The sequence below is a fragment of the Mucilaginibacter sp. MD40 genome (assembly GCF_002288635.1).
Classification (GTDB): Bacteria; Bacteroidota; Bacteroidia; order Sphingobacteriales; family Sphingobacteriaceae; genus Mucilaginibacter.
Genome location: NZ_NRSW01000001.1, coordinates 3888296 through 3945966 on the forward strand (window position 1 = coordinate 3888296; position 57671 = coordinate 3945966).

50 protein-coding genes (2 of these 50 running past the window's edge) are annotated in these 57671 nt (G+C 44.0%); 17 read left to right on the top strand and 33 right to left on the bottom strand.

The genetic code is table 11. The features are described 5' to 3' along the window. Nucleotides 1-1550 carry the 3' portion of an FAD-dependent oxidoreductase gene (locus tag CKK33_RS17510; RefSeq protein ID WP_095705355.1) on the top strand. Its footprint begins 109 nt before the window's first position, so 1550 of the gene's 1659 nt are visible here — the last part of the coding sequence; the start codon falls outside the window, past its left edge; it ends in the stop codon at nt 1548-1550. Between the two features lie 78 nt (nt 1551-1628). Here CKK33_RS17510 and CKK33_RS17515 read toward each other — a convergent pair whose 3' ends face one another. The 5 genes from CKK33_RS17515 to CKK33_RS17535 all read right to left on the bottom strand — a co-directional run bounded on the left by CKK33_RS17515 (nt 1629) and on the right by CKK33_RS17535 (nt 8428). After that, entirely contained in the window at nt 1629-2990 is a 1362-nt protein-coding gene (locus tag CKK33_RS17515) for a HAMP domain-containing sensor histidine kinase (protein WP_095705356.1), read from the bottom strand. Next, the gene (locus CKK33_RS17520; protein WP_095705357.1) at nt 2974-3672 is read right to left on the bottom strand and encodes a response regulator transcription factor; all 699 of its coding nucleotides are present in this window, start codon (nt 3670-3672) and stop codon (nt 2974-2976) included. Before CKK33_RS17520 ends, CKK33_RS17515 begins: the two co-directional genes overlap by 17 nt. A 246-nt stretch (nt 3673-3918) precedes the next feature. Further along, complete coding sequence (locus CKK33_RS17525) at nt 3919-5850, bottom strand: sensor histidine kinase (protein WP_095705358.1); 1932 nt, start codon at nt 5848-5850, stop codon at nt 3919-3921. A gap of 67 nt (nt 5851-5917) precedes the next feature. Beyond that, nucleotides 5918-6988, bottom strand: a complete 1071-nt coding sequence (locus CKK33_RS17530; protein ID WP_095705359.1) for a lysylphosphatidylglycerol synthase transmembrane domain-containing protein — start codon at nt 6986-6988, stop codon at nt 5918-5920. A gap of 21 nt (nt 6989-7009) precedes the next feature. After that, on the bottom strand, nt 7010-8428 hold the full coding sequence (locus CKK33_RS17535) for an alkaline phosphatase family protein (RefSeq protein WP_095705360.1): 1419 nt from the start codon (nt 8426-8428) through the stop codon (nt 7010-7012). A 162-nt stretch (nt 8429-8590) separates the two neighbouring features. Here CKK33_RS17535 and CKK33_RS17540 point away from each other — a divergent pair, with 162 nt between their 5' ends. The 3 genes from CKK33_RS17540 (at nt 8591) to CKK33_RS17550 (ending at nt 12345) form a co-directional block, all read left to right on the top strand. Beyond that, nucleotides 8591-9142 carry a hypothetical protein gene (locus CKK33_RS17540; protein WP_095705361.1) on the top strand — a complete coding sequence of 184 codons (552 nt, stop codon included), beginning with the start codon at nt 8591-8593 and terminating at the stop codon, nt 9140-9142. 86 nt (nt 9143-9228) lie between these two features. Then, nucleotides 9229-11409: a TonB-dependent receptor domain-containing protein gene (locus tag CKK33_RS17545; protein ID WP_095705362.1), complete on the top strand. Its 2181-nt coding sequence runs from the start codon at nt 9229-9231 to the stop codon at nt 11407-11409. Nucleotides 11410-11499: 90 nt separating this feature from the next. Further along, nucleotides 11500-12345 (top strand): NAD(P)-dependent oxidoreductase, encoded by an 846-nt coding sequence (locus CKK33_RS17550; protein ID WP_095705363.1) that lies wholly within the window; start codon nt 11500-11502, stop codon nt 12343-12345. Nucleotides 12346-12355: 10 nt separating this feature from the next. Here CKK33_RS17550 and CKK33_RS17555 read toward each other — a convergent pair whose 3' ends face one another. Further along, nucleotides 12356-12781, bottom strand: coding sequence for a PleD family two-component system response regulator (locus tag CKK33_RS17555; RefSeq protein ID WP_158223470.1), 426 nt, complete (start codon nt 12779-12781; stop codon nt 12356-12358). 117 nt (nt 12782-12898) lie between these two features. Further along, nucleotides 12899-13480, bottom strand: coding sequence for a thymidine kinase (locus CKK33_RS17560; RefSeq protein WP_095705365.1), 582 nt, complete (start codon nt 13478-13480; stop codon nt 12899-12901). Between the two features lie 81 nt (nt 13481-13561). Here CKK33_RS17560 and CKK33_RS17565 point away from each other — a divergent pair, with 81 nt between their 5' ends. Then, a complete protein-coding gene (locus CKK33_RS17565) occupies nt 13562-14818 on the top strand; it encodes a hypothetical protein (RefSeq protein WP_095705366.1) in 1257 nt (418 codons plus the stop codon). Here the strand turns inward: CKK33_RS17565 and rodA are convergent. From rodA to purH, 6 genes are all read right to left on the bottom strand, one after another. Next, nucleotides 14809-16077: a rod shape-determining protein RodA gene (gene rodA, locus CKK33_RS17570; protein ID WP_095705367.1), complete on the bottom strand. Its 1269-nt coding sequence runs from the start codon at nt 16075-16077 to the stop codon at nt 14809-14811. The genes CKK33_RS17565 and rodA overlap by 10 nt on opposite strands. Then, nucleotides 16070-18091, bottom strand: coding sequence for a penicillin-binding protein 2 (mrdA, locus tag CKK33_RS17575; protein ID WP_095705368.1), 2022 nt, complete (start codon nt 18089-18091; stop codon nt 16070-16072). The genes rodA and mrdA overlap by 8 nt, the downstream gene beginning before the upstream one ends. Next, entirely contained in the window at nt 18088-18606 is a 519-nt protein-coding gene (locus CKK33_RS17580) for a rod shape-determining protein MreD (RefSeq protein WP_095705369.1), read from the bottom strand. Before CKK33_RS17580 ends, mrdA begins: the two co-directional genes overlap by 4 nt. Continuing rightward, nucleotides 18599-19432, bottom strand: a complete 834-nt coding sequence (gene mreC / locus CKK33_RS17585; RefSeq protein ID WP_095705370.1) for a rod shape-determining protein MreC — start codon at nt 19430-19432, stop codon at nt 18599-18601. The genes CKK33_RS17580 and mreC overlap by 8 nt, the downstream gene beginning before the upstream one ends. Nucleotides 19433-19517: 85 nt before the next feature. Further along, nucleotides 19518-20540, bottom strand: coding sequence for a rod shape-determining protein (locus CKK33_RS17590; protein ID WP_067054626.1), 1023 nt, complete (start codon nt 20538-20540; stop codon nt 19518-19520). 214 nt (nt 20541-20754) lie between these two features. Continuing rightward, nucleotides 20755-22281: a bifunctional phosphoribosylaminoimidazolecarboxamide formyltransferase/IMP cyclohydrolase gene (gene purH, locus CKK33_RS17595; RefSeq protein ID WP_095705371.1), complete on the bottom strand. Its 1527-nt coding sequence runs from the start codon at nt 22279-22281 to the stop codon at nt 20755-20757. A 331-nt stretch (nt 22282-22612) separates the two neighbouring features. Between purH and CKK33_RS17600 the strand changes: the two genes are divergently transcribed. Next, nucleotides 22613-23146, top strand: a complete 534-nt coding sequence (locus tag CKK33_RS17600) for an STM3941 family protein (protein WP_095705372.1) — start codon at nt 22613-22615, stop codon at nt 23144-23146. Nucleotides 23147-23178: 32 nt separating this feature from the next. On the opposite strand, the gene purN is transcribed toward CKK33_RS17600, so the two are convergent. Beyond that, nucleotides 23179-23757: a phosphoribosylglycinamide formyltransferase gene (gene purN, locus CKK33_RS17605; RefSeq protein ID WP_095705373.1), complete on the bottom strand. Its 579-nt coding sequence runs from the start codon at nt 23755-23757 to the stop codon at nt 23179-23181. 45 nt (nt 23758-23802) lie between these two features. Beyond that, nucleotides 23803-24306, bottom strand: coding sequence for a hypothetical protein (locus tag CKK33_RS17610; RefSeq protein ID WP_143822994.1), 504 nt, complete (start codon nt 24304-24306; stop codon nt 23803-23805). A gap of 115 nt (nt 24307-24421) precedes the next feature. Here CKK33_RS17610 and yiaK point away from each other — a divergent pair, with 115 nt between their 5' ends. Continuing rightward, complete coding sequence (gene yiaK / locus CKK33_RS17615) at nt 24422-25402, top strand: 3-dehydro-L-gulonate 2-dehydrogenase (RefSeq protein WP_095705375.1); 981 nt, start codon at nt 24422-24424, stop codon at nt 25400-25402. Nucleotides 25403-25411: 9 nt separating this feature from the next. Here the strand turns inward: yiaK and CKK33_RS17620 are convergent, their stop codons facing one another. From CKK33_RS17620 to carA, 4 genes are all read right to left on the bottom strand, one after another. Continuing rightward, entirely contained in the window at nt 25412-25708 is a 297-nt protein-coding gene (locus tag CKK33_RS17620; protein ID WP_095705899.1) for a septum formation initiator family protein, read from the bottom strand. Between the two features lie 147 nt (nt 25709-25855). Next, on the bottom strand, nt 25856-27220 hold the full coding sequence (locus tag CKK33_RS17625; RefSeq protein WP_095705376.1) for a DEAD/DEAH box helicase: 1365 nt from the start codon (nt 27218-27220) through the stop codon (nt 25856-25858). A 112-nt stretch (nt 27221-27332) separates the two neighbouring features. Beyond that, complete coding sequence (gene lspA, locus CKK33_RS17630; RefSeq protein WP_095705377.1) at nt 27333-27848, bottom strand: signal peptidase II; 516 nt, start codon at nt 27846-27848, stop codon at nt 27333-27335. 75 nt (nt 27849-27923) lie between these two features. Further along, nucleotides 27924-29027 carry a glutamine-hydrolyzing carbamoyl-phosphate synthase small subunit gene (carA, locus tag CKK33_RS17635; protein WP_095705378.1) on the bottom strand — a complete coding sequence of 368 codons (1104 nt, stop codon included), beginning with the start codon at nt 29025-29027 and terminating at the stop codon, nt 27924-27926. Between the two features lie 255 nt (nt 29028-29282). Between carA and panB the strand changes: the two genes are divergently transcribed. Both panB and CKK33_RS17645 read left to right on the top strand, forming a co-directional pair. Further along, nucleotides 29283-30098, top strand: a complete 816-nt coding sequence (panB, locus tag CKK33_RS17640; RefSeq protein ID WP_095705900.1) for a 3-methyl-2-oxobutanoate hydroxymethyltransferase — start codon at nt 29283-29285, stop codon at nt 30096-30098. 64 nt (nt 30099-30162) lie between these two features. Next, nucleotides 30163-30885: an RluA family pseudouridine synthase gene (locus CKK33_RS17645; protein WP_095705379.1), complete on the top strand. Its 723-nt coding sequence runs from the start codon at nt 30163-30165 to the stop codon at nt 30883-30885. Between the two features lie 180 nt (nt 30886-31065). Here CKK33_RS17645 and CKK33_RS17650 read toward each other — a convergent pair whose 3' ends face one another. Then, on the bottom strand, nt 31066-32838 hold the full coding sequence (locus CKK33_RS17650) for a DUF885 domain-containing protein (protein WP_233138253.1): 1773 nt from the start codon (nt 32836-32838) through the stop codon (nt 31066-31068). A 93-nt stretch (nt 32839-32931) separates the two neighbouring features. Between CKK33_RS17650 and CKK33_RS17655 the strand changes: the two genes are divergently transcribed. Continuing rightward, on the top strand, nt 32932-33405 hold the full coding sequence (locus CKK33_RS17655) for a DinB family protein (protein ID WP_095705380.1): 474 nt from the start codon (nt 32932-32934) through the stop codon (nt 33403-33405). Between the two features lie 226 nt (nt 33406-33631). Here CKK33_RS17655 and CKK33_RS17660 read toward each other — a convergent pair whose 3' ends face one another. Beyond that, the gene (locus CKK33_RS17660) at nt 33632-34918 is read right to left on the bottom strand and encodes an alpha/beta fold hydrolase (RefSeq protein WP_095705381.1); all 1287 of its coding nucleotides are present in this window, start codon (nt 34916-34918) and stop codon (nt 33632-33634) included. A 189-nt stretch (nt 34919-35107) separates the two neighbouring features. Here CKK33_RS17660 and CKK33_RS17665 point away from each other — a divergent pair, with 189 nt between their 5' ends. After that, nucleotides 35108-37540: an outer membrane beta-barrel protein gene (locus tag CKK33_RS17665; protein WP_095705382.1), complete on the top strand. Its 2433-nt coding sequence runs from the start codon at nt 35108-35110 to the stop codon at nt 37538-37540. Here the strand turns inward: CKK33_RS17665 and CKK33_RS17670 are convergent. Further along, nucleotides 37533-37748: a KTSC domain-containing protein gene (locus tag CKK33_RS17670; RefSeq protein WP_095705383.1), complete on the bottom strand. Its 216-nt coding sequence runs from the start codon at nt 37746-37748 to the stop codon at nt 37533-37535. The genes CKK33_RS17665 and CKK33_RS17670 overlap by 8 nt on opposite strands. Nucleotides 37749-37791: 43 nt before the next feature. Beyond that, the gene (locus CKK33_RS17675) at nt 37792-38175 is read right to left on the bottom strand and encodes a DUF1634 domain-containing protein (protein ID WP_095705384.1); all 384 of its coding nucleotides are present in this window, start codon (nt 38173-38175) and stop codon (nt 37792-37794) included. A 170-nt stretch (nt 38176-38345) separates the two neighbouring features. Between CKK33_RS17675 and CKK33_RS17680 the strand changes: the two genes are divergently transcribed. Together CKK33_RS17680 and CKK33_RS17685 are read left to right on the top strand one after the other, a co-directional pair. After that, nucleotides 38346-41294 (top strand): leucine--tRNA ligase, encoded by a 2949-nt coding sequence (locus CKK33_RS17680; RefSeq protein ID WP_095705385.1) that lies wholly within the window; start codon nt 38346-38348, stop codon nt 41292-41294. 351 nt (nt 41295-41645) lie between these two features. Next, nucleotides 41646-44201 carry an outer membrane beta-barrel family protein gene (locus CKK33_RS17685; protein ID WP_095705386.1) on the top strand — a complete coding sequence of 852 codons (2556 nt, stop codon included), beginning with the start codon at nt 41646-41648 and terminating at the stop codon, nt 44199-44201. A 245-nt stretch (nt 44202-44446) separates the two neighbouring features. Here the strand turns inward: CKK33_RS17685 and eno are convergent, their stop codons facing one another. The 6 genes from eno to CKK33_RS17715 all read right to left on the bottom strand — a co-directional run bounded on the left by eno (nt 44447) and on the right by CKK33_RS17715 (nt 51347). Next, entirely contained in the window at nt 44447-45748 is a 1302-nt protein-coding gene (gene eno, locus CKK33_RS17690; protein WP_095705387.1) for a phosphopyruvate hydratase, read from the bottom strand. A 104-nt stretch (nt 45749-45852) separates the two neighbouring features. Then, nucleotides 45853-46590, bottom strand: coding sequence for a DUF2490 domain-containing protein (locus CKK33_RS17695; RefSeq protein WP_095705388.1), 738 nt, complete (start codon nt 46588-46590; stop codon nt 45853-45855). Between the two features lie 226 nt (nt 46591-46816). Continuing rightward, nucleotides 46817-47938, bottom strand: coding sequence for an ABC transporter permease (locus CKK33_RS17700; protein ID WP_095705389.1), 1122 nt, complete (start codon nt 47936-47938; stop codon nt 46817-46819). 83 nt (nt 47939-48021) lie between these two features. Next, nucleotides 48022-48786, bottom strand: coding sequence for an ABC transporter ATP-binding protein (locus CKK33_RS17705; RefSeq protein ID WP_095705390.1), 765 nt, complete (start codon nt 48784-48786; stop codon nt 48022-48024). A 141-nt stretch (nt 48787-48927) separates the two neighbouring features. Then, nucleotides 48928-49140 (bottom strand): DUF2945 domain-containing protein, encoded by a 213-nt coding sequence (locus CKK33_RS17710; protein ID WP_095705391.1) that lies wholly within the window; start codon nt 49138-49140, stop codon nt 48928-48930. Between the two features lie 398 nt (nt 49141-49538). Then, nucleotides 49539-51347, bottom strand: a complete 1809-nt coding sequence (locus CKK33_RS17715; protein WP_095705392.1) for a DNA mismatch repair protein MutS — start codon at nt 51345-51347, stop codon at nt 49539-49541. Nucleotides 51348-51424: 77 nt separating this feature from the next. On the opposite strand from CKK33_RS17715, the gene rlmH reads away from it, so the two are divergent. From rlmH to CKK33_RS17730, 3 genes are all read left to right on the top strand, one after another. Beyond that, the gene (rlmH, locus tag CKK33_RS17720; protein ID WP_095705393.1) at nt 51425-51898 is read left to right on the top strand and encodes a 23S rRNA (pseudouridine(1915)-N(3))-methyltransferase RlmH; all 474 of its coding nucleotides are present in this window, start codon (nt 51425-51427) and stop codon (nt 51896-51898) included. 179 nt (nt 51899-52077) lie between these two features. After that, the gene (locus CKK33_RS17725) at nt 52078-52992 is read left to right on the top strand and encodes a cation diffusion facilitator family transporter (RefSeq protein ID WP_095705394.1); all 915 of its coding nucleotides are present in this window, start codon (nt 52078-52080) and stop codon (nt 52990-52992) included. 12 nt (nt 52993-53004) lie between these two features. Continuing rightward, entirely contained in the window at nt 53005-53424 is a 420-nt protein-coding gene (locus tag CKK33_RS17730; RefSeq protein WP_095705395.1) for a Dabb family protein, read from the top strand. Nucleotides 53425-53492: 68 nt separating this feature from the next. Here CKK33_RS17730 and CKK33_RS17735 read toward each other — a convergent pair whose 3' ends face one another. The 3 genes from CKK33_RS17735 to CKK33_RS17745 form a co-directional block, all read right to left on the bottom strand. Next, entirely contained in the window at nt 53493-54002 is a 510-nt protein-coding gene (locus CKK33_RS17735; RefSeq protein ID WP_095705396.1) for a DUF5606 domain-containing protein, read from the bottom strand. A gap of 78 nt (nt 54003-54080) precedes the next feature. Then, nucleotides 54081-54518 (bottom strand): peptidylprolyl isomerase, encoded by a 438-nt coding sequence (locus tag CKK33_RS17740; RefSeq protein WP_095705397.1) that lies wholly within the window; start codon nt 54516-54518, stop codon nt 54081-54083. Between the two features lie 393 nt (nt 54519-54911). Next, on the bottom strand, nt 54912-56093 hold the full coding sequence (locus CKK33_RS17745) for a PD-(D/E)XK nuclease family protein (protein WP_095705398.1): 1182 nt from the start codon (nt 56091-56093) through the stop codon (nt 54912-54914). Between the two features lie 72 nt (nt 56094-56165). On the opposite strand from CKK33_RS17745, the gene CKK33_RS17750 reads away from it, so the two are divergent. Next, nucleotides 56166-57428 carry an asparagine synthetase B gene (locus CKK33_RS17750; RefSeq protein ID WP_095705399.1) on the top strand — a complete coding sequence of 421 codons (1263 nt, stop codon included), beginning with the start codon at nt 56166-56168 and terminating at the stop codon, nt 57426-57428. 231 nt (nt 57429-57659) lie between these two features. On the opposite strand, the gene CKK33_RS17755 is transcribed toward CKK33_RS17750, so the two are convergent. After that, nucleotides 57660-57671 carry the final stretch of a hypothetical protein gene (locus CKK33_RS17755; RefSeq protein WP_095705400.1) on the bottom strand. 639 nt of this gene lie beyond the right edge of the window, so 12 of the gene's 651 nt are visible here — the last part of the coding sequence; its start codon lies off the right edge, out of view — the gene reads right to left on this strand; the stop codon is at nt 57660-57662.

A 57671-nucleotide genomic window follows, 5' to 3' on the forward strand; every position in this document is an offset into this window, starting at 1 on the left:
CTTCGGCAAAGGAAGCACTGGCCAGCCTGCTTGAACTCAAAAATAAGGGCGAAACCGTAGCACTCTTCCTCTCAGATCAGCGGATGCCCGAAATGGATGGCATTGACTTTCTGTGCCAAACCATGCAATATTTCCCTAATGCCAAGCGGGCATTGTTAACCGCCTACGCGGATACCGAAGCGGCTATAAAGGCCATAAACGAGGTAAAGCTGGATTATTACCTCACCAAACCCTGGGACCCGCCCGAAGAAAAGCTATACCCGGTAATTACCGACCTGCTTGAGGATTGGAAAGGGATTTACAAACCCGACTTTCATGGTATAAAGGTGGTAGGCTATCAGTATTCGCCAAAATCACATAACATAAAGGAATTCCTATCCGGGTACCTGGTCCCTTATCAGTGGCTGGATGCCAATACCGATGAGGCTAAGGCACTTATTAAGGTGAATAACCTGGAAGCAAAAGACCTGCCTGCGCTTATCTGCGCTGATGGCGCGGTGATGAAAGCACCGGATGTAAAGGATATTGCTACTAAGATCGGCCTCAACTCATCGGCCAAAAACGAGCTGTATGATGTGGTTATCATTGGCGCGGGGCCGGCAGGGCTGGCAGCATCTGTATACGGCTCGTCCGAAGGATTAAAAACTTTACTAATCGAAAAAAAGGTACCCGGTGGCCAGGCAGGTACCAGTTCAAGAATAGAGAATTACCTCGGCTTCCCTTCAGGCTTAAGTGGTGCTGATCTTACCCGAAGGGCCATTACCCAATCTACCCGTTTCGGGACGGATTTTCTGTCGCCCAAAGCAGTAAAAGAGATAAAAACCAATGGCGCTTATAAAACCATTGTACTGGATGATGATACTGAGGTAATAACCAAAGCCATTGTAATTACTACCGGGGTTGATTACCGGCAGCTAACTACCAAGGGTATCGAAAAATTTACCGGGGCGGGTATTTACTATGGCGCCGCCATGACAGAGGCCGCCTCTTGTAAGGATAAGCATGTTTACGTAGTTGGCGGCGGTAACTCAGCCGGCCAGGCGGCCATGTACCTGTCCAAGTTTGCCAAAGAGGTGTTTATCCTGATCAGGAAACCATCGCTGCAAGAAACCATGTCTTCATACCTCATTGACCAGCTTAACGGGCAGGAAAACATTAAACTATTGCCTTGTACGGAAATAACTGAAGCATTTGGCGAAGAAAGCCTGAAACAATTAAATATACAAGACCTTAACACCGGCGAAATAAAAACCGTTGATGCTGACGCTTTATATATATTTATTGGAGCAAAACCCTATACCGAATGGTTGTGTAAAGATATCCTGGTGAACAACAAGGGCTTTATTGAAACCGGGCGCGACCTTAACCTTTGCCCCGATTTTAGAAAAGTATGGAAAACTGATCGCGACCCTTACCTGCTTGAAACCAGTTGCCCCGGCATATTCGCGGCGGGCGACGTACGTGCCGGCGCCATGAACCGTGTAGCATCCGCCGTAGGCGAAGGCTCCATGGCTATCAGTTTCGTACATAAGTATCTGAACGAGGTATAATTCTTTCATTTTCCCATAAAGGCTGCTCTGCATTTTGTCCGCGGCCTTTATGGGGAATCAATAAACAGATAAAAACTTTCAGGAAGCCACTGGCAGGGTCACCTGTATCTCGGTTCCCTCCTGTTCTTTTGAACGGATGCCAATGGTACCGTTGTGCAGGCGGATGATATTCTGCGTAAGCGGCAAACCTATGCCATAGCCATGAAAATCAGTTGTATTTGACGCACGGAAGAACGGAACAAACACGTAAGCTTGCTCCTGCTGTGGTATACCTATGCCCCTATCCGTTACACTGATAACAATGCGACCGGTGTATGACGATAGATGAACACTTACCGGGCTATTATTGGAGTACTTGCACGCATTGGAGACAATATTACTTAGTGCGAGGCGTAATAAGTTGATGTTGCCTTGCGTGTAGATCATATCCTCATCCTCCGGCAGGTTGGCAAAATCAAGATCGATGATACTGCCTGGATTGGTTTTCTTGACGGATTCTGCCACCTGTAAAACCAACTCATCTATACGTATGCGTTGCCAGTGCTGCTTCTTGCCGTCAAACCCGGTTTGCGCAAGGCCCAGTAGACCTTCCAAAATACCGGTGAGTTTTTCGGCCTCTTCCATAATGGTTTGGACCGATTGCCTACCCTCCTCGTTAACTTTATTCCCGCTGAGGAGCAATTGCGTTTCGGCGGATATAATGGTAAGCGGCGTGCGCAATTCATGCGACGCGTTACTTACAAAATTGTTCTGTGTTTCAAAGGATGTTTCCAGCCGGGTGAGCATATTATTAAAGGTTTGCACCAGTTCGGCTATTTCATCCTTGCCCGAAACATCGGCCAGCCGCATATGCAGGTTGTTAGCCGTTATGTTTTGTACACCTTTAATAATATTACGCACGGGCTGCACCGTAATGTAGGAAAAAGCCTTACCGGCAACATAGGCCAGTACAATAAACGTAAGGAAAACGAAGATAAGTACCCGTTTAAGCTGCTGTAACTCTTTAAAGCCATATGGGTCATCAGCAGTAACCACCACCATATATTTACCGGTTTTGCCGGTGAACATACGGCCTGCATAAAAATGATTATGTATGGTATACCTGGCATTCTTACCGGCAAGTATAGCCTGGTAAAAATCCTCGGGCAGGCCCTTTATACGGTTAAAAGCCGGTTGTTTGGACGGGTCTACGGGGCTAATGTAGTCGGTTTCGTTAGCCAGCTTTTCCAGGTATTGCTGGCGTACCTTTCGGTAAGCTACAGAACCTGCATCCGGATCAATGTTTATTTCGGCGGCAAGGTTTACCCGCGACTCCAGCCGTTTAAAAAAATCCTCAAAATTAAACTCTGATACAAAATAAAATATAGAGATGTTAAGTAAAATAAGCCCCGTGGTTGATATAGCTACAAACAGCAGGGTAATTTTAGTTTGCAGTTTCATTACCCTTACCTTCTTTAAACATATAGCCCATTCCGTAAACGGTGTGTATCAATTTTGTATCGTAACCGGTGTCTATCTTCTTGCGCAGGTAATTAATGTAAACATCTACCACATTAGTGCCCATGTTAAAATCAATATCCCACACATTTTCCAATATCTGTAAGCGCGATAACACTTTGTTATGGTTTTTCATGAAATACTCCAGCAGGCTGTACTCCGTAGCTGTCAAAGTAATGGAGCGCCCGTTTCGTTGCACTGTTTTTGAAAGTGTATCTACTTCCAGCCCGCCTATACTTAAAACGCTTTTGGGCGAACTGCCTGCCTTACTGCGGCGCACCAGGGTGCGTATACGTGCCTCCAGTTCGGGAAACTTAAAGGGTTTCGCCAGGTAATCGTCGGCACCGCTATTAAGGCCCATTACCACATTTTCTGTACTGGATAGCGCCGTGAGCATCAGTATAGCTATTGTTTCGTTTTCCTCACGTATCGCTTTACAAACTTGTATACCGTTTATACCGGGCAACATTACATCCAGCAATACAATATCAAAACTGTGCGCCCTGAACATTTCCAACCCTGTATTGCCATCAGCAGCTACACTTACCTCCATACCCACGCTGGTGAGGCCGCGTACAATTACTGATACCAGGCCGGGTTCATCTTCAACAAGCAATACTTTCATCAATTAACGGGTTTGGGGTATAACCATACTCCAAAATAAGTGTTTTAAACCGAGAAATGGTGCACGGAGCGGTTAATAAAAGAGTTGGCTAAAAAAGCAGCCGGGGTCCCCCGATCCCGGCTGCAATAACTTTTAAGTTTAGTACAGATAAAGTTTAGGTTTTTATCCCGCACTAAATTAATACGGCTAAACCATACCTTACAGGTGCCGATTAGCTTTTAAAAAAGCTGTTTTTACCCTTTAAGTTTAACCGGGTACCACAATACGTACATGAGTACCCTGCCCTGGCGCTGTATGGTAATTGATGGTTCCTTTGAGGTAAGCTATGCGTGCAAATATATTTTTTAGCCCAATGCCATCGCCCTCCCGGTTCATATCAAAGCCTACGCCATTATCCCTGATTTCGGCATTAATGCCTTCATTATCGCGTTTCAGTTTAATATCAAGCCGGGTAGCGTGGGCATGTTTAATTACATTATTAATGGTTTCCTGTAATATACGGTAAAGCATGGTTTCCGTGTTACTTTCCATGCTGTCTTTAAATCCCCTTGTTTCCAGGCTGATCTTTAATTTATCCGAATCGATTTTTTCAATAAAACTTCTCAGATCCGACACCAGTCCCGAGCGCAGCAGGGCGTTTGGCATCATCTGGTGCGATATCGCCCGTACTTCCTTGCAGCTTTCATCAACCAATGCCAACGTATTTTCGGCCAGGAAGCTATCCTCCTTCCGCCTAAAGTCAATGCGGTCAAACAAGCCGCTAAGGTTCATTTTTACAGCTGAGAACAACTGGCCTACGCCATCATGCAGGTCGGCAGCTATACGTTCGCGCTCATGGTCCTCGGCTGCCAGCACAGCCTTTGTAAGCAGTTCCTGGTGCTTCATTAACTGCGATTGTAACTCGCTGCGTTGTTTTAATTTATTGCGGTTATACAACAAAGCCCCCATTACCAAAGCCACTACCAATAAACCCATGATAAAGCCAATAGTAGTTTGTTGCGTATTGATAGATAACTTTTGCAGTTGGTTTTCGGCATTGAGCAGCTTAATGGTTTGCTCTTTTTTTTCTGTATGGTAGCGAGCTTCCATTTGTGCTATCTGGCTAATGCTATGCTCATTTACCAGGGCCAGGCTTATTTCTTCATACTTATGGTGAGCATTGATAGCGCTCTTGTAATCGCCATTAGCCTCATATATGGTGCCTAAAAGTTGCCAACCTGCTTTTTGTCCCTGCTTAAATTTGCTTTCTTCGGCGTAAGCAATACCCTGTTTCGCTAATTTTAATGCTTTACGGAAAGCCTTCTTTTTTACATAGATCTGCGCTATGTTTAGGTAGGTATCGCTTACCTGCTTTTTGTCGTTAAAAAAAAGGTCTACCGCAAGTACCATCTGCTGATACTGCAATGCCTTATCATACAACTGCATTTCAGAATAACAATTAGCAATATTAGAATATGCCTGTGATAGCCCCCGCTTATTATTTTCACGTATACATATGCTAATGGTTTCGTCATCAATATCCAGCGCTTTTTGATATTGGCCGGTTGAGCCGTATATATTGGCTAATACCTGTAAAGCATTTACGATGATAGTAGGTTTATTAATGGCTTTTGCCATATTTAAAGCTTCGAGCGCGTATTTTTCGGCACCTGTTATTTCCTGGTTATCAAAGCACACCCAGGCCAGGTTGGCTTTTGAAGATGATATACCGGCCGAATCATTTTGTTGCTCGCGTATACGCAACGCAGCGAGATGGTTTTTGATAGCTTCTTTATAATCGCCGGTTTGCCAGTGGTAGATACCCATGCCGTTATAAGCTTTGGCGGCAGCTAATGGTAGCTTATATTTATCCGCAACAGCCATACAATGCTGACTATATATCAATAACGAGTCGAACTTGCCCTGTAACGAGCACCGTACCGCTTCAAAAGCATAAACATTAGCTTTTCCCATAGGGTAATTAAGCCTTTTGGCTATAGCTGCTACACTATCAATATATGTTTTAGAGGCGGGTGGGTCAATACGCTGGAGGCTAATGGCAATATCATAATACAGATCGGCCCGCAACGTACCCGACGTGGTGATGGTCAACAGCGTTTTAAGGCTATCGATATGCCTGTTTTGCGCGTATAGCGCAAATGGCAGCAAGAAGCTGAGCATCAATAGTAACTTTCTCATCGGGGAACAAGATCAGTTATTAAATATAGCAAACAACATCTAATTGTAAAATACTGTATTAAAACTTTTAGCTATGCTTAATGGTTTGCCTGCGCAACAGGGTTATCACCACATATGCGCCAACCATGGCCGGGAAAAACAATAAAAACGAGCGCTGTAATAGCGTAAAAATGGATATAAGTGAAGCAGGCACTATTTTGCCAAACAGCGTAGATATAAAACCTTCTGCAAAACCGCTGCCACCAGGTGTAGGCGCGAAGTAGATCATAAACTGGATCAGTATCTGTATGGAGATCACCTGCACCAAATTAGCATGCACGCCGAGGCCCATCAGAATTACCCATTGCATACAGTATTTGTTCATATACAGCGCGGTGGTGATCACCAGACTTAAAGGAAACAACAAAGGATGCTGCCTGATGATAACACTGCAGGTTTGCTGGTATTTACTGATGCTTTGGAAAGAATTATCGGCCCATTTAGCCAGCTTTTCTTTACGCTTAGGGAATATTTTGGAAAGCCCCGCGGCGATCTTTTTAATCGCCATGCCTACCCATAGCGGTTTCCAGAAGGCCAGTAAAAAGGCCAGCAGGAATAACAGGAAAAAGCTGAAACCATACCTGAGCATAGCAGGCACCATGCTGCCTACCTCGGTGGTATCCATCAGCATAATGGCCACGAAACCGGCAAGCGGCATAAATATAAGCGTGGCACCCATATTGATCAGGCTGATAGCAAAGGCATCAACAAACTTTACACCGTTGCTGGTATACACAAATATCTGGGCCGGGCCAGCACCTCCATGCGCAGGGGTTACCGCCCCCATAAACATGTTGGCAACATTTGCCCTGAAACTTACCCAGTGTGATACACCGGGCGCCAGTTTTTGAACGTAGATATGGTTGCGCCAGCTACCCAGCATCAGGTCGATAAACAGCATCACAAAACAGATAGCGATGTATTTATAGGATATATGCTGCAAGGCCTTAACCGTATCGCCTGTGTTGTTGTAAAAAAATACAGCGGCTATGGTGGCAACGGTAATTAAGGCAAACCACAGGCTGCCTTTGATAATTACCTTTTTATTGAATACGTTTTTAGCTTCCTGCTTCTCTGGCTGCACGTTGGTCTCTGTCATTTGCGATTGCAAAATAGCAAATTAAAATAATGGTTCGCCCTCTGAACTTGTTGGCGTGATGCCTTTCCACTTCAGAATACTATCGAACAGGTCGGCGGTACGGGCCGGGAAGTCTTTCCAGCCTTTTTGGTTATAGATCAACGGCACATGGATATGGTGGCGGTGCAGCGATCCGTGCGAGCCCTTGTGCTCAGGGTATTCCCAAAAATCGCGCAGGTCATAACCTACAGTCGCGCTTATGACAATATCCCCTGCCCTGCGGCTGCGGAATAGTTGATAGATCTGGAATACGGCATCCGGGTAATCAGTGTCAAATGTTTTAGCTAATATCTCACGATGACCGGTTGCTTCTATCTTACCGCCATATTTCAGCACATCAGCGGTTAAAGGCTCGTAGGTAAATACATCATCCTTAACAGCTATCCTGGCTTTACCATTACGGTTATGAACTATAAAGGTATCCTCATCATCGCCACGGTAAATGGCAAAATCAACCGCTTCTTCTTTCACCAACAGCTCCAGCTTATCGGCACCCATCGTTTGCATAATTTCACTTTCGCGCAGCACGTGGTCGCCTTTATGGTTAAGCAGGTGTATAGCACCAAATGAATTCCCCGAAATAAAAACCGCGCTCTTTGGGTTAGTTTTCCAAATCACCGGGTAATAAACAGCTTTTAAGCCCTGCGCGGTCATCCAATCGCCCAGGTCAAGGTGTTTGGTGGTTGGGGTTAGGCCATGGTCTGATGTCATTACAAACAACGTATCATCCCATCTTCCCTGCTCTTCCAGTTTAGCACGCACTTCGCCCAGGCTGCGGTCTACTATTTTGTAAGCTTCAACCGTACGCTCATCGCGGATATGGTGATAGTGCGAATCCCAATCCACACTCGGGAATACGGCAAACAGAAAATCAAAATCTTTACCGCTGTTCAGCATCTCCATTACACGGCCGTGGCCTTGTATATCCACCGGGTGATGGCGCAGTTTAAAGTGGGCTTTCATGTAAAGCGGACCTTTCCCCTTTTTACCCAGGTCGTACTCATCAGGCACACTGCGGGTGATCATGTTATAGAGATTGTATGATTCGCCCATCAGCTCAAACAGTGTTGGCTTATCGGCAGGCATATCGGTGTTGAACCACGCCGCTTCAGGGCCGCAGTAGCTGCGCATAGCCATTTTATTAAAACGCGTACGCTTAAACTCTTTTTTATCAAACCAGCGTATGCCCGTGATATCCATAGTGCCGGGGAAATGCCCGGTTAAAAATGGCAGATAGGCAGGCCCTGTTGTTGAGGGGAAACAGGTGGTAGCCTTACGGTAACTGCCCTCGTTGATGATGCGCTGAATATTAGGTAGATGGCCCTGTTCCAGTAATTCGGGAAGCACCTCTGCATGGGCACCATCCACCAAATAGAACAGTACCCGCTTTTTGCTTTGCATTGATACTTTTACTTAAAAACTGCAACCTTGTCTGGTTACGTTAAATCAACCACAAAAATAACCAAATATTATAAATGTGTGTGGTAAGTTATAAACTGCATGCAGACGGTAGAAGATAACCTCGTTTTTACTTATTATTGCCTTACTAATTGAACCAAATACGTGAAGAGGCTTTTTGCATTAGCTTTCCTGGTGATCTACCTCTTTAATTGGGGTGGATATTTGTTTTTGCAAAATTACCTGGTTGCACGCGCAGACAGGCATATGAATGACCTGATAAGCCAAAACCTTTACGACCCTAACTCACTCATAGAGGTTAAGGTAAAACAGAACATCCCAGGCATTTTTGAATGGCCGGATTATAAAAATGTAACCGGCCAATTGCAATTAAAAAATGCTTGCTATAATTATGTAAAGCTGAAGTTTACCAAGGATACGCTTTATGTGCTGTGTGTACCTAATTACGAGAAAACCAAATTGGTGAAGAGTAACATCATTTACGCAAAGGAGATAAACGATATCCCCTCCGATAAAAAAGCTAATGATCCTTCAGCTAAGAAAAGCGGGCAGGATAGCAAATACGATCATCCTATATCGCGTATAAACTTTAGCTTTGTTAACAATGATATGGTTGCCTTAGCTAAGTATCGCAACAAACTCATTAAAACTCCATTTATTTCACTTCGAGGGCAGCCTCCTGAATTTTTAAGTTAAACTGCTTATTTATTATTTCATCGTTCGTTGATCGGTACACAGCGCCCGGTTGACAACGCCTATTTTTAACTTAAAACCTCAGTTAAATGAAATTCCATTTTAAATATATTTTAATGGCAATGGCAATTGCATTTACGTATACAGCAAACGCCCAAACCGTTACCAAAGACACGCTGAAATTAGACAGCGTTTTAATAAAAGAAACCCGCAGCAAATACCTGCCAGAAGTATCCGGCCAGCACATATTCTCCGGTAAAAAAACCAATATCATCTATCCTGATGCCGGCAAGGCCAATTTGGCCGGTAACAATGCCCGCACTCTATTCTCTCAAGTGCCCGGCATAAATGTTTGGGAGATGGATGGCGCAGGCTTACAGCTCAATATCGGTACACGTGGTACAGATATACATCGCTCTATTGAAACCAATATCCGGCAGAACGGATACAATACCAACTCGGATGTGGTGGGCTACCCGGAGAACCATTACAATTTACCCTTCCAGGCTATTGGCGAGGTGCAGTATGTTCGTGGCGCATCGTCCTTACAATTCGGCAGCCAGTTTGGCGGGATGGTAAACTTCAAGATCAAAGAACCAGATACTACAAAAGCTTTTGGCATAGAGAGTGAGCAAACAGCGGGAAGCAATCGCTTCTTTAATTCGTACAATGCTATTGGTGGCAAAGTAGGTAAGGTAAGTTATTATGCATACTTTGATGCACGGAGCAGTGATAGTTGGCGGCCAAATGCCGGCTTTAATTACCATGCTTACCATGCTAATATTAAATATCAGTTTAATGATAAAGGAAGCATATCGTTCCAGTTCTCAAGATCTGATTACGTACAGCAGATTGCCGGTGGCTTAACCGATGCTATGTTTGCCACTAATAGCAGGCAAAGCACGAGGTTCCGTAACTTTTTTATGCCGGCTATCAACATCCCTGCAATTGTGTTTAATTATAATTTTAGCCCGACTACCAAACTGGAAATTATCAGTCATGCCTTGTTTGGCGAGCGAAGCAGCGTGCAGTATATTGCCGGGTCAAACGTGGCAGACACGGTGAATAAAGCACTCAACACCTACAACCCGCGCCAGGTTGACCGCGACCATTATAAAAGCTTTACTACCGAAGCGCGTTTACTAACCAATTATAATATTGGCACCGTTAGTAGCACGCTTAGTACTGGTTTTAGATATGCAGATGGTTCAACCCATCGCCAGCAAAAGGGCGTGGGTACCACCGGCACCAACTATGACCTGAGTATAGTTAAGAATTACGGCATCGACCTGGACCTGAACGCTATCAATTATGCTGCCTTCGCAGAAAATATCTTCCGTTTAACGGATAAGTTTTCGGTAACACCTGGTGTACGGTTTGAAGGGATTAAAACTACTATCAACGGTGTGGTAAATAACCGCAGTAGCAATGTAGATTACAAACGTGACCGCACTTTCCCATTGTTCGGTACAGGTGTGCAATATCACGTAAATAATGCCACGCAGCTCTATGGCAACTTTTCACAAGCTTACCGCCCCTATATCTACGCGGCAGTTACCCCAGCAGATCAGCTAACTTTGGTTGACCCGAATATGAAGGACAGCAAAGGTTACAACGCCGACCTGGGCTACCGTGGTAAGATCGGGCAGGTTTTTACATTTGATGTGAACGGCTTTTTTGTGCGATATAATGATCGTGCGGGTACTTTGACAGTGCAGGATGCTGGAGGCACAAATCATCTTTATTTAACCACTGTTGGCAATGCCGAAGCAAAAGGCATTGAGGCCTACACCGAGCTATCTTTAATAAGAGGCTTTAATAATCAGGCTGCAAGCGATCTGCGCATATTCAACACACTTGCCTACACGCATGGCAGGTATATAAGCGGCAGCATAAATAACAACGGCACTAATACCAGCCTTGTTGGGCATAAATTGGAAGGCACACCAGACTGGACCAACCGTACCGGGCTTACCTACATCAACGGGCACATTACATCAACCGTATTATTTAGCTATGTAAGCAAGCAGTTCAGCGACGCAAACAATACAGTGTTTAACCCAACCGGCGCATCAGGCATAGTACCTGCCTACAAACTAATCGATCTCGCGTTTAACTACCGGTTCCTCAAAAACTACCATCTAAACTTTAACGTGAATAATCTTACCAACCAAAAATATTTTACCAGGCGCATTAACATGTACCCTGGTCCGGGAATTTTGCCGGGGGATGGCATATCATTTAACATTGGGTTTGGTGTGAAAATCTGATTCAAAATAAAGTGTGATGAATAACAACTTCACACTTTATTTTAAAGTAAGATATCAGTCCATCTAAATTTTTGAATCTATCTTAGCCACATGAAAGTATTGGTTACAGGCTCTGCCGGCAAACTTGGCAGGGCAGTTATGGATAGACTAAAAACTGCCGGATTAACTCCTATTGGTGCCGATCTGTTACCCGGCGATACCACGGATATTATACTCGACGTAAAAAATAAATCGGAGGTAAACATAGCTTGCATGGGCGTGGATGCCATTATACACACAGCCGCAGTGCATGGCAAACATTATGATCTTCAATACCCCCGCGAGGAGTTTATTGACACCAATATACACGGCACCCTTAATTTGCTGAACGCTGCGGTACAGCACGGCGTTAAAAAGTTTTTATATATCAGCACCACCTCCATTTATGGGAACGCTATGGTTGATAATAATAAAGCCGTTTGGGTAAACGAAGAATTGCGTGAACAACCACGCGATATTTATGACATTACCAAACAAGCGGCGGAACAGTTATGTAAAGACTTTTTTTACAAAGAGCATTTACAAACATCGGTTTACAGGGTGGGTCGTTTTTTACCGGAAAGCCCTAACCTTGAAGCTAATCACCGCTTGTACCGCGGGCTGGACGAACGCGATGGCGCCGAAGCGCTTTACCTGGCATTGCAGCATGAATTTAACAGCTTTGAAATTTTTAATATAGCCAGTACAAGTCCGTTTAAACCAGTTGAACTGCAACAGCTAAAGCATGATCCTAAAGAGGTGATTTTAACATCATATCCGCAGGCCGCTGATATTTACCGGGAAAATAATTGGGTTTTCCCTGAGAGTATTGACAGGGTTTATGTAATAGATAAAGCAAGAAGAATATTAGGTTACACCCCTAAATACACCTTTGACTATCTGCTTGGCAATAATTAATTCGGGTGGTTTATTCCTTGCTATCCGTATGCTTTTTTATCAGAGCCAATAACTCCTCCACATCAAACGGCTTTTTGATATAGGCATCAGCCATACCTTCTTCGGCTATCTGGGCCACATTGTTAACAGCTGAAATAATAATTACAGGGATATGGCTTGTTTTAGGGTTCGATTTGAGTTCTTTACTCAACTGCTGCCCGTTGGCGTCGCTCTTCCATTCAGTAAGCCAGTTATCAAGCAGGATAAGGTCGGGGTTATGCTGGTCAAGAGATTTCAGTATCCTCGAATTTTCAGATGATACTACTTCAAAGCCATCACTTTCCAGGATGTAAGTAACTGTATCCCTTATATCCTTATCATCTTCAATAACTAAAATCTTTTTGGCCATAGCATTCTTCAATATAACAGCATCACGTTTGATAGTAAAACGCTGCAACCGATATATTGTTTAAGTACTTTAATTATTAACGTAATATGATAGAGTTGTAACCAGTGGGAGCAGACAGATAACTTAAATTGAAAAAACTAACCGATCAATAGCGCCACATTTGATTTATATATCACCATCGAGGTTGTAACACTCGCGGCAACGAGCTTCGTAGGTTTCCTTCTCGCCAAGAAGTATCTGGCTTTCATTAGGTACAAGGCGATAGGAGTACATGGCCTGACCGCCGCATTTCATGCAAACCGCATGCAGTTTAGTTACAGCATCGGCCATAGCCATCAGCTGGGGCATGGTACCGAAAGGCCTGCCTTTAAAATCCATATCGAGCCCGGCAATAATCACCCGTACACCTTTATTGGCCAGCGTTTGTGCTACCTGCGGCAGTTCATCATCAAAAAACTGTGCTTCATCAACACCTATTACCTGTATATGATCGGCCAGTTGCAGTATTTCAGCAGCTTTAGTTACCGATTTTGAGGGTATAGAGTTGGCATTGTGAGATACCACGGCCTGCTTATCGTACCTGATATCTGCCGCCGGACTAAATATCTCCACCTCTACTTTGGCGATACGGGCGCGCTTTACGCGCCGGATCAGTTCTTCCGTCTTGCCGGAAAACATTGAACCACAGATAACTTCGATGCTACCCCCAATCTCATTTTTTCTTCTGAAAACATCCTCGTTATACACGTGTTCTACTCATTAGTGAAGGGCTAATATCAGAATTTTGTAGTATTTTTGGTAAGCATTTTTCCTAACATCTATAGCCATATGAAGCAGCAGGAAGTATTTAGAAAGACCGGCGCCATTATAAAAGAACTTTTAGACCAGTATGAATATCTCCAGGAAAACCCGGATGAATTGAACGACCTTGAACTGGAACTTTTTGTTGCCAACACGCACTTTTTAAAGGACCATGCCGAGATACTGAAAAAGCTTAACCAGCAACGCTCGCAGGAACAAAAAGCGCTGCCACCTGCCATTGAAAATAAAAAGGAAGAAAAAATAGTACCTATTGAACTTACTACACCGGCCCCAACACCCCCTGCACCTAAGCAGGTGATTGAACTGCCTGCAAAGCCGGAACCTGTTATAGCGCCGGAACCACAGCCGGAACAAATATCGCGCTTTAATTTACCCAAACCCGATTTTTTAAGGCCGCAAGTACCTAAAGCAGCGCCTGTACAACCCGAGCCTGCTGCACCTGAAACTAAATACACGCCCGGAGAGCCTAAATATTTTGAACCCGTTGTACAGCCAGTTAAACCTATTATAGCCCAAACGCCATTTGTACCGGAGCCGCCTGTGCAGCAAAAGCCTGTTGAACTGGAAATAAACCAACCTGAACAAGCTGATGATACACCTACGCCGCATATTGACCTAAGTGCCGATAGCCGTGCGGATGCTTACGCTTTTGAGCGGGAGGAGCCGCAGATAGTGAAACATTATCTTGATGTGGATGAAGCTGATACCTTTTCGCCTGAAACCGAAACAAACAGCGTTACATCTGAAATAACTTTCGCTCCTTTAGCTGAGGAACCAACTCCAGCCCCTGCAGCCACCGATGAAACCGAGGAGCCGCATATTGTGCCTACCAACCCCGAGCCGGTTATAGATAATACACTCAAAACAACGGTACAGGAGCCGGAAAAAGCACAACCAGGTGCGACATATGCCGCACCTGCTGAAAAAGTAGAACCTGCAAAAGAGGACCGGCCGCTGACGTTAAATGAGCGGCTAAGAGCGCAGCAAACGCCAAACCCTGCAATGGCTTATCCAAAACAGGAGCTGCCTATTACCGACCTTAAATCGGCTATCAGTTTAAATGATAAGCTGCTTTTTGTGAAGGACTTGTTTAACGGTTATAGCCTGGCATACAGCGAAGCCATTGAAATTGTAAACCGCTTTAACAGCTTTGAAGAGGCGGACCGTTTCCTGAAAACCAACTATGTTACCAAAAACAACTGGGACAGTAAGCAGAGTACCGCTGATAAATTTTACGCTTTACTTAAACGCCGTTACGCGTAGTTCATTCCCATACGGTTACTATCCAGCTTAAGCAGGATAAATAACAGGATGGTAAAGCTCCAAAGCGACGATCCACCGTAACTGATGAATGGCAGCGGTATGCCAATAACAGGCATATAGCCTATGGCCATGGCAATGTTAATAATAACGTGGCAAAAAATAATAGAGGCTACCCCATAGCCATATATGCGCGAAAAAGGCGAACGCTGTCGCTCCGCGATATGGATTATTCTGAGCAATAAAAAGAGATATAAGCCTAATACAGTTACAGAACCGGCAAAACCCCATTCCTCGCCTACCGTACAAAAAATAAAATCGGTGCTTTGGGCGGGTACAAAAGAGTATTTGGTTTGGGTACCCTGTAAATATCCTTTACCCCATACCCTGCCGGATCCTATAGCTATTTTAGATTGGTTTTGGTTGTAGCCTACCCCCCGCTTATCATGATTGAGACCCAGCACTTCATCAATACGGGCACGCTGATGTTTTTTTAGTCCGTCAAAATATAGTGGCTTTACTACAAATACAAAAGCCACACAGGCCACCGTTGCTATTAACACCCCTACCGAAAACTGCCGGCTACGCCTGAACAGTAATAATAGTAATAAGCCGGCAACCACAATACCTGCCACCACAAACCAAACGTTATACAGCAAGGCCAATACAAATAAAGTAGCTACCAGCCCGATAAATACCAAAAAGTATACGGACAGACCTTCGCGGTACAACACAAATATCAGCGAGCAGAAAACAAGGGTTGAACCATCATCTGGCTGTAGTTTAATGAGCAGCATAGGCAGAAAGATAATCCCCCCTGCTATCAGGAATGATTTAAGTTCGGTAACCTTCACATTGGTTGAACTGAGATAGCGCGCCAGCAATAGGCAGGTAGCAAACTTTGCAAACTCCGAGGGTTGCAATCTGAAACCGCCGCCCAGGTCAATCCAGGCCTGGTTACCACCAACATTACGCCCTATTACCAACACTAAAAGCAGTAACAATACGGTTACTACATAAAATGCCGGGGCCAGCGCGGCAATAAAACGGCTTTCTAATAACAACACCACAGAACCTAAAACAAGCGCGGTAACAATAAAAATAAATTGCTTGCCATACTCTGTACTCAGGTCGATAATATCCGGGTGGGCCTCATCAAATACGGCAGCACGGATATTGAACCAGCCAATAGTACACAGGGCCAGGTAAATGAGTACCGTTAACCAGTCTACATTAAAAAAGAAACTGCGCTGGTTATTCATCATCCCTCCTTTTTAGCAACATGGCTATTGAACTTTGCACTGTGTTTCTGGCTTGTTTGTTTTTAGCGGCTTTTAGCTCCAATTGCTTTTTAGCAGTATCAGCAGCGGCTTTTTTAATAGAATCCGCCCTTACCCTTCTTAAACTATCAGCACGTTTGCGTGTCTTTTCAGCCGGAGAGCCGGGCACCTCAGGCAACAGGTTGGCATTCATGTAGTATTCCGGGTATATACCCGAAGGCCGCTTACTGATGCTGCCACGCAAATATTGTTCTACAATAAAGCTGGCTATCGGCGCAGCCCATGTAGCACCCTGACCGGAGTTTTCTACCACCACCGCAATAGCGATCTTAGGGTTTTCGCGCGGGGCGAATGCTACAAATACCGAGTTATCTTTTTTATTTTTCACCTCGGCGGTTCCGGTTTTACCGCACATAATAATACCGGGTATTTTGGAACCGTTAGCTGTACCGAAATCTACCACACTTTGCATCCCGTTAATTACCGGGTTAAAATATTGCGAATCTATCCCAACATAGTTTTTTACTGTATACTCATGCCTGATCACCTTTTTATCGCCAATGGCCTTAATAAGATGGGGTTTATAATAAAAGCCACGGTTAGCAATGGTTGCCTCAATATTGGCTAATTGTAACGGTGTTGCCAGTAATTCGCCCTGGCCAATACCCAGTGAAATTACGGTGCTCGAACGCCATCCATTTTTGCCATAAACCTTATCATAATAAGCTGCTTTAGGCAGGTTACCACGGTTCTCGGCCGGGAGGTCGAGATCAAGACGATGGCCTAAGCCAAACTTTGCCACGTTATCACGCCAATAGTTAAAAGATGTATCGGTTTTACGTGCGCCCTGGCGGTTAATGAGCCTCTCGAACACCATATCAAAATAGCCGTTACACGAGTGCGCCACCGCGCTGGCCAGGTTTACATCGCCATGTACCTCCCCATGAAAACACCTGATACGTCGATTACCGGATATATAGTAGCCTGGACAGTGATAAATGGTTTGCGGCGTAATAATACCCTCCTGCATGGCAATGAGCGCGCTTAGTGGTTTAAACGACGAACCCGGAGGATAATAGGCCTGGATGGGCCTAACGAAGAACGGTTTGTAAGGATCTTTATATAGTATACCTGCGTTGTGGCCGCGCTGTTTACCTACCAGCAGGTTAGGGTCATATGTTGGTGAACTCACAAAGCACAATATCTCACCGGTTGAGGGTTCAATAGCTACAATACTCCCTACCTTGTTTTGCATCAGCTTTTCGCCAAGCTTCTGTATTTTGGTATCTAACGAGGATATCAGTCTTTCACCCGCCACTGCAGCCGTATCATATGCGCCATTGGCATAAATACCTTTAGGCACGTTGTGCGAATCATACAACATGTTGCGCACACCACGCTGGCCACGTAAAACACTTTCGTATGATTTCTCTACACCGGTAATACCCACATAATCGCCGGGGCTGTAGTAGCCCTTTGATCGTTTAATGATAGCATCAGTAGCCTCACCGATATAGCCCAGAAATTGCGCGGCTGTTGAATCGGGGTAGGTACGAATAGGTCTTTGTATGGCATCGAAACCCGGGAATTCGGACAACCGCTCCATGAACGAGGCATATTGCTGGGCCGTGATCTGTTTCTCAAACACCGATGAGCGGTAAGGCGAGTATTTGCGCGCCTTGATCATCCTTTTATCAAAGCCATCCTTATCAATATCCAACAGTTTACAAAACTCCAGCGTATCAAATGGCTTTACCTGTTTGGGCACCACCATAATATCATAAACAGGTTCATTTTGTACCATTATTTTGCCGTTACGGTCCAGTATGGGGCCACGGGCAGGATACTGGATCAATCGGCGGATAACGTTATTTTGGGCGTAAAGGAAATAGCGGTCGTCAACCACCTGTATGTAAAACAGGCGGGCAAGCAGTATCAGCACAAAGGCAATGAAAATACCGGCTATAACATATCGCCGCTCGAAATAATTATTCATTTACGCTCTTTCTTTCTGAAAAACAACAGCCCCGAAACCAGTATCAAAAATACGGTAAATACTGTACTCAATAAAAACCGGACAAGGGTGTAATCAATTTCCGACAGCCTGAAAACCTCCAGGTTGAACAGGAAAAAATGATGAAATAAAGTTAAGATAAGCGCGTAGGTAAAAAACCACCTGAAGCCCATAATACTTAGGGTGGGCTCGGGTTCATTATCAAAGCCGTCCTTTTGTACGGTGATGCTGATAAACAATACCCTTACCAAAGCCAGTAACGTACAGGCTGCTGCATGCAGCCCCGGGGTGTCATAAAAAGCATCAATAGTAAGGCCCAGTATAAACGACAACACGAACAACAATATATTGGGCGTTTCAAACGGAAGCAGTAGTACAAACAGTATGTATAAATAAGGTGTAGCCAGGTTATACAGGGAAATGTTTTTAAGTAAAAACACCTGCAATAGCACCAGCATAACAAAGCGTACCAGGTTGGTTAATATTACCCTACTCATCTTTCTTTTCCTGGCCCTCCAGTGCCGCCTGCTCTTTGGCAAACTTGTTTACTACCACATCCACGTATTCCAGCTTGCTGAAATCAACTGCCAGCGTTATTTCCATATTCAGGAAAAAGCCGGCACCTTTCGCCTTTAATTTACTCACCTTACCCAACGGTATACCAGCCGGGAACAAAGACAGGTCTGACGTTACCACAGGTTCGCCTATCTTGGGTTGAGCATTGTTTGATACATCTACCAGTAAAGCTTTGTGCGGATCCATATCATCGCCCCACTGCAGATAGCCAATCTCTTTGTTATAGGCCAGCATACCGCTCACACGTGAGTCTTTATGCAATAAAGATTGGATGATGGCCAGGTGTTCGCCTACAAAGGCTACCTTACCTACTACCCCATCCGCGGATATCACCCCCATGCCCTTTTCAATACCATCGCGGCTGCCCCTGTCAATAGTTAAGTAGTTGTTGCGTTTGTTGATGGAGTTATTGATCACCTTGGCAGCAATGTATATATACTGTTGCTTATAAACCGTGTCGACAATTGTTTTACGCGCTACGGTATCTACATACTTTGATGCTTTAAGCTGGTTACGCAACGCCGCGTTTTCACGAGCAAGGCGGTCGTTTACATCACGCAGGGATAGGTAACCTTTTAGTTCATCAGCACGTGTGTACAGGCTGCCGGTGATTTGGTTGGTGCTATTGATTACCGAGGCTTTTTGAAATGAGTTGTATTTGATATAAATAACCAGCGATGCGATCTCAAATATCAGGAACAGGAAGAATGCGTTGTACTTGGTGATAAAAATCAGGAGGTTACGCATTGGGGAATTACGATTTTAGATTTACGAATTACGATTATCAATTTACAACAATCGTAAATCTAAAATCGTAATTCGTAAATCGAAATTATTGCATTAAAAATTTAAAGTTACCGATGTTTTTAAGCGCTGTACCAGTACCGCGTACTACCGCTCTTAGTGGGTCTTCGGCTACGTGTACTGGCAGTTTGGTTTTGGCAGCTACACGTTTATCCAAACCACGCAATAACGCGCCACCGCCGGTTAAATAGATACCGGTTTGGTAAATATCAGCAGAAAGCTCAGGTGGAGTGATCTCCAGCGCTTTTAATATCGCTTCTTCAATTTTCGAGATAGATTTATCCAGGCAGTGTGCGATCTCGGTATAAGATACGGTGATCTGTTTTGGCACACCGGTCATCAGGTCGCGGCCTTGTACGGCAAAATCCGCAGGTGGTTCTGATAGCTCGGGCAATGCGGCACCTACCTCAATCTTAATTTTCTCGGCAGTACGGTCACCAATCATTATGTTATGTTGGCGACGGATATATTGTACAATGTCTGAGTCAAAGTTATCACCGGCAACACGGATAGACTGGTCGCAAACGATACCTGAAAGGGCAATAACCGCTATCTCGGTAGTACCACCACCAATATCAATGATCATGTTACCCATAGGTTCCTCAACATCAATACCTATACCTACGGCAGCCGCCATTGGTTCATATATGAGGTATACTTCTTTGGCACCGGCAATTTCTGCGCTATCACGTACGGCGCGTTTCTCTACCTCTGTAATACCCGATGGGATACAGATCACCATACGCAGTGACGGGAAGAACCAGCCCTTACCCTGGTTGATCATTTTGATCATCCCGCGGATCATCAGCTCAGCAGCGTTAAAGTCGGCAATTACACCATCTTTAAGCGGGCGTACCGTACGGATGTTATCATGGGTTTTACCTTCCATTTGCATGGCCTGGCGACCAATGGCAATTACCTTATTGGTGGTACGGTCAAAAGCCACAATTGATGGTTCATCAACTACAACTTTATCATTATGTATAATGAGGGTATTTGCAGTACCCAGATCAATGGCTATTTCCTGTGTGAAAAAATTAAATAAACCCATGCGGCTGTATTTTCAATATTTTGCAAAGTTAGTAATTAACAAACCTATTTGTTCCGAAATCGCACCCTATCGACGCTAATTTCACGAATAAAAACCAATTAGTTAATAATAACTCTATTTTTTAAAAATTAGTGTAATCTGGTGATTGGTGAATTGTGATTAGTGAGTAGTTGCACATCGCGACAATTCACTACTCACTACTCACTACTCACCATTAATGTTTAAAATGGCGTACCCCGGTGGTAACCATGGCAATGCCTTTTTGGTTACACATCTCTACAGATAACTTATCGTTTATAGAACCGCCGGGCTGCAATACAGCCGTAATACCAGCATCTGCACCAATCTCAACGCAATCAGCAAACGGGAAAAACGCGTCTGAAGCCATCACCGCGCCTTTTACATCAAAGCCAAACTCAGCGGCCTTGATCAGGGCTTGTTTCATCGCATCAACACGCGACGTTTGGCCTACACCACTTGCCATCAGCTGGTTATTTTTAGCGATAACAATGGTGTTTGATTTAGTGTGTTTTACTACCTTATTGGCAAAGTAAAGGTCTTTAAGTTCCTGTTCGGTAGGTTGTTTATCTGTTACAGTGGTCATTTGTTCAGGCCCTTCAACTGTGTTGTCTTTATCCTGTTCAATAACACCGTTCAACAAGGTTTTAAATTGCTTAGCCGGCAACTCAACATTCTGACGTATCAATACAATACGGTTCTTTTTGGCTTTTAAAATATCTACGGCCTCATTGGTAAAGGCTGGCGCAATAAGCACTTCGTAAAATATTTTATCAATTTCAGTTGCGGTTGCCGCGTCGATCTCATCATTGGCGATGATAACCCCACCGAAAGCCGAAACCGGGTCGCAAGCCAAGGCATCAACCCACGCAGTTTTAATGTGCTGGCGCGATGCAATACCACAGGCATTGGTGTGCTTTAATATGGCAACGGTTGGCTCGGTAAATTCGTCTATCAGGGCAACAGCCGCGTCAACATCAACCAGGTTGTTGTATGATAGCTCCTTACCATTCAATTTCGTGAACATAGCATCAAGGTTACCGTAAAAAGTTCCTTTCTGATGCGGATTTTCGCCGTAACGTAATGTCTGGCTTTTTTGTATGCTCTGTTTAAAAACCGGCATCGGTTCGCTGCTATCAAAGTAGCGGAAGATATGCGTATCGTAGTTGGATGATATGTTGAATGCTTTTTGCGCAAAACGGCGGCGTTGATCAATAGTGGTTTCGCCATTTTGTGTTTTTAATATCTGCTCTAATTCGGTGTAATCATCTTTTGAAGCAAGGATAACTACATCCTTGTAATTTTTGGCAGCAGCACGGATCAAAGAGATACCGCCAATGTCGATCTTCTCGATGATATCTTCCTGGCTTGCGCCTGAATTTACGGTCTCTTCAAACGGGTAAAGATCAACAATCACCAGGTCAATTTCCGGTATCTCGTACTGGGCCAGTTGCTGCTCGTCACTGTCAAAACTTCTGCGCGCTAAAATACCGCCAAATACCTTTGGGTGCAGCGTTTTTACACGGCCGCCCAAAATAGAAGGATATGAGGTAAGGTCCTCAACTGCAATCACATCAACACCCAGGTCGCGAATAAAAGTTTCGGTACCACCGGTAGAATAGATCTTTACACCAAGGCGGTTTAACTCATGAATTATCGGCTCGAGATTGTCTTTGTAATAAACGGAGATGAGGGCGTTTTTGATTTGAACAGGATGACTCATTACAACAGGGAATTTTTGAGCCGCAAAGGTACGCATTAGTGATTAGAGATTAGAGAGTTGAGGTTAGTTTTTTTGTGCAAGCTGATGAATGGTTAATTGGATTAAGTATTGAGCGGTTAAAACCACCCGTTGTTATCCAGTACATCAGTTGGCAAATCGTATTATTATTGCCCAGCTGTCATTCTGAGTGACAGCGAAGAATCTGAACGGAGGGGCAATACTTCGTCCTCAACATTACAAGTGTTGGCAATAACGTGTTAATTATTCCATTTTAAAATCAATCAAAAACAGCTAATCATTTGTTTATATTACAGCATTTAATCACAGTAACATGATGCCAACCCATGATCCGCTCGATATTATTGAAATACCGTTAAGCAAAACAAAAATGGCCTTAATGCTTGCCGGTTCTGCATTATTTGTGGCAGCAGGCATATGGTTCTTGAGTAACTCCGGTCGCTTTCATGCCAACCATGTACTGATAATGGCGGTAGGTATAGCGGCTATAGTATTTTTCGGAGTGATAGCCCTTTATATCGTGAGTAAATTATTTGATACCCGCCCGGGTTTTATTGTTGATAATGATGGCATAACCGATAATTCCAGCATGTTTGCGGTAGGTTTTGTGCCTTGGGAAGATGTATTGGGCTTTGATGTAGTAAACGTAGCCAATCAAAGAATAATCATGATACTGGTTAAAGACCCGGATGGTTACATCCATCGCCAGCCTAACGCCCTTGCCCGCCGTACAGCATCTATGAATTATAGATCATATGGTTCGCCGGTAGCGGTTACTGCCAATGCTTTAAAAACGAAATTTGACGATTTATACAGGTTGATGAAGGAGCGCAGACCTAATCTCTAATCACAAGTCAACTAATCACTAATAACCAATTCCTAACTCTTCATCTTCTTCAGCAATCCCTCTATCACTTTTGGAAAGTGCTGATGTTCCAGCTGCTGCCCTTTAAATTTCACCATTTCCAGGGTATCGCCCGGCTCTATTTTAAACCGTGATTGGTGAATGATCTCCCCTTCATCAAATTCGGCATTGGTAAAGTGAATAGTTATGCCCGACTCTTCTTCGCCTGCTGCCAGCACCGCTTTGTGTACATTATCGCCATACATCCCTTTACCCCCAAATTTAGGCAACAGCGCGGGATGCAGGTTAATGATCTTATTCGGAAAAGCGTTCAATAACGATTTTGGCACCAGCCATAAAAAGCCGGCAAGTACAATCAGGTCTACCTGCAGGTTTTTCAACAGCCTGATCACCTCATCTGTTTCGTAAAACTCGTGCCTGTTAAAAATATGCGAGGGTATTTCAAAATTATCGGCACGCTGTAAAACGTAGGCCTGGGGGTTATTGGTTAAAACCAGCACCACCTCGGCATCGGCATTACGTTTAAAGTGCTCCATTATCTTTTGAGCGTTTGACCCCGAACCGGAAGCAAAAATGGCTATTCTCTTTTTCAAAACAATTGGTAGCTTATTTACTGCAAAATATAAATATATTTTAACTTATTGTATGGTTTTGGGCCTTACGCGGGTAAATCCCCAGCGCGTAATGGTACGCTTATCTGTTGCGGTATAATATAATTGTATATCGCCTGTTTCGAGTATCAGTGAGTATTCACCAAGGTTGGCAATGTGCGCGTAAGCAAAAGGCTGATAAGTACCCGTTCCGCTGGTTGCGGGCGCCGTAATGTCTGACATGAGATACAGGCGTGTATCAGACAGCGACCACCTCCCGCTTATAGTACTCGCACGGCAGTTTAAATTAGTATAAGTGCAGGTATAGTCAGGCTTAAAAGTAAATATCTGGGCCGAGTCGCATTGAATGGTATCTACACTCAGCTGCGAATCGCCTACGTAACGAGTGCGTATTGCCGAACCTAATTGCCAGTAACCTGTAGTAAGCAGCGAGGGTATACTGTTAACTGTTTGCCGCTTGCACGAGTTACCTGCAACGGCTATTATCAGTAATAACGATAAAAACAGGAAACGTTGATTTTTACTCATCATTTGCACAAATATAGCTTAATTTCAAAAGTGATAGGATGATAACTCCCAAGCGCTGTAATTATTTTACTGCCGCCAACAACATTAGCCCATTTATGGTTAAATATATATTTGCCATATGCGTATACCTTATAATGAACTGCTCGGCACCTTTTACCATATACTGCTAAAGCATGGCTTTAATGAAGACAGAGCTTTGCAATGTGCCCATGTTTTCGCCAACAATAGCCGCGATGGCGTGTATAGCCACGGGCTCAACCGTTTCCCTGTATTTATAGAATATGTAAAGCTCGGCTTGGTTAACCCGCTCGCAGATCCAACACCGGTAAGTTCATTTGGCGCTATTGAGCAATGGGATGGAAACCTGGCCCCTGGAATGCTTAATGCCTGCTTTTGTATGGACCGCGCTATTGCATTGGCCACAAACAACGGCATAGGTTGTGTAGCTATAAAAAATACCAACCATTGGATGCGCGGTGGCACTTATGGTTTACAGGCGGCCGAAGCCGGCTACATTGGCCTGTGCTTTACCAACACCATTGCCAACCTGCCACCATGGGGAGGCACAGTGCCCCGCCTGGGGAATAATCCGCTTATTATTGCCATACCCCGACCAAACGGACCTATTGTACTGGACATTGCCATGTCGCAATATGCTATGGGTAAATTGCAGCAATATAAAATGAACGATAAGCCATTACCGCAACCCGGCGGTTACGACGAGGCAGGAAACTTAAGTACAGATGCCGGTGCCATACTCAGTAGCGGCCGTGCTTTACCAATAGGTTTCTGGAAAGGTTCGGGGCTGTCATTGGTGCTGGATGTATTGGCCACCATACTAAGCGGCGGACAATCAACTGCTGCCATTACGCAGGCCGGCCGGAAAGAAAGCAGTGTGTCGCAGGTGTTTATCGCCATAAAAACGGATAACGAGCGTAACAACAGCTTAATTGAAGATATCCTTAACTATACCAAAAGCGGCGATCCAGAAGCTGATATCCTCTACCCCGGCGAACAAATGATGCGCACCCGGGAGCAAAGCATGCGCGAAGGTATTTGGGCGGACGAAGAGGTATGGAAAAAAATAAGCGCCATGTAGGCGCTTGTTTTATTTCTTTTTCTCATGAATGATAACAAATACATCTTCGTTATCCTTTTTCATGAGGTATTTCTCACGGGCAAATTTCTCCAGTCGTGACTTGTCTGAACTTAGTTCCTCCAGGTCCTTTTTAACTTTTTCTGTTTCTGTTTTATAAAATGCTTCTTCCTCTTTCAGCTTGTTCACCTGCTGGCGATACTCATACTGCGAGAAAAGATCGTTCTTGTCGAAAAATATCATCCAAATAATGAAGGCCAGTGTCACCAGGAAAAACTTATTCTTGATAAGATCCAAAAGACGTTTCATTTTTACCGAATCTAATTTCACTTTAAAGCTAAATGTTTTTTAAATGCAAAACAAGTTTTGCGTTAGAGATTAAAGATTGGTGATCAGAGATTAGGAACACGCCAATCTTAACAAACAACTAATCGCTAATCTCTTACCTCTAATTAACTATCTCCGCCCGCTCATGCCACTGGTACCGCCGGTTTTGGAACCTGCTTTACGGCTACCGCTGTTATGACGGCTTTCGCCGTTTGCACTTTTGTTTCCGCCACGGTTGTTACGCCCACGGTTTGCACCACCATTACGGCCTCCACGGCTTTCGCCAGCCGGCGCTTTACCTTTAACAGCAATGCTTACGGCCTTTCCGGTCATCCGGGCATTCATCAGTTCAATACTTAGCGGGTATGGGTGGCCTTCTTCTATAGGCACTTGTTTACCAATAAGCTTATTAATATCCTTTAAGTATTCTATCTCTTCTTCCCCATCACAAAATGACATAGCAATACCGCTGGCACCTGCCCTGCCTGTACGGCCAATACGGTGAACGTAAGTTTCGGGAATATTAGGCAACTCGTAGTTTACCACATGGCTCAGCTCATCAATATCAATACCACGGGCGGCTATATCCGTAGCGATGAGCACACGTGTGGTACGGTTCTTAAAGTTTGTTAAAGCCCGCTGCCTGGCATTCTGCGATTTATTACCATGGATAGCTTCGGCGGTTATACCTGCCTTATGCAGGTCCTTTACTACTTTATCCGCGCCATGCTTGGTACGGGTAAAAACCAAAAGGGTTCTAATGTTCTTATCTTTAAGGATATGGATAAGCAGGTTCTTTTTGTTGCTTTTTTCTACAAAGTATATCGCCTGCTGTATGGTATCGGCTGTTGATGATACCGGCGCCACCTCTACCTTCTCAGGGTTGTTTAGTATTGAATCAGCCAGCGACTGAATCTCTTTAGGCATTGTTGCCGAAAAGAACAGCGTTTGCCTTTTCGCAGGCACTTTAGCGATGATCTTTTTTACATCGTTCACAAAACCCATATCCAGCATGCGGTCGGCTTCGTCCAGAATCAGCATTTTGATATGGTTGATATGAACATAACCCTGGTTCATCAGGTCGAGCAAACGGCCGGGTGTTGCCACCAGGATATCAACACCTTTTCGTAAGGCATCAACCTGTGGGTTTTGCGATACACCGCCAAATATTACCAGGTTCTTTAAACCTGTATTACGGCCATAAGCGGTAAAACTATCGCCAATTTGTATAGCCAGTTCACGGGTTGGGGTAAGCACAAGCGCTTTTATAGTTTTTTGCTCACGGTGTTGCTGGCGCTCGTTATAAAACAATTGCAGCGTTGGTATGGCAAAAGCGGCCGTTTTACCGGTACCGGTTTGCGCGCAGCCTAACAGGTCGCGGCGTTGTAATATATAAGGGATGGCCTGTTGCTGTATGGGTGTAGGGCTGGTATAACCCTCGGTTTGTAAAGCCTTTAAAATAGGCTCAATTAATTTAAGATCGGTAAATAACATTTTCAGGGAAAAACGCGGAAATATATCTCCGCTATATATTGAAGGGTGAAAGACAAATTTTAATTCAACGGCAAAGATACGCTTTTATCGGCAGATAAAGGCAAGAGCCCTATTACGCAGATGCGCCGCTGCTATTTTGCCTGCGTTTGGCAACAAAGCCATCCAGCAGTATTAAGCCAAGGCCTATCATGATAGACACATCGGCGGCGTTAAATATACCGGTTTGCAGGGGGCCAAATTTCAGATGCACAAAATCGGTTACAGAGTCATGCGCTATACGGTCATACAAATTGCCTATGCCTCCGCCTATACAGCAAACAATACCCATAGCCATTAACGGCGACATTTTAGGCTTTACCATTACATACACCAGCCCCCCAATAAGTGCCAGTATGGGTAATAAAGTAAGAACAATGAAACGGAATGGCTGTACCAGCTTATCACCTAAACTCAGAAAAGCCCCGGTATTCTCTACATGTAATAGTGTAACATGCCCGTCAAGAAAATAATACTGATCATAGATATTGATATGATCGCGCATCATTGATTTAGTAACCTGGTCGCAACTGATATTCAGCGCCAGCAAAGCCAGTATGGCCGCAATTCGGTAAGCCCCTTTCAACTTCATCTCGGTGCGAAGGTAATAAAAGACATAAAAAAAGCCTTTCAAAAAATTGAAAGGCTTTCATTTATAATCTTAAAACTATTTCTTCATCAGATTGATAAAATCATCAAACAGGTAACGGCTATCATGCGGGCCGGGAGACGATTCTGGGTGGTATTGTACCGAAAAAGCTTTTTTACCTTTTACGCGAATACCTTCGATAGATTGGTCGTTCAGGTTAACGTGAGTAACTTCCACTTTATCTGATGCCCTTACCGCTTCCTGTACCACACCAAAACCGTGGTTTTGTGATGTTACTTCGCAATGATCAATGATCACGTTTTTAACCGGGTGGTTCAATCCTCGGTGACCGTTAAACATTTTTTTGGTAGGGATATCGTTAGCCAGGGCCAGTAACTGGTGGCCAAGGCAAATACCAAACATCGGTTTCTCAGAAGCCAAAACTTTCTTTACCGTTTCAATAGCGTATGGCATAGCCGATGGATCGCCGGGGCCATTAGAAATAAAGTAACCTGATGGCGCAAAATCTTTCTCCATTTCCTCAAAAGTGGTTTTGGCAGGGTAAACTTTAGCGTAAACATCGCGGTCATCAAAATTGCGCAGGATGTTTTTCTTTACACCGAGGTCAAGCACGGCAACACGGTAGGTAGCATCCTCTTTACCAAAAGTGTAGGTTTCTTTAGTTGATACCTGTGACGAAAGCTCCAAACCATCCATTGAGGGCACCTGGGCCAATTTAGCTTTCAGTTCTTCAACATCTAATATCTCAGATGAAATAATAGCGTTCATGGCGCCTTTATCGCGTATGTGGCGCACCAACTGGCGGGTATCTACATCAGATATGCCTACCAGGTTATGCTGCTGAAAATAATCCTGGATAGATTCATCTGCCTGCTTGCGGCTGTAAGTAATATTGTAGTTTTTACAAACCAGGCCGGCAATCTGTATCTGTTCAGATTCAACCTCTTCATTAGCTATACCGTAGTTACCAATGTGCGCATTGGTTGCTACCATAATTTGCCCAAAGTAAGATGGGTCGGTAAAAATTTCCTGGTAGCCGGTCATGCCGGTATTAAAACAAATTTCGCCTGTGGTAGTACCTATTTTGCCTGCGGCTTTACCATGAAAAACGGTGCCATCTTCCAACAGCAAAATAGCAGGTAACTTGGTGAAATGATTCATTTAGCAAAAAAATTGAAAGGGTTAAATATTCGGATTTTCTGGCTCGAAGCTCCGTGAAAAGAAAGTAAAGGGCTGAAGTGAAGTACCTCTTTATTCACGCCGCAAAAGTAGAGAAAAATTTCAAATTGCGGATGTGTGATTTTGATTTTTTACAGATAAAAGCTAAGAAATGAAAGATTGAATTCAAATCGTACATCTAAAATCGTAAATCTAAAATCAAACGATACCTTTGCCTTACAAAAACTAAATGATACCATGTCGGTAAACAAAGAAATTAAGCGCATTACTACTCATACGCTGCAGGAGATGAAGAACCGTGGCGAAAAGATAGCGATGCTTACCGCTTATGATTATTCAATGGCTGCTATTGTTGACAATGCAGGTATGGATGTAATACTGGTGGGCGACTCGGCCAGCAACGTAATGGCCGGGCACGAAACCACCCTGCCAATTACCTTAGACCAGATGATTTATCACGCATCGTCGGTTGTGCGGGCAGCCAAACGTGCGCTGGTAATTGTGGATCTGCCCTTTGGCTCGTATCAGGGTAATTCCAAAGAGGCCCTGGCTTCGGCTATCCGTATCATGAAGGAATCCGGCGCGCATGGTATCAAGTTAGAAGGTGGCGTAGAAATAGCTGAATCGATCAGCCGCATCCTAACCGCGGGCATCCCGGTGATGGGCCATTTGGGTTTAACGCCGCAATCCATATACAAATTTGGCACCTACACCGTACGCGCCAAAGAAGAGGCCGAAGCAGCAAAACTGAAAGAGGACGCCAAAAAGCTGGAAGAACTGGGATGTTTCAGCATTGTTTTAGAAAAAATACCATCGCAACTGGCTAAAGAAGTAAGCGAAAGCCTGCACATACCCACCATCGGTATAGGCGGCGGACAGCACTGCGACGGCCAGGTATTGGTGATACATGACATGCTGGGCATTAACAAAGGTTTTAAACCCCGCTTTTTGCGCCAGTATGCCGACCTGTTTGATGTAATGAACAATGCCATCGGCAATTACGTTACCGATGTAAAGGCGAAAAGCTTCCCTAACAAGAAAGAGGAATATTAGCAGCTACGCTGGTTCATGGTTAATAGTTCATAGCAGCTAAACCATGGACCATGGACCATTAACCATGAACTTAAAGCAACATACCTACATAAACAAAGACATTACCGACGCAGATGTGCTGTACGAGGACAATCACCTCATTGCCATTAACAAACGTGCCGGTGATATTGTACAGGTTGATGAAACCGGCGATGAGCCGCTGGACGAAAAGGTTAAGCGCTATATTGCTGCTAAATACAACAAGCCCAATGGCGCGTTTTTGGGCGTAGTGCATCGTTTAGATCGCCCGGTGAGTGGCGTTATCCTGTTTGCCAAAACCAGTAAAGCGTTAGACAGGATCAACAAGATGTTTAAGAACCGCGAAATGCATAAAACCTATTTCGCCATTACAAGGCAGCAGCCTCAGCCCCCTGCCGGTAACCTGGTACACTGGTTGGTAAAAAACTCGCAAAAGAACGTCACCAAAGCCCATGATAAGGAAGTGCAAGGCAGCCTGCGGTCCGAATTAAACTACAAGATGGTTGGCCAGCGCGATGGCTATTCGGTTATTGAAGTAGATCCGATAACAGGCCGCCCACATCAGATACGTGTACAACTATCAACCCTGGGCTGCCCCATCGTAGGCGATAATAAATACGGATATCCACGCGGCAGCCTGCGCAAAAGCATTTGCCTGCACGCCCGTCGCTTAAAGTTCATCCACCCGGTTAAAAATGAACCTATAGAGATTGTAGCCAGCTTACCTAAAGATGGCTTTTGGGATAAGTTTGAGGATCTGATACCGTAAAGTTCTTAAGTGTCATTGCGAGCGACAGCACGGCAATCTCACAGGATAAGCAAGTTTGACATGCCTACGAGATTGCCACGTCGCTACGCTCCTCGCAAAGACATGGCTCTAAGAAAACAAAAAGCCCGTTTACTCACATAGCCAGGCTTTTTTAATTTTTACTTTTGAATTTTGACTTGCTTACTTCCCTTCTTTCTTGGGCGGGGCAAACATAGCTTCCTTAATATATTTAACGGGGGCGCTGCCATAGCTCAGGAACTTTTCATTAAAGTCTTTAACTTTAAATTTATCAGCTTGTTTCTTTTGCCAATCCTGGTAAAGCTGGTTGATCTCCTTGTAACCGGTGTAATAACTGGTAAGCTGTACACTGCTCACAGTTACCCTTTTCCATTTACCCTCGGCCTCGGCCTGCTGCTGGAAAGCTTCTCTGGTAAGCATTTTTATCGCCTGCTCGCGGGTCATGTTACCGGCGTGCACGCTGTAATCTAAAATAGCGTTACAAACAGAGCGCAGGTGCCATTTATACCACATCAGGCGCATCTCGGGCGCGCCATTACCATAACCGGCATCAATCATTTCCTGCTCGCTAAATACCGCCCAGCCTTCAACCATTGCACCGTTACCAAATATAGATTTGATCATGCTCGGTGCCTTGTTGGAATAAACCAACTGGGTGTAATGGCCCGGTATGGCTTCGTGAATACAGAGTATCTGTAAAATATAATCGTTGTACTCGCGCAGGTAGCTTTCTGCCCTGGCGACCGGCCAACCTTGCAGACTGCCTACGTTATAATAGGTATTACCGCCTTTATCATAAGGGCCGGGCGCGCTTACCGACGCACCGGCTACTCCTGCCATATAAGCCGGCTCTTTACGCACCACCAAAGGTTTTGTATGATCGAGCGTTACGAGGTCTTTTGATTTAATAAAGGCTATCAGCTTAGGTATCGTTTTCTCAATGGCAGATTGAAATTCGTCCTGCTTAACATGGCTGGCAGAAAGCGTGTCGATAACACGGCTAATGAGTTCAAGCGAATCATTCGGCATGGACTCGCTTTTAAAGTATTTGGGCCACAGCTGCCTGCTTATCTTAGCCATTTCCCTGTGCAAAAACTTTTTCCGCTCTACGGCCGCGTTAAACATTTGCTGCGCACTGATCTCTGCCTGCACCTCGTATTTAAATTTAGGCTCATACAACTCCTTGCCCAGGCGGAAACTCCGGGGCTTGTCATTCTTCATGGCTTTCAAAAATGCTACGTATCCTTTAATAGATTCAACCGCTGTTTTGGCCCTGTCGGTAATTTGTTTTTGCTCCGCATCAGGCAGTTTGCTTTTCTTAAGCGAATCGGTAAGGTCGTTTTCAAAAACACCTAAGCCGCCTTCGTTCTGTTCTATGGCCAGATCAGTAAGTTCCTTAACCGGGTTTTTCAATTGCAATTGTGCCGCTTTGTAGTAAGCCGGTATGTTTTCCATGCGTTGGTACATACTGTGCAGGCGTTTTTGCAGTGGCGCGTAATGCTCATTCAGCATAAATGCGAACGTACCGATCACGTTGTAGGCTGATGGATCCCACTCGTACGACTTTAACTGCTCGGTACCCCACTGCATGGACTCCAGTTGATTTTTGATCATGTGATGATCTATCTTGTTATTATCCGTTAGCAGGCTTGGCTCATAACGGCTAAGCGAATCCAGCTGTACTTTAGCAAACTTTAGTTTTTGCTCGCGTGCTTTTGCGCTGGGTACAATCAACAGGCTATCATACTTATGGTACCCAACTGAGGTAGCCCATTCAGGGTTAATTTTCCAAAACTCTTCCAGAAAATGATCTTCATATCGGATAAAGGTGCCGTCGTCTTTTAAGCCGTTATCTATGCTGCCGCCCTGGTCTTTTTTACAGGCGGTAAAGGCGGTTACATACAATGCGAGAAGGATGAGTATTCTTTTAGTCACGGTGAGTAGGATTTGCTTTTGGTGATAAACTTAAAACTTTGGAAGTTATAAATCAAACCTTACTTCTGTTTGTTAAATAATAAAACTTCTGGCATGAGCGATCAACACGATATATTAATAAAAGAACTGATAAAACTACTGGAGGGTGGCGGCGCCCATGCTACGCTTGAGGATGCGCTGGATGGTATACCAGCCGATAAATTAGGTATAAAACCACATGGCCTGCCTTATAGTATATGGCAATTAGCCGAACATATCCGCATTGCGCAATGGGATATGCTGGAGTTTAGCAAGGATGCCAGCCATCAATCGCCTAAATGGCCGGATGGTTACTGGCCAAAAGAAACCGCACCAGCCGATGAAGCAGAATGGAATAAAACTGTTGCAGCTATTAAGGCTGATCGCAAAGCGTTTATAGAACTTTTAAAAAGCGGTGATATATACGCGGCTATCCCTCACGGCGAGGGCCAAAGCATCCTTCGCGAAGCCCTGCAAATAGCAGATCATAACGCGTATCACACCTCAGAGATCATTCTGCTAAGAAGGTTGCTGGGGATATGGAAATAATGTAGTGAGTGGTGAATAGAGAATGGTGAGTTGTTTCAAGTGTAATTTGAACGATAGAGAGAAATCTTCTGCACGAAGTATCTGCAAACAAAAGAGTTATCTTCGAAGAGCTCCACTTCGTTCCTGTCCTCCTTGCTATCGCTCGTTCGAAATCGCAAATGATTATATATAAAACCTATTCACTTTTTATCACGACCCACTATTCACCACTCCCCCTTACAATTTACTACTTCGGTTCCTTTACGAAGCTTATAATGTTCTTAACCAGTTCGGGGTCAAGTGGTAGTTCGGGCTTATTGTAGGTAGCCAGGTTTTGCTCCCGGTCGGCAGGGGCAGCTTTTAAAATATGGTTCATTCCGGGGATAATTACCAATCTGGCGTCAGATTTTGCTTTCTTTAACAATTCGGCTTCACTCACCGGCACTTGTATGTCGGTGGTTCCTTGCAGGATTAAAATAGGTATTTTTAGCTTTTTTATCTCCCTTGCCGGGTTATATCTGAACCACGACATCAGGTAAGGCTGTACTTCGGGGCCGGCAATGGCATATATTTTAGGATCTATGTTATCTGTAAATTTCCCTTTCTTCAAGCTATCAAGCATCACCTTAAAGTTATCCTGTATAAATTTTGGCTGGGCTTTCATCTGGTCGGTAACCACCAGGTCGGCAGAGCGGCCTGCACCTGCTACAGATATCAGCGCGTTAACAGGTTCGTCACGGGCTGATAGGATGCCAATAAGCGAGCCCTCGCTATGCCCCAGTACAATAACTTTTGAAAAGCGCTTATCCTCAGCGAGCAGTTGCACCAACCCAACGGCATCATCCACATAATCCTCAAAACGAAGCTCCTTTGGTTTGGTTGAGCTTACACTTTGCCCCACCAGCCTTTTGTCGTAACGTACGGTAGCTATACCTGCTTTACCCAATTCGTTAGCCAGCATTTTATAAGCGTTGGTATTGAGGCCAAGCTTAGGGCTGTTGCCATCCCGATCGGTAGGGCCCGAACCGGCAATAATAAGCACAACCGGTACTTTGTCAGCGCCATTGGCAGGCATAGTAAGCGTACCTGATATAGTACCGCTCATGGTTTTGAGCAACAAAGGCGATTCTTTAAGTGATGGGTCCATAGCCATTTTGGCGGCGGACTGGTCGGTATGCGGGCTTAGCAGCAAGCCCGTTAACTTATTTTGTGCATCAAGCGATAGGTTAAGGTCAAAGATGGCGTTATCAAACGTGGCCTTGTAAACGGCCAGCGGCTGGCTAAACTTTATCAGTTCAATACCTTTCAGCATTCCCAGTTGGGCACGTAACTGCTCGGTAGTTGGCTTAAATTTCTCAAGAGGGAGCGCAGCCTTCATTTGCGGACTGAACATATTAAAAATACTATCCGGGTGATTACTATTATAGTACTGCCTGAATTTATTTACGGCCCCGGTAAAATTAGCAGGAGCACTTTGCGCCATTAAACAGGTAGTAAATAAGAGAGTAGCTAATAAAATGTATATTTTCCTCATATGTTATGTACTGGTGTAAACAAAGCACGAAAATAACAAATTAACAGTTTTACCTGCCAAATATTATCGGCTGAAACAATTACTCGTGAATTTCCGTAAAAAGCACAAAACAACATTACCAACTGTAAAAATGTTGTTATATTTAAAACTTCTATAACTAACTAACTATAAGGCAATTTTTTACTATTAATGAAGTTCAAATTCGGATGCTTATACATAGCGTTCCTGATTACTATTACTAACTACTGTTACGCCCAAAAAGGTACATCAATCATAAAAGGCACGGTTAATACAGGTGAAGGCCTCCCGGCCGATGCAGCCAGTGCTATATTGATCCATCTGTCCGATTCAATTGTGGTCATGTCGGCCCTGGTTGATAAAAAAGGTGCTTTTCAGTTTACCAGCGTTCCCAAGGGCAAGTACACTGTGCTGGCCACCATGCTGGGGTATAAACGCGCCTACAGCAGCGGTTTTGAGGTACCTGCTGATAAATTAGTCAATCTTTCGCCCATTGTACTTACAGCTACCAGCGCGCAGCTAAAAGAAATAGCGGTAACAGGCAGGCGCCGTTATATTGAAGTTAAACCGGATAAGACAATTATTAACCCGGGCGCAAGTATCATAGCCGCGGGGCAATCGGTATTGGATGTTTTAAAGCAATCTCCGGGCGTAAGGGTGGATAATAATGATAATGTTAGCATAAGCGGCAGGCAGGACGCGCTTATCATGATCGATGGTAAAGCTACCAACCTGAATGGCCCCGAGTTGTCCGCGCTGTTAAAAGGTACGCCCGGTAGTAATATAGATCGCATAGAATTACTCAGATCTGGCTCTGCCAGGTATGACGCATCAGCCGGTGGTGTGGTAAATATTGTGTATAAAAAAGGAAAGAACCTGGGTACCAACGGCACTGTTAATGCCTCAGCCGGTTATGGTCGCTACTACAAAGCCAGCAGCGGTATTTCTTTTAATACCCGAACCAAAAGCTACAACCTCTTCGGTGGCTACAGTGTTAACGGTAACAAAACCTACCGCGACATTGATAATGACCGACTTATTAATTACCAGGGAATACAAAGCGAATACAACAGCTTATATCATAATACCTCAAACGCGGTTGCACATAATTTCAGGCTTGGTACAGACTTCTTTTTATCACCAAGCCAAACCTTAGGTTTTTTAGTAAGCGGGTTGGCCAGCTATACCGACTATAACAAGAATAACAACCTCATGATATCTAACAGCGGTAAGCTCGATTCTATAATTAACGCGACTTCGGGCATTACGCGCAACATCAACAACATTAATTATAATATTAACTATACCAATAAGTTAGATACCAGCGGCCGCACCATCAGCGCTAATGTTACCCATACCCGCTCAAACCGGAAGTCTGACGAGTATATCACCAATGAATTTTTCAATAATACCTATACGCCTTACCGAGATCCGCTGTTACTGCAAAACCTGTCGCCTACGCACATCACTAACTGGACGGCAATGGTAGATTATAGTAACCCTTTACGGCACGGCGGTAAATTGGACGCTGGTTTAAAGTTCAGCCGTACCAATACGGATAATAACCTGGTTTTTGGCCCCAAAGTAAATGGTGTTTACACAGTAGACGATGATTTCAGCAATCGCTTTCTTTTTACAGAGCATATAGCGGCAGCTTACTTAAATTATACAGGCAAATGGGGGAAGTATAGCCTTGATGCCGGTTTGCGCGGTGAGTATACCAACAATAAAGGCACATCTGTTACTACAGATGATGTAACACCACATCAGTATTTTAACCTGTTCCCTACACTGATACTCAACTATCACCAAAACGATAAGAACGAGTATAACCTGACTTTTAACCGGGGCATCAGCAGGCCTGCTTATGATAAGCTTAACCCTTTCCTGTATTTTGTTGACCTTTATAATTACCAGGCGGGCAATCCTTATTTGCAACCGCAATACAGCAACCGCCTAAGTTTAGGATACACTTACAACCAGCAACTGGTAACCTCAGTATATGCCATAGTTAATACCGGCGCGGCGTTCCCTTATTACAGTCAGGACGACGAATCAAAAATTAACCTGTCTACAGAAGTTAACCTTGGGCGGGCCTACAATTATGGCGTTACCCTTAACGCCCCGGTAACCGTTGCTGCATGGTGGACCAGCATTTACGATATAGATGCATCATACCAGCGCTACGTAGCCTACCCTCAATTTGGCAACTTAAATAAGGCTACTGGCGACCTCATTATTAACACTACGCAGGATTTCCAGATCAGCAAAACCATTGCCGCGCAGCTTACCGCCAAGTATGAAAGCGCTACATTTTATGGCATCAACCAATTCAGGCCAACTTTTATAGCTAACGCGGGCCTTAGTAAAAGTTTATTCAGTAATATGGGTAAGTTAAGCGTAGGCCTTACTGATATTTTTAAGACCTATCGCGACAGGTCTTTCACCAATTACCAGAACCTCAATCTGCGTATTGTTGATGTGCGCGAATATCGTAAAGTTACCGTGAGCTTTAGTTACCGGTTTGGGCGGAGCACGGTAAAAGGCGCTGCCAAACATAGTATTGGTAACGAAGATGTGCAGAGCCGTATGAGTATCAAATAATTCGCAGCTCGGGATATTTCCCTTTAATACGGGTAACAAAGTAATGCCCAATAGATGCCGCATTCATTAATCTTTTATAGGTTGCCGGGCTGATGCCAAAGTACTGCCATACGCCGCTGTTCTCCTTAAACTCAAGTTCAAGTATCTTCTTTTTGGCGTCATAACCTATACTCCGTAATGCTGTGGATTGTACTAATTCCCGGTGCATATATATATACTACACACGGCAAAAAATATGGTTTGCTTTTTAATTAACCGGCGTGGCCGCTTAAAGCGCTGATAATGATAATGAAGAGCACAACAAAAGTAATAGCTGTATAAAGGTGGTCTTTCTCTAAAATAAAACCCAAAGCCGAAAACAGTACGCGCACTATAGGTGTAGCGATAAGTAAGATAATACCAAACTGGATTATAGCCCTGCCGCGCAGGTTAATAATACCGTTGATAATGCCATTTGCCGAATGAATAAAATCCGGCACGCCTTTAAACTCATGATAGTTGGCAATGGCGTTACCGTGGCGATATAAATAAAAGCAACCACCAATAAATACCAAAAGCATTGATATGAGCACTCCGCCACGCAATACCCAGCCAATAACGGCCTGCATATCTTTATCCTTAAAATTATTTAGCATATGGTAAAACGGCTATAACCAGTATGGTGAGCCACGAAAATAAGTCTTAAAAAATAGCTTACCAAGTTTAATGTTATTCTACAGGGTAGGTAGACATTGGCTATTAGTGCTTCAAAAGCTTAATCTATAAGCAGTTTTTATTATTTTCGCACCTCATACCAAATACTCAAATGGACTATCAATTTAAAGATATAGAGAAAAAGTGGCAGCAGTTTTGGGCCGATAACAACACATTTAAGGCCGATAATACTTCTGATAAACCAAAGTATTATGTGCTGGATATGTTTCCTTATCCCTCCGGGGCGGGGTTGCATGTAGGGCATCCACTGGGCTATATCGCTTCTGATATTTTTGCACGTTACAAACGCAACAAAGGTTTTAACGTACTGCATCCAATGGGTTATGATAGCTTTGGCTTACCGGCCGAGCAGTATGCTATACAAACCGGGCAACACCCTTCGGTTACCACTGAGGCAAACATCGCCACCTACCGCCGACAGCTGGACCAGATCGGTTTTTCTTTCGATTGGAGCCGCGAGGTGCGCACCAGTTCACCCGATTATTATAAATGGACGCAGTGGATATTTATGCAGCTGTTTAACAGCTGGTATAACAAAGATGCAGACAAAGCCGAAAGCATAGAAAAACTGATAACACACTTTGAAACAAAAGGCTCGGCAGGCATAAGCGCTGTATGCGACGAGGATGTGTTAACCTTTACGGCTGATGAATGGAAAGCCTTTTCTAAAAAAGCACAGCAGGAAGAGTTACTTAAATACCGCCTTACATACCTACGCGAAAGTACCGTTAACTGGTGCGCCGCCCTGGGTACCGTACTGGCTAACGACGAGGTGAAAGACGGCTTTAGCGAACGCGGTGGTTACCCTGTTGAGCAAAAGAAAATGATGCAGTGGAGCATGCGTATTACCGCCTATGCCGAGCGACTCTTGCAAGGCCTTGACACCATTGACTGGCCCGAGCCGCTGAAAGAAATGCAGCGCAACTGGATAGGTAAAAGCGTGGGTGCAAGTGTGAAGTTCCCGATAGAGAACCAAGAATCAAGAACCAAGAGTCAAGATTTTATAGAAGTATTTACAACAAGGGTTGATACCATTTTTGGCGTAAGCTTTTTGGTAATAGCTCCGGAGCATGAATTAGTTAAAGAGCTTACTACGCCAGAGCAACAGGCCGATATTGACGCGTACATTGCGCAAACCAAAAAGAAAAGCGAACTGGACCGGATGGCTGATACTAAAACCGTATCGGGTGCATTTACCGGCAGCTATGTGACCAACCCGCTGAACGGTGCTAAAATACCGGTATGGATAGCCGATTATGTGTTGGCGGGCTATGGAACCGGTGCGGTTATGGCCGTACCAAGCGGCGACCAGCGCGACTACCTGTTTGCCAAACATTTTGATCTGCCGATCATCCAGATCATCGACATCCAAAAGATTGATACCGAGGCCGACCCTACCAAGGAAGGCAAATACATTAACAGTGATTTTATTAATGGCTTGGGTTACAAGGAAGCTACCGCTGCTGTTGTTGCCAAACTGGAAGAAATTGGTTTGGGTAAAGCCAAAGTGAATTTCCGCATGCGCGATGCCATATTTGGCCGCCAGCGTTACTGGGGCGAACCTGTACCCGTTTACTTTAAAGATGGCTTACCATACCTGATACAGGAAAGCGAACTGCCACTGGTATTACCCGAGATTGATAAATACCTGCCAACCGAAACCGGTGAACCACCACTGGGCCGCGCTACGGACTGGAAGTATAACACCCTCTCCTCTGGAGAGGGCCGGGGTGAGGCTTACGAATATGAATTAAGCACCATGCCGGGTTGGGCGGGCAGCAGCTGGTACTGGTACCGCTATATGGATGCAGATAATAACCAAGAGTTTGCATCAGAAAAAGCCATTGAGTACTGGAAAGATGTTGACCTGTACATTGGCGGTAGCGAACATGCTACCGGTCACTTATTATACAGCCGTTTCTGGAATAAATTCCTGAAAGATATTGGTAAAGCTATTGAAGAAGAACCTTTCAAAAAGCTCATTAACCAGGGCATGATACAGGGAAGATCAAGTATAGTTTACAGACTTGTATTCGATGAAAATCCGAGCGGTTATTTGCCGATCCTTTTATCAAAAAACATTTTTAAAGACTACGAAAGTGCGAGAGATTCAAATGGCCAGCCATTTTTAAATGAAGACTTAAAAGAGCTAATTAAAAAACAATATGGTAAGGATGTAGCTGAAAATATACCTTATTCAAATGTTAGAACATTTATACCAATAAGAGTAGACGTAAATATTGTCGAAAATGATATATTAAAGACAGAAAAACTTGGATTACACCTACCAGAGTTCAAAGATGCTATTTTTGTAAAGGAAAATGGAAAATTCTACACTGGACACGAAATTGAGAAAATGTCAAAACGTTATTTCAACGTTGTAAATCCGGATGATTTAGTAGAACGTTATGGTGCCGATACGCTGCGTATGTATGAGATGTTCCTTGGTCCGCTGGAGCAAAGCAAACCGTGGAATACCAATGGTATTGAGGGCGTATTCAAATTCCTGCGTAAATTCTGGAGGCTGTTCCATGATGCCAACTGGAATTTTACCGTATCAAACGAAGCGCCTACCAAGGCGGAATTGAAAGCCCTGCATAAGATCATCAAGAAAGTAGAAGATGATATTGAGCGTTTCTCGTTCAATACTTCCGTATCCAGCTTCATGATCGCGGTAAATGAGCTTACCGATCTTAAATGTAACAAACGCGCCATACTCGAAAATTTGGTAATTGTACTGGCGCCTTATGCGCCGCACATCGCGGAAGAATTATGGTCGTTGTTAGGTAACCCTGCCGGCTCTATTTCAACAGCGGCTTATCCTAAGTTTAACCCGGAATACCTGGTAGAAGATGAATTTGCTTATCCTGTCTCTTTTAACGGTAAGGTGCGTACCAATATCAGTCTGCCCCTAACCATGGAGCCTGCCGATGTAGAAGCAGCAGTACTGGCTCATGCCGATGTACAAAAACATCTTGATGGCAAACCGCCCAAAAAAGTAATCGTGGTAAAAGGCAGGATCGTGAACGTGGTGGTGTAAGTATATTGCTGTAAAGAACATAAAAAGAAATATGGCGTTGCTTTTAGCACGCCATATTTTTTTTGGATAGATCTCGTCATGCTGAACTTGTTTCAGCATCCCACATACCAATCTAACTACCCATATGAGACCTCGAAACAAGTTCGGGACCACGAAAGCATTTACAATAAACACATGCCATTCTTCCCTAACCACTCACTGTTTTTTGCTCACTACTCGCCATTAACTATTCATCACTCACCAACTAAGTGTAACATATACATTACATCTCTAACAATTTTTTAATTTATGAGATTAGGCCTGTAACATTTTTGGCATTTTCGCCTCAAATTACCAAAACGCTCAAAACACATGAAACGAATACTTTTACTTATTATAGTAGTATGCAGTGCTATAACAGCCCAGGCCCAGATACCAATGGGTGGCGGAGGCTCTGGCATAGTGGGCAAAATTTCCGGTACGGTTATCGATTCGATCACTAAAAAACCGGTAGATTACGCTACCATCAGCATTTTTAAAAGCGGTGCTAAAACACCTATCAACGGTGTACTTACCGATTCTAAAGGTAATTTCCAGTTAAACGGCATCCGTACCGGTAAATACAAGATCACCATATCATTTATCGGCTACCCGGCTAAAACCTATGACCCGGTTGAAACCACCGCCGCTAAGCCTGATAACAATATGGGTACCATACTACTTTCGCCCAGTGCAACTTCATTAAAAGAGGTACAGGTGGTAGGGCAGGCACCACTTATTGAGAACAGGATCGATAAAATTGTTTACAATGCCGAAAAAGACGTAACCTCAACCGGTGGTAACGCTACCGACGTATTGCAGAAAGTGCCGCTCGTATCCGTAGATATGAACGGTAACGTGGCCATCCGTGGCGACCAGAACGTACGCGTTTTAATTAATGGCAAGCCATCAGGCGCTACTTCTGCCAGCTTAAGCGATGTATTGAAAACCATCCCTGCCGACCAGATCAAGAATATTGAGGTGGTAACTTCACCATCGGCCAAGTACGATGCGGAAGGTTCAGGTGGTATCATTAACATCATCACTAAAACCAAAAACGCGTCAGGCATAAGCGGCTCGGTTAGCGGTGGTGTAGGTACCCGTCAAAACAATGGTAACTTTAACCTCAACTACAACAAAAACAGGTTTAACTTTTCGGCTAACCTGGGTGGTAACCTTACATGGCCGCAAACCATGACCACAGATTTCGACCAAACTATTGATAACGGAACCGTACACCAACGCAACTTCAACAATACAGCCAGCAGAACCAAACGCCATGGAGCAAGAGGCACTTTTACTGCCGGTTACGAGTTCAACGGTTTCAACAGCATTAACAGTACCATTGCGGTAAACGATGGTGGTTTTAATACCAATGGCGGCGGTACATACAGCATCCAGGACTTTATCAACCCTTCCAAAAGCATACAGTACTTTGGTAACAGCACTAACCATAACAAATTCAGTGGTTTCGACTGGAATATCGACTATACCCACAAATTTAAAAAAGAAGGCCACGAAATAATTATTTCAGGTCAGTGGAGCCATAGCATCATTAAAACAGATTACAACAGCTTATTTACCGCAAGGCAGCCAAACCAGGCCGGCAATAACGATGGTAAAAACAATGAGTATACCGCCCAGGCAGACTATACCTTGCCTATAAGCAAAGTGCTTAAACTGGAAGCCGGTGGTAAAACCATTCAGAGGCGCATCAACAGCGTTTACAACATTTACGATGTTGACGCTGCAGGCAACAACCCCATCCTGGATACCGAAAACTCAAACCTGTATGACTATACGCAAAACGTGTATGCAGGCTATGGTGTATTTACCATTACATTGCCTAAGAACTATTCTATCCTGAGTGGTTTCCGTTACGAGAATACCCAAATTACCGGTGACCCTCAAACACCTTATGCAAGCGGCGCTAACCAGCAGGTATTAAATCCGTTTAGTGCTAATTATAACACTTATATCCCAAGTTTAACCATACAGAAAACTCTTGGTTCAAATACATTTAAACTGTCATACAGCAAACGTATACAGCGCCCGAGCCTGCAGGTGTTAAACCCTTTCATCAACAGGGCTAATATCCAGGCACAATCGGTAGGTAACCCTAACCTGGCACCTGAGGTTTCACAAACTGTTGAGTTGAATTACAACACGTTTATTAAATCGTCCGTGTTAAACTTCTCGGTTTACTACAAGAGAACCAGCGACCTTATTGAAGGTATAGCTGTGCCTATCACGGAGCTGGTTGGCGACAGCACCGTTACCGGTACCCGTACAGTGCAAAATAACGTAGCCATTAACAAATCTGTAGGTGCAAGCTTCTTTGGTTCTGTTAACCCTATTAAGCCATTAACCATACGTGGTAGCGTTAACGTGTTTACCTATAACCCAACAGTGTATGCGCAGTATGCCAACTTCATTAACCCCGACGCGCTTAAAACACGTCTACAGTACACCATGTTTGGCAGCGCTACTTTAAACTTACCTAAGGATATCATCTTTGAAGCGTTTGGTTTCATTAACTCGGCTCGCCGTACCATACAGGGTACCAGCCCTTCATTTGGTATTTACGCGTTTGGTTTAAAGAAACAGTTTATGAACAAAAAGGCTTCGCTTGGTTTCAATACCGTACAGCCATTCGCGGTTAACAAAGCCTTTAACCAGAATATATCAAGCCCGGGCTTCAGCCAGGTAAGCCGTACACAGTTTCCGTTCCAATCGTTCGGTTTAACGTTTAGCTACAGTTTCGGTAAGATCAGCTTTAAACCGGCTAACCCGATGCAAAAGAAAAAAGGAGTTAACAACGACGACCAGATCCAGGGCGGCGACCAGCAAGGTGGCGGCATGGGCGGCGGCGCGGCAGGTGGCCGATAATAGTATTACCCACATATCAACAAGAAAGCCTCTCCAATTTGGAGAGGCTTTCTTGTTTTAAGACAACTAAGACTTTATGAATTATTACGGTTGCATGTGCAATTTACACCCAAATAAACTGCTGGTTATAAAAGAGATTGCTTCGTTCCTGCAATGACGCGGTAGTACAAGCGTAATTTATTATGTCCAACAAAAAGCCCTCTGAAGAAATTCAGAGGGCTTTATATCATCAATCTCCTAAGAGATTATTTTCTGTTTTTAACGTATTTGAAGTTTTTGCCGATAAAACGTGCGTTCTCGCCTAATTCTTCTTCTATACGTAGTAACTGGTTGTATTTAGCGATCCTGTCTGAACGTGATGCTGAACCGGTTTTGATCTGGCCGCAGTTAAGGGCAACAGCGAGGTCGGCTATAGTAGCGTCTTCGGTTTCACCTGAACGGTGACTCATTACAGAAGTATAGCTGTGAGTTTGCGCCAGGCTAACCGCGTTGATAGTTTCGGTTAACGAACCAATTTGGTTTACCTTAACCAGGATAGAGTTTGCAGTGTTAGCATCAATACCTTGTTGTAAACGTTTTACGTTGGTTACAAACAAATCATCACCTACTAACTGTACTTTGTCACCAATTTTATCAGTAAGCATTTTCCAGCCTTCCCAATCGTCTTCAGCCATACCGTCTTCGATAGAGATGATAGGGTATTTAGCTGCTAATTCGGCAAGGTAATCTGCTTGTTCAGCGCTGGTACGAATGGCACCTTTATCGCCTTCAAATTTTGTATAGTCGTATTTACCGTCTTTGTAGAACTCAGACGCAGCACAGTCAAACGCCAGGAATATATCAACACCCGGTTTGTAGCCTGCTTTTTCAATAGCTTTCAGGATGGTTTCAACACCATCTTCGGTACCTTCGAAAGTTGGCGCGAAACCACCTTCGTCACCTACCGCTGTTGATAAACCACGGTCGTGAAGGATCTTTTTAAGGTTGTGGAAAACCTCTGTACCCCAACGCAATGCTTCAGAGAAAGAAGAAGCACCTGCCGGCATGATCATGAACTCCTGGAAAGCGATAGGCGCGTCAGAGTGCGAACCACCGTTAACAATGTTCATCATCGGGATAGGTAGCGTATTTGCGTTTACACCACCAATGTAGCGGTATAAAGGCTGGCGGCTTTCCTGCGCGGCAGCTTTAGCAACTGCTAAAGATACACCCAGGATAGCGTTTGCACCCAGGTTACCTTTGTTTTCGGTACCATCTAATTTGATCATCAGGCTGTCGATAGCGTTTTGTTCAAACACATCAACACCTCTTAGTTCAGGGGCTATTTTCTCGTTCACATTTTCAACGGCTTTTAAAACGCCTTTGCCCATGTAAACAGCTTTATCATTATCGCGAAGCTCAACAGCCTCATGCACACCTGTTGATGCACCAGATGGTACAGCAGCACGGCCAAGGGCACCGTTCTCGGTTAAAACATCTACCTCTATTGTAGGGTTACCGCGCGAATCAAGTATCTGGCGCGCATGAACATCAATTATCAAGCTCATAATTTGTTATCGTAATTTTTTTGAATTTACTATAGTAAGTTGGTCGGCTAAGTTAAGCGCAAAATCAAGAAATAGCAACCAAAATTTACATTTGTAACAATTACTTAATCTGAAGTGGTAGGCAAGTGCTCGCGCTCTGCACTGTTTTTACGATTAATACGGTACATTAATGTAACCATCATGTTATTTTTCGCGCTGCTGGTAGTGGTGGTGTAATTTCGCTGGTTGATCCAGCCGGCCTGTACTATCCATTTTTTATCAAACTGGTAACCTAAAGCAGCCGATACACGATTGCGCTCAAAATTTGGTGTTTTATTGGTGAAAAAGATCTCATCAAATACAGAAATAAACCAGGTTTTAGCTACGATCTTAACGTTGTTTAAAGGTATAAACATATTAAGCCTGTAACGGAAGCGGTTGCGATAGTTGCCGTCAAGCCAGCGTTGCTCTACACGGTAACGGTGCTCAAACTTTAGTGGGGTAAGAAACTGGTTAATGGTCATTTGTTCCCAAACCCTAAACTCGTTAACAGTTGGGCCATCGGCAATATCAAGATAGTTATAGGTGTGATAAGTACCGGTACCTAATAGGGCGATAAAATTTTTGTCGATATCGTAACTTACACCTGCTTTGGCCTCATAATATTGAAACTGACCGAAGGCAGCGCCATTGGTACGCATCTGAAATTCGGAATAACCTCCCCAGCGATGTGCGCTATCTCCGGGCATTACAACAGTGGCAATGCCCCAGGTACCTAATTTGGAATCCTGCGCTTTAGCAAAAAGCGAGCTGAATATGAAGAAGGAAGTTATAGCGACAATCCTAAAGGCATTTTTTAACATTATCTTAATATTTTGATAATGCAAATCTATTTCCTTAATGTTACTAAGATGTTAAATAGACAATGCTTAATATTAAATTTATGTTAAGAAATAATCTCGAAGGATTGGCTTAAAAGCTTAGTTAAAACATAAAAACGTGTGAGGCCCACACTGGAAAGTGCGAGCCTCATGCGTTTTGACTTATAATTCTTGATTCTTGTATCTTGATTCTTTGCTCTCTAAAAAACTATTCCCACTTAAAAGTCTTTACCGCTACAGCATAAACCCCTATGCCCCATAGCAGCAAAATGAAAAGCTGATGAGTAACATCGCCTAAGCCCGCCCCTTCAAAAGCCACTTTACGCATGGCATCATTAAGGTGTGTAAGTGGTAACACCCTGCTAATATGTTGCAGCCAAACCGGGAATGCGCTTACCGAAAAGAAAGTACCCGAAAGCAGGAACTGCGGCATGGTCACAATATTGGATATAGGCGGTATAGAACTTTCGTTTTTGGCCAGGCCTGATATGGTAAAGCCGAAGCCCATAAATATGATGAGCCCAATAGTACACAGCACCAGCATATTAAGCACGGTAACAACCCCGTGTATTAATGTAAAGCCAAATACAAAATGCCCAATCACAATAATAAACAAAGCACCAAGCAAAGCAAATACTACACGGGCTATGGCTTCGCCCAGTACAATGCTTGAACGTTTAACAGGGGTAGCGAAAAACCTTTTAATTACCAGTGTAATGCGCAAGCTCAGGAATACGAAGGCCGTACCAAATACCCCGCTACTCAGTAAAGAGAAGCCCAACTGACCAGGCAATATAAAGTCGATGTATTTATATTCACGACCGGTTACAACGGTTTCTTTCAGGTCAACGGCGTTAGGTATAGGTATGCCTGAAATTTGCTGTATACGCTTAAACTGTTCCGACTGTATACGGTAAAATATATTATTAAGCACAGATTTTAATACGCCCCCTTTATCTCCAGATGCATGGCTATACTGTACGTTTACCTGCATAGGCTTCATGGGTACCATCGGTTTCAGATCAATAATAGCGTCGATGGTTCCCTTGGCCAGGTTCTTTTGCATTTCATCTGGCGTTTCATCCTTAATAAGCTTTATGATCTTATTTTGGGCCAAAACTTTGTAAATAGGATTAAGCGTATCGCAGCCTTTGGCTACGCCAACATCAACACTCATGCCGCCGCCACCTATATTAGCGAACACGACAATAAAGATGAGTGGAAAAGCCAGACTAAACACCACTGCAGACGGGCTGCGGAGAATGGAGCGGAAACTTGCCCTGGCAATGGCAAGCGTAGCACGTGTATTACTGTATTTTGTACTATTCATTGGGTCATTCAGTCATTGTGAAGTGTTGGTATTAATATAAGAGACTGCTAACTGCAAACTCATACTTGCCGACTATCAGAAGGCTATGCTTCGCGCCATTCCTTCCCGGTCAGGTTAATAAATACATCCTCTAGGTTTGCAGCCTTTACCTGCTTTTTACGTTCAAAGCCTTTGGCCACCAGTTCGTCAATAAAATGATCGGGCGTATCAATACCGATGATATGTCCGCCATCAACAAAGGCTACACGGTCGCAAAGTACTTCGGCCTCATCCATGTAATGGGTAGTGATCACCACGGTTGTCCCGTGGTCGCGTATCTCGCGTATCAGGTCCCACAGGTTACGGCGCGCCTGGGGGTCGAGGCCGGTGGTGGGCTCATCCAAAAATATAATGCGTGGATTATTAATAAGCGTAGTGGCAATAGAAAAGCGTTGCTTTTGCCCGCCGGACAGGTCTTTGAACTTCGCTTTGCCTTTATCAGTAAGCGCTACCTTTTCCAGCATTTCGGTTGGCGTTTTGTTGACACCATAGAGGCCCGAAAATAGCACAATAAGTTCTGATAGGTTAAGATTAGGGTAATAACCTGCTGCCTGTAGTTGCACACCTATACGCTTTTTGATCTCATCGGCGTTATTATCGATATTAAATCCGTCTACAATAACTTCTCCCGAGGTTTTTTCTCGCAGGGTTTCTATGATCTCCAGCGTGGTGGTTTTGCCGGCACCATTAGGGCCAAGCAAGCCGAATATCTCACCCTCATATACCTCAAAGCTCAAGCCCTTAACAGCCTCAAAATCACCATAGTTTTTCACCAGGTTTTTAACCGTGATAATTGGTTGGTTTGCCATATGTAAATATGCATTCTATTTTACAAAAATACGGCAGGTATTACATTGGATTTGCATTAAAAATCGGTTAGAAAATACGAGGCAGATGACCATGCGATCTATTGGAAAAAAAATAAAATGATCAGAATGAAAAAGCGGGTATTATTTCCCGCCCTTTTTTAATTCGCTTTCTGATTTAAGTACTTTGCCACCATCATCCTGCTTTATTTCATAAGCAGGCTCATCCTTTGTTGCCTTGCGGGTTATTTTTGAACCCTTTATGGTTTTAGTAGTGGTGGAAGTATGCTTCTTTTCAATTTTACCTTCAGCTTCTGATGAGCCCCATTTCCAGTGTACGGTATCGCCTTTTTTCATAACAGATGTTTAACACTATCTAAGCAATAGGCCTGCCAAACCGTTAATTAAAATATATGGCGACCAATAAGGCCTATAAAGGTGATCCCCTGTGTTATCAGGCCTAAAATGGTAGTAAAAGTAATAGTTGTAAATAGCGTTATCATAGCAATTGAGTTTTGTTTACAACACAAAATTGTATCAAAACCAGTCCCCAGCGTTAGTACTATTAGGCAAACAGGGCTAAAATGTCGGTAAAAGTATTAGCCGGGCAACTAAGTAAAGCAGTTTAGGCGGTGGGTATTTCACCGACGAATGAGCGCAAAGTTGACTCACCCTGTCTACGCTACGCTCGACCATCCTCTCTGCTGCAAGCAGAAAAGTGGGTATGAGAAGTTTTATATACGTCTTTCGCGCTATTACTCCGCTTGTACGTTTATGCCTATCTGCTTAAGCAACAGCGAAGCGTTAAAGGTTTTGCATTCGCCGTGCTTTAGTTTGTAGTCAAACAACATTTCGCCTTCTTGTACCTGGATATCGAAGTAGTAATTACGTACATAATCGGGATACTTATCTTCCAGGCGGGCTATTTGCAAGTCGTGGGTGGCAACCATGCCAACACCTTTTTTGGCGATAAGCTGTTCTATAACCGCTTTACTGCCCAGATATTTATCCATAGAGTTGGTACCGCGCAGCATTTCATCTATCAAAAAGAAAACCCGGTGCTCGTGCTCAACGGCGGCCAGCAGCATCTGTAGTCTGTCCAATTCAGCCTTAAAGGTGGAAGTGCTCTCGTTGAGCGAATCTTTAATACGCATGTAGCTCACAATGGTCATTACTGAAACTTCCATTTCTGCAGCGCACACCGGCGCGCCACACAATGCCAGCACGGTATTAATGCCAATTGTACGCAAAAAGGTACTTTTACCGGCCATGTTTGAGCCTGTGATAATATCTATCTTAAAAGCATTATGTAATTCGTAATCGTTATCGACTCTTTTTCCGCGGATGAGTGGATGGGCAAGATGCTTACCTTTAAGTGTATACCCTTCTGTGTCGGCAATGGCTGGGTAAATCCAGTCGGGGTAGTTAATAGCCGGCACGGCAAGACTTATCAGTGCTTCAAACTCGGCGATAACATCAAAGGCTTCTTCAAAATTCTGGTGGTTGTTACGCTTCCATTTTTCTATGAGGATGATCTGCTTTAAAGCCCACAGGAAAAATACATTGAGTATGAACCCGACTATCATGATGAGGCTGTAACTAAGTTTATTTATCAGTTTAGATAGTTCGGCTATATTTTTTGAAGTTTGGTTTATCTTAAGCTTTTCATACAGTTGCGCGCATCTTTGAGATTGCCACTGCTGACTTTCTATTGCATTAAAAACAACGGCATATTTGGCAAGCACATCGCTTATTTTATCGGCAATGGCGCCTGCTTTAAGTATGTAACTGCCTTTGGCCAGCAAAATAAATATATTTCCGAGTGCTACAAGTAGCGCCATTAATGTGAAATAAGGCGATAAAAAAGCGCCGGCAAGCAGCATCCCAAAAAGCAGATAGGGCGCTACTTTGATGTAAATACTTAGCCATTTTTCTCCGCTTAGATGCAAAGGCGTGCTAAGGTATACAAACAAGCGCTTCATTTGATCTGCATCTTCCTTAGCAGCAAATAGCAGTTTGGTTTGCGTGTTAATTTTCCAATCATTATTGGCAGCGATTTCCTGCACCGCCTCCTGACGAACCAATATTGTTGCTTTATCAGCCTGCGTACTTAACCAGCCTGCCAGTTTATCGTTTCCTGCAGATGTAGCTGCCCGATTGATAAGATTATATAACGAGGCATTCCCGAAGATATCCAGGTCAGAGGTATAAAAATGCTTCTCGTTGCTATATTTCTGGCCATTATCATACAGGTTGGTACTGTTTTGCAGACTGTTGATCTCATTGAGATTTATACGCTGCAGATCGAGATGATAATCACGCAGTCGCTCATATTTACCTTGTTGGGCTACCAAGGCTGCAAACGCGGCCAGCAGCATTACTATACCTACGCCTAATACCACAAAGCTATCCTGCTGCACGGTAATATAAACCACTAATACCATCATGGCAAAAACACCTAAGCGCAGCAGCGAGTAAGTGTTTGCTTGTTGTTTGTAGTGATCGGCCTGTTGGCAGGCCTTATTCGCAGCTTCCTGGTAATTGGCTATAATGGTATGTTGCACAGATTTTATAGGTATTTTTACAGCTTCAATTTTACAACAATAAGATTACATATCCACTTAAATAGTTACAGCAAGGCATGAAAATCACCTTTATCACCGTTGGCAGAACTGAAGATGCTTACCTCAAAGAAGGCATTGAAAAGTATGTTAAACGGCTTAAACACTATACCAAGCTGGAGCTACAAGACTTGCCCGAACTTAAAAATACCAAAGCCCTTACCGAGGATCAGCAAAAAACCAAAGAGGCAGAATTGATCCTGAAAAAGGTAACCCCGCAAGATCATTTAGTGTTGCTTGATGAGGGCGGAGTAGAATATACATCGGTACAGTTTGCCACTTATATCAACAAGCGGTCTGTAAGCTCATCGGCTAATATCATTTTTGTGGTAGGTGGCCCTTATGGCTTCCACGAATCGGTATACCAGCGGGCAAACGATAAGCTCTCGCTTAGCCGCATGACGTTCTCCCACCAGATGGTGCGCCTGTTTTTTGTTGAACAGTTGTACCGCGCTTATACCATTATTAAGGGGGAGCCTTATCACCATCAGTAATTATTAGATGTGCGGATTTCAGATGTGCAGGTGTGTAGATGATTTTATAACTGTGATTTAAAAAGGCTATTACCCAATTGTTCAGCCCCCAACCTTTATCAATCTTCCTGTTCCCCAAATTGCGGTCTTGGCGAATTAATTTGCACATTTGCATATCTGCACATTCGCACATCTAAAATATGCACAGTCACGACCACTCGCACCAACACCACGATCATACACCCAAGCTGGACCATCTGAACGCCGCCTTTATCTGGGGCATCATCCTCAATTCGGCCTTTGTGGTCATTGAGGTGATCTATGGTTTAATCAGCGGCTCGCTTTCGCTACTAACCGATGCCGGGCATAACTTAAGTGATGTGGCCTCATTGGCGCTTGCGCTGCTGGCCTTTAAACTGGCCAAGGCAAAATCAAACAAGAATTATACTTATGGTTACAAGCGCTCAACCATTATCGTATCATTTTTTAATGCGGTGATACTGGTAGTTGCCGTTGGCTTCATTATCTATGAAGCGGTGATGCGCTTTATCCACCCTGAGCCTTTGGCCGGTGGTACTATAGCCTGGGTAGCTTTAGCGGGTATAGGTGTTAATGGTTTTACCGCCTGGCTTTTTATGAAAGATAAAGAAAGCGACCTAAATGTCAAAGGCGCCTACCTGCACATGGCGGTTGATGCCATTGTATCGTTAGGAGTCGTGATATCCGGTGTAATTATCTATTTCACCGGTTACAACTGGATTGATAGCGCGGTAAGCATTATCATCGGCGTAGTTATCCTTGCCGGTACATGGAATTTGCTAAAAGATAGCCTCCGCCTGGAAATGGATGGCGTACCTAAAGATATTGACCTCCATAAAATAAGGGCCGAACTGTTAAAGGCTAAAGGCATTGTAGATATACATCATATGCACGTGTGGGCGTTGAGTACAACAGAAAATGCGCTCACCGCGCACTTAGTGGTAAGCCCTGATGACATGGCGAGGTTTGACGAGATTAAGCATGACCTGCGCCACCGGCTGGAACACCTATCTGTTACGCACAGCACTTTTGAGCCCGAATTTAGCGATCAAAAGTGCCAACAACCTGATTGTTAAACCTGCCAGAATATGAAAACCACCCGACGTAAATTTATAGCCACCGCCGCTGCAGTAACCGCTGGCACGGCCGTAGCGTCTGCTATGCCATCCATTATAAAACCGACTAACATGATAAGTAAATATCCCATTGTACACCACGTTTTCTTTTGGCTTAAAAACCCCGGCTCGGTTGAAGACCGCGACAGCATCATTGCCGGATTAAAAACCCTGCGCAAAATAGAAACCATTAAAGAACTGCGTATTGGCGTTGTTGCCAGCACCGAAAAGCGCGATGTTGTGGATAACAGTTGGGCTGTATCAGAACTGATGTTCTTCGAAAATCTGGAAGGACAGGCCACCTATCAGAGCCACCCTATACACCAGCAGTTTATAAAAGACTGCAGCCATCTTTGGGATAAGGTTATTGTTTATGACGCAATGGATGTTTAGGATAGAAAATATAAAAGGAAACCCCGGTAATTATTTACCGGGGTTTCCTTTTATTCAGTAAGCACAAATTATGCTTTTTTAGCAGGTGCTTTCTTAGTTTTTGGTTTCGGAGCTTCTGCAGTGGCCTCTTCAGCAGGTTGCTCTGCCGTTACAGCCTCTGGGGCTGGTGCCGCTTCTTCTGCCGGTGCAGCGGTTGGGTCAGCTTCTTCAAACAAAGGCATATCCTTCAGGATCTGGTACCAGCTGATGATCTTTTTAATATCAGACGAGTATACCTTTTCCTCATCATGGTCGGGTGCTACCTCAAAAAAGAACGCGCGTAACTTTTTGCCATCGTCTTTTGTGTTGGGTACGGTTACCGATTTCATCCTTTCGAAAACATCAGTAAGCCTGATATCATCTTCAAGGCCAAAAATGGTGATCTCACTCAAGGCAGCCAGCTTAGCAGTTGAAAGGTTGGCAATCAGCTTGGTCTTTTTGTCATCAAGGCTTTCCAGCACGTAGCCTGTTTTGTTTTGCGCGAGTGCTTTCCATAAGCCCGGCTTGCCCGATACGGCAACAATTCCCAGTAAATTCATGTGTTGTTATTGGTTGATTGAGTTGATCAGGTGAGTAATTAATAATCATTTACTCACCATTTGCTACTCACTACTTAACTATTCTTCAATAATTTCTATACCTAAAATTTTATCGCCTTGACGGATATCGTCAACCACGTCAACGTTCTCTACCACTTTACCAAATACGGTATGGTGGCGGTCAAGGTGAGCGGTATTATCACGGCTATGGCAGATAAAGAACTGTGAGCTACCAGTATTACGGCCTGCATGCGCCATTGAAAGCACACCACGATCGTGGTATTGGTTATCACCGGTTAGTTCACAATCGATACGTTTGCCTGAGCCACCCGCGCCGGTACCGGTTGGGTCGCCGCCCTGAATAACAAAGTTAGGGATAACACGGTGAAAGGTAACATTATCATAAAAACCCGATTTGGCCAGTTCCAAAAAGTTGGCTACTGTATTTGGCGCATCCTTATCAAAGAACTGAACGGTCATGTCGCCTTTTTCGGTTTTAATTATTGCTTTGCTCATGGTTTTAAAATTTAAACAGGTGGCAAAGGTAATGATTTGAGCTTAAAGGCGGAAGTAGAGATTGGAGGTTAGTGAATTAGTGATCAGTATTTAGTAATTGGATTGCGCGTTTACCATTTGGCGAGGCCGGTTACCCCTTTATTACGCCTGGTTTTTGAACCGACTTTCAACAGACTGAAAAGCCCGTTCCGCTCCGGATGAGATAAAAGCAGGCCAGACGGAACATGCTGAATAACAAACACTTATTACTGACATTATTTTGTCAGTAATAACCGCCCTCAGTCATAAAGAACTTATTTACAGGTGTTTGAAAAATCCCAAAAGCGTTCCGCATGGAACGCTTTTGGAAACTATAAATGGAACGCTTTTGGAACACCTTTTTCCCGATAGGTTTTAACCCTTTTTAGCAAAGTATTCATCAAGAATTTCAGTTGCGTTGAAAAGTCTGTCTATTCTTTCCATCACTACTTTCTTCATAGTACCATCTAAAATTGCTTTCCATACCTCCAGTAAGTTCCAATTGCCATAAGGTTTTTCAAGAGTTCTCAACCAAGGCCATTTCTCAGATCCGGTTCCTGTATTATCCGGCATTAAACGCAACTCTTTAATAATATCATCCGGCAATCTGTTCTCCAAACTATCATTCAGTAAAACTCCATATATCATATTTTTCCCGTAGCTATGTACCATTATAGATATACTTACATTTTGCCAATTTTTCTTCCAAATGTTAATAGATGTAAAGTTGTTGCTCAAGTTTATATTATGTATGCACACAAATCCCTTTTCCTCATAGGTCTTTTTTAAATCGTCAAAAAAATCATCCGCAATTTTCTGACAGGCATTATCCAGATTTTCAGAGATCAGCCAGGCTTCTTCTAAGTTGGATTTAATGATAGTACTTACTTCTTCTTGCATATTTTGATTTATGGTTTGGCGTGTAAGGTGTTTTACTAAATTAATATAATGGGTTATCGCTTCTCGTATAATGGGTAATACCGCAACTTCTTTCCGGCATAGCTCAAGCCACCTCAGCACATCTGTTTTATAAGAGAAACATTTATAGTGAGTATCTTCCAGCAAATCGCCTTTGCTCCATTCGCTTGGTAGCTTTCCGTCGAGAGTAAGATAGATGATATCAGCATTGTTATGAAAACGATGATACCGAACCAACTGATTCCTTTGGTCGCCTGCGTAAATTTTATTCTCGATAATCACCGAGTTCTTATTACCATCTGTTATCACAATATCTATACGCCCACCTTCTGTTCCATCCTCTGAAATAAACCCGGTATGCTTTTCTATTTCTACTATGCAACTGCCGGTATCTATTTCATTTCCCTTAAAGCAAAATAGCTGTGTAAACAATTTGAGGAATAAATCGCCCTGCCCGTGGCTGCCTTTTGGGTTAAGCAATTCGGCTATAAACGCGGAATGCATCCTCACTTCGGATGACTCCAGTTTCAATATCCTGAAAACATTAAATTTTTCGCCCGTAAGTTCGTTGATCCTGGAGTAGCGCTCAGATACGGCGCGTACTTGCAGCAGTAAGTTTTGTAGTTTATTTTGTTCCATAAAGTTCAGGTGTTGTAATATACACTTTTTATAATACTCAGGATAATTTAATCGTTACATTAGCAATACCGCATGCTTAATAAAAAATATCTTTTTGCTTTCGTCTTTTTGCTTTTGGCTCACTTAGCAAGGGCTTCTTCCATCCTTATCCCGATGGACGAGGAGCAGAAGGATCACTTAAAATCATACGGCATCGCTTTCTGGACGCTGAAGAACGGCGAAACCGTTAACTGGCTGCTTAACTACCGCGGCGGTAGCTTTATGATGACCTATGCCAAAGCACTGGAAGACGAGTGCAAGATACGCGGCGTAAGCTACGAGGTAATTGCCGATGCTAAAGCCAATGCCATTGTCACCGAGGTGAGCGACCCATCCGTGAACATGGACATCATCAAACTGGAGAAAGCGCCTAAAATGGCCGTGTACTCCCCTAAGAACAAGCTGCCCTGGGATGATGCCGTTACCCTGGTGCTCAAGTACGCCGAGATACCTTATGATGTGGTGTACGATGAGGAAGTGATACGGGGCGACCTGCCCAAGTACGACTGGCTGCACATGCACCACGAGGATTTTACAGGGCAGTTCAGCAAGTTTTACGGCGCCTACCGTTACGCGCAATGGTATAATGATGATGTGCGGGCGCAAACCGCTCTGGCCACTAAGCTGGGCTTTAAAAAGGTATCGCAAATGAAGCTCGCCGTGGTGCAGCGCATACGCGATTTTTGCGCCGGCGGCGGTTTCCTGTTTGCCATGTGCAGCGGGACCGATACGTTTGACATAGCCCTGGCCGCGGCCAACACCGATATTTGCGAAGCCATGTTTGACGGCGACCCCGCCGACCCCAACGCCCAGCAAAAGCTCGACTTTACCCAAACCTTCGCTTTCCAAAACTTCACGCTCGACCAAAACCCGCTCTCGCACGTGTTTGCGAATATTGATGTAACGCAGACCCGGCAGGTGGAACGCACACGCGATTTTTTTACGCTGTTTGATTTTTCGGCCAAGTGGGATGTGGTACCCAGCATGCTTACGCAAAACCACGATAAGGTAATTAAAGGCTTTATGGGCCTCACTACCGCCTATGATAAAAGCAAGCTTAAACCCGGGGTTACCATTATGGGCGAAACCAAAACCGCCAACGAAGCCCGCTACATACATGGCGAATACGGCAAAGGCCAATGGACCTTTTACGGCGGCCACGATCCGGAAGACTACCAGCACGCCGTAGGCGACCCGCCAACCGACCTCAAGCTCCACCCCAACTCGCCCGGCTACCGGTTGATATTGAACAATGTACTATTCCCGGCGGCTAAAAAGAAGAAACAGAAAACCTGATGGTGGTGGTGCGGGATACGGGAGCGGGATGCCGGAAAGTAGTGCGGGATGTTTTAGTATGGAATTTCAAATGATAAATATCGAACACTGAATTTGGAATGTAAATGATGAAGTAATAGAATTAAAAACTACTTCATCTTTTGGCGTTATATTAATCCATTGACCAATAATGAATATCGAAAAGCGAATATCAAATGGTAAATAAACACGTTTATCGAGCGTTTCGTATTATCAAAAATCGAC

Bases quoted from the DNA above. Each gene is read 5' to 3' on its own strand.
- CKK33_RS17515 (WP_095705356.1), bottom strand. From the start codon at position 2,990: ATGAAACTGCAAACTAAAATTACCCTGCTGTTTGTAGCTATATCAACC.
- CKK33_RS17520 (WP_095705357.1), bottom strand. From the start codon at position 3,672: ATGAAAGTATTGCTTGTTGAAGATGAACCCGGCCTGGTATCAGTAATT.
- CKK33_RS17525 (WP_095705358.1), bottom strand. From the start codon at position 5,850: ATGAGAAAGTTACTATTGATGCTCAGCTTCTTGCTGCCATTTGCGCTA.
- CKK33_RS17530 (WP_095705359.1), bottom strand. From the start codon at position 6,988: ATGACAGAGACCAACGTGCAGCCAGAGAAGCAGGAAGCTAAAAACGTA.
- CKK33_RS17535 (WP_095705360.1), bottom strand. From the start codon at position 8,428: ATGCAAAGCAAAAAGCGGGTACTGTTCTATTTGGTGGATGGTGCCCAT.
- CKK33_RS17545 (WP_095705362.1), top strand. From the start codon at position 9,229: ATGAAATTCCATTTTAAATATATTTTAATGGCAATGGCAATTGCATTT.
- CKK33_RS17550 (WP_095705363.1), top strand. From the start codon at position 11,500: ATGAAAGTATTGGTTACAGGCTCTGCCGGCAAACTTGGCAGGGCAGTT.
- CKK33_RS17565 (WP_095705366.1), top strand. From the start codon at position 13,562: ATGAAGCAGCAGGAAGTATTTAGAAAGACCGGCGCCATTATAAAAGAA.
- rodA (WP_095705367.1), bottom strand. From the start codon at position 16,077: ATGAATAACCAGCGCAGTTTCTTTTTTAATGTAGACTGGTTAACGGTA.
- mrdA (WP_095705368.1), bottom strand. From the start codon at position 18,091: ATGAATAATTATTTCGAGCGGCGATATGTTATAGCCGGTATTTTCATT.
- CKK33_RS17580 (WP_095705369.1), bottom strand. From the start codon at position 18,606: ATGAGTAGGGTAATATTAACCAACCTGGTACGCTTTGTTATGCTGGTG.
- mreC (WP_095705370.1), bottom strand. From the start codon at position 19,432: ATGCGTAACCTCCTGATTTTTATCACCAAGTACAACGCATTCTTCCTG.
- CKK33_RS17590 (WP_067054626.1), bottom strand. From the start codon at position 20,540: ATGGGTTTATTTAATTTTTTCACACAGGAAATAGCCATTGATCTGGGT.
- purH (WP_095705371.1), bottom strand. From the start codon at position 22,281: ATGAGTCATCCTGTTCAAATCAAAAACGCCCTCATCTCCGTTTATTAC.
- CKK33_RS17600 (WP_095705372.1), top strand. From the start codon at position 22,613: ATGATGCCAACCCATGATCCGCTCGATATTATTGAAATACCGTTAAGC.
- CKK33_RS17610 (WP_143822994.1), bottom strand. From the start codon at position 24,306: ATGATGAGTAAAAATCAACGTTTCCTGTTTTTATCGTTATTACTGATA.
- yiaK (WP_095705375.1), top strand. From the start codon at position 24,422: ATGCGTATACCTTATAATGAACTGCTCGGCACCTTTTACCATATACTG.
- CKK33_RS17620 (WP_095705899.1), bottom strand. From the start codon at position 25,708: ATGAAACGTCTTTTGGATCTTATCAAGAATAAGTTTTTCCTGGTGACA.
- CKK33_RS17625 (WP_095705376.1), bottom strand. From the start codon at position 27,220: ATGTTATTTACCGATCTTAAATTAATTGAGCCTATTTTAAAGGCTTTA.
- lspA (WP_095705377.1), bottom strand. From the start codon at position 27,848: ATGAAGTTGAAAGGGGCTTACCGAATTGCGGCCATACTGGCTTTGCTG.
- carA (WP_095705378.1), bottom strand. From the start codon at position 29,027: ATGAATCATTTCACCAAGTTACCTGCTATTTTGCTGTTGGAAGATGGC.
- panB (WP_095705900.1), top strand. From the start codon at position 29,283: ATGTCGGTAAACAAAGAAATTAAGCGCATTACTACTCATACGCTGCAG.
- CKK33_RS17645 (WP_095705379.1), top strand. From the start codon at position 30,163: ATGAACTTAAAGCAACATACCTACATAAACAAAGACATTACCGACGCA.
- CKK33_RS17655 (WP_095705380.1), top strand. From the start codon at position 32,932: ATGAGCGATCAACACGATATATTAATAAAAGAACTGATAAAACTACTG.
- CKK33_RS17660 (WP_095705381.1), bottom strand. From the start codon at position 34,918: ATGAGGAAAATATACATTTTATTAGCTACTCTCTTATTTACTACCTGT.
- CKK33_RS17665 (WP_095705382.1), top strand. From the start codon at position 35,108: ATGAAGTTCAAATTCGGATGCTTATACATAGCGTTCCTGATTACTATT.
- CKK33_RS17670 (WP_095705383.1), bottom strand. From the start codon at position 37,748: ATGCACCGGGAATTAGTACAATCCACAGCATTACGGAGTATAGGTTAT.
- CKK33_RS17675 (WP_095705384.1), bottom strand. From the start codon at position 38,175: ATGCTAAATAATTTTAAGGATAAAGATATGCAGGCCGTTATTGGCTGG.
- CKK33_RS17680 (WP_095705385.1), top strand. From the start codon at position 38,346: ATGGACTATCAATTTAAAGATATAGAGAAAAAGTGGCAGCAGTTTTGG.
- CKK33_RS17685 (WP_095705386.1), top strand. From the start codon at position 41,646: ATGAAACGAATACTTTTACTTATTATAGTAGTATGCAGTGCTATAACA.
- eno (WP_095705387.1), bottom strand. From the start codon at position 45,748: ATGAGCTTGATAATTGATGTTCATGCGCGCCAGATACTTGATTCGCGC.
- CKK33_RS17695 (WP_095705388.1), bottom strand. From the start codon at position 46,590: ATGTTAAAAAATGCCTTTAGGATTGTCGCTATAACTTCCTTCTTCATA.
- CKK33_RS17700 (WP_095705389.1), bottom strand. From the start codon at position 47,938: ATGAATAGTACAAAATACAGTAATACACGTGCTACGCTTGCCATTGCC.
- CKK33_RS17705 (WP_095705390.1), bottom strand. From the start codon at position 48,786: ATGGCAAACCAACCAATTATCACGGTTAAAAACCTGGTGAAAAACTAT.
- CKK33_RS17710 (WP_095705391.1), bottom strand. From the start codon at position 49,140: ATGAAAAAAGGCGATACCGTACACTGGAAATGGGGCTCATCAGAAGCT.
- rlmH (WP_095705393.1), top strand. From the start codon at position 51,425: ATGAAAATCACCTTTATCACCGTTGGCAGAACTGAAGATGCTTACCTC.
- CKK33_RS17725 (WP_095705394.1), top strand. From the start codon at position 52,078: ATGCACAGTCACGACCACTCGCACCAACACCACGATCATACACCCAAG.
- CKK33_RS17730 (WP_095705395.1), top strand. From the start codon at position 53,005: ATGAAAACCACCCGACGTAAATTTATAGCCACCGCCGCTGCAGTAACC.
- CKK33_RS17735 (WP_095705396.1), bottom strand. From the start codon at position 54,002: ATGAATTTACTGGGAATTGTTGCCGTATCGGGCAAGCCGGGCTTATGG.
- CKK33_RS17740 (WP_095705397.1), bottom strand. From the start codon at position 54,518: ATGAGCAAAGCAATAATTAAAACCGAAAAAGGCGACATGACCGTTCAG.
- CKK33_RS17745 (WP_095705398.1), bottom strand. From the start codon at position 56,093: ATGGAACAAAATAAACTACAAAACTTACTGCTGCAAGTACGCGCCGTA.
- CKK33_RS17750 (WP_095705399.1), top strand. From the start codon at position 56,166: ATGCTTAATAAAAAATATCTTTTTGCTTTCGTCTTTTTGCTTTTGGCT.